The organism is Phenylobacterium sp., assembly GCF_004299445.1.
GTDB lineage: Bacteria > Pseudomonadota > Alphaproteobacteria > Caulobacterales > Caulobacteraceae > Phenylobacterium.
This window is the reverse complement of sequence record NZ_SCTC01000035.1, coordinates 1-57,671: the sequence shown is the minus strand read 5'-3', so window position 1 is coordinate 57,671 and position 57,671 is coordinate 1. Positions and strand designations below refer to the sequence as shown.

The 57,671-nt window shown below is 68.4% G+C and carries 48 protein-coding genes (1 of these 48 running past the window's edge); 25 read left to right on the top strand and 23 right to left on the bottom strand.

From position 1 onward, the window contains the following. The 5 genes from EPN98_RS08320 to EPN98_RS08300 all read left to right on the top strand — a co-directional run. Positions 1-43, top strand: partial view of a sugar phosphate isomerase/epimerase gene (locus EPN98_RS08320; protein ID WP_293362216.1) — the end only. Its footprint begins 860 nt before the window's first position; only the last 43 of its 903 coding nucleotides appear in the window; the start codon falls outside the window, past its left edge; its stop codon occupies positions 41-43. A 17-nt stretch (positions 44-60) separates the two neighbouring features. Continuing rightward, the gene (locus EPN98_RS08315; protein ID WP_293362312.1) at positions 61-1,176 is read left to right on the top strand and encodes a Gfo/Idh/MocA family oxidoreductase; all 1,116 of its coding nucleotides are present in this window, start codon (positions 61-63) and stop codon (positions 1,174-1,176) included. After that, positions 1,173-2,225, top strand: a complete 1,053-nt coding sequence (locus EPN98_RS08310) for a sugar phosphate isomerase/epimerase (RefSeq protein WP_293362215.1) — start codon at positions 1,173-1,175, stop codon at positions 2,223-2,225. Before EPN98_RS08315 ends, EPN98_RS08310 begins: the two co-directional genes overlap by 4 nt. A 118-nt stretch (positions 2,226-2,343) precedes the next feature. Beyond that, positions 2,344-2,574 carry a hypothetical protein gene (locus EPN98_RS08305; RefSeq protein WP_293362214.1) on the top strand — a complete coding sequence of 77 codons (231 nt, stop codon included), beginning with the start codon at positions 2,344-2,346 and terminating at the stop codon, positions 2,572-2,574. A 10-nt stretch (positions 2,575-2,584) separates the two neighbouring features. Next, positions 2,585-2,713: a hypothetical protein gene (locus EPN98_RS08300; RefSeq protein WP_293362213.1), complete on the top strand. Its 129-nt coding sequence runs from the start codon at positions 2,585-2,587 to the stop codon at positions 2,711-2,713. Positions 2,714-2,720: 7 nt separating this feature from the next. Here the strand turns inward: EPN98_RS08300 and EPN98_RS08295 are convergent, their stop codons facing one another. Then, the gene (locus tag EPN98_RS08295) at positions 2,721-2,906 is read right to left on the bottom strand and encodes a hypothetical protein (protein ID WP_293362212.1); all 186 of its coding nucleotides are present in this window, start codon (positions 2,904-2,906) and stop codon (positions 2,721-2,723) included. 267 nt (positions 2,907-3,173) lie between these two features. On the opposite strand from EPN98_RS08295, the gene EPN98_RS08290 reads away from it, so the two are divergent. Continuing rightward, positions 3,174-3,881, top strand: a complete 708-nt coding sequence (locus EPN98_RS08290; RefSeq protein ID WP_293362211.1) for a glutathione S-transferase family protein — start codon at positions 3,174-3,176, stop codon at positions 3,879-3,881. 2 nt (positions 3,882-3,883) lie between these two features. Beyond that, positions 3,884-4,840: a hypothetical protein gene (locus tag EPN98_RS08285; protein ID WP_293362210.1), complete on the top strand. Its 957-nt coding sequence runs from the start codon at positions 3,884-3,886 to the stop codon at positions 4,838-4,840. On the opposite strand, the gene EPN98_RS08280 is transcribed toward EPN98_RS08285, so the two are convergent. The 3 genes from EPN98_RS08280 to EPN98_RS08270 form a co-directional block, all read right to left on the bottom strand. Further along, positions 4,837-5,100, bottom strand: a complete 264-nt coding sequence (locus EPN98_RS08280) for a hypothetical protein (protein ID WP_293362209.1) — start codon at positions 5,098-5,100, stop codon at positions 4,837-4,839. The two genes, EPN98_RS08285 and EPN98_RS08280, sit on opposite strands and share 4 nt — an antisense overlap. Positions 5,101-5,114: 14 nt before the next feature. Next, a complete protein-coding gene (locus EPN98_RS08275) occupies positions 5,115-5,630 on the bottom strand; it encodes a hemerythrin domain-containing protein (protein ID WP_293362208.1) in 516 nt (171 codons plus the stop codon). A gap of 68 nt (positions 5,631-5,698) precedes the next feature. Continuing rightward, positions 5,699-6,487, bottom strand: coding sequence for a DUF1080 domain-containing protein (locus EPN98_RS08270; protein WP_293362207.1), 789 nt, complete (start codon positions 6,485-6,487; stop codon positions 5,699-5,701). 117 nt (positions 6,488-6,604) lie between these two features. Between EPN98_RS08270 and EPN98_RS08265 the strand changes: the two genes are divergently transcribed. Both EPN98_RS08265 and EPN98_RS08260 read left to right on the top strand, forming a co-directional pair. Then, complete coding sequence (locus tag EPN98_RS08265) at positions 6,605-8,335, top strand: GMC family oxidoreductase (RefSeq protein WP_293362206.1); 1,731 nt, start codon at positions 6,605-6,607, stop codon at positions 8,333-8,335. 20 nt (positions 8,336-8,355) lie between these two features. Then, positions 8,356-8,892: a gluconate 2-dehydrogenase subunit 3 family protein gene (locus tag EPN98_RS08260; RefSeq protein ID WP_293362205.1), complete on the top strand. Its 537-nt coding sequence runs from the start codon at positions 8,356-8,358 to the stop codon at positions 8,890-8,892. Positions 8,893-8,914: 22 nt separating this feature from the next. On the opposite strand, the gene EPN98_RS08255 is transcribed toward EPN98_RS08260, so the two are convergent. Genes EPN98_RS08255 through EPN98_RS08245 form a run of 3 tightly spaced genes read right to left on the bottom strand, consistent with a single transcriptional unit; the run spans position 8,915 to position 11,903 of the window. Next, positions 8,915-9,595 carry a DUF1080 domain-containing protein gene (locus EPN98_RS08255; RefSeq protein WP_293362204.1) on the bottom strand — a complete coding sequence of 227 codons (681 nt, stop codon included), beginning with the start codon at positions 9,593-9,595 and terminating at the stop codon, positions 8,915-8,917. Between the two features lie 11 nt (positions 9,596-9,606). After that, the gene (locus EPN98_RS08250) at positions 9,607-10,209 is read right to left on the bottom strand and encodes a gluconate 2-dehydrogenase subunit 3 family protein (RefSeq protein WP_293362203.1); all 603 of its coding nucleotides are present in this window, start codon (positions 10,207-10,209) and stop codon (positions 9,607-9,609) included. Continuing rightward, a complete protein-coding gene (locus EPN98_RS08245) occupies positions 10,206-11,903 on the bottom strand; it encodes a GMC family oxidoreductase (RefSeq protein ID WP_293362202.1) in 1,698 nt (565 codons plus the stop codon). The genes EPN98_RS08250 and EPN98_RS08245 overlap by 4 nt, the downstream gene beginning before the upstream one ends. 246 nt (positions 11,904-12,149) lie before the next feature. On the opposite strand from EPN98_RS08245, the gene EPN98_RS08240 reads away from it, so the two are divergent. The 6 genes from EPN98_RS08240 (at position 12,150) to EPN98_RS08215 (ending at position 20,073) form a co-directional block, all read left to right on the top strand. After that, on the top strand, positions 12,150-12,698 hold the full coding sequence (locus EPN98_RS08240; RefSeq protein WP_293362201.1) for an RNA polymerase sigma factor: 549 nt from the start codon (positions 12,150-12,152) through the stop codon (positions 12,696-12,698). 97 nt (positions 12,699-12,795) lie between these two features. Beyond that, positions 12,796-13,785 carry a FecR domain-containing protein gene (locus tag EPN98_RS08235; protein WP_293362200.1) on the top strand — a complete coding sequence of 330 codons (990 nt, stop codon included), beginning with the start codon at positions 12,796-12,798 and terminating at the stop codon, positions 13,783-13,785. Positions 13,786-13,831: 46 nt separating this feature from the next. Beyond that, positions 13,832-16,195, top strand: a complete 2,364-nt coding sequence (locus EPN98_RS08230) for a TonB-dependent receptor (protein WP_293362199.1) — start codon at positions 13,832-13,834, stop codon at positions 16,193-16,195. A 556-nt stretch (positions 16,196-16,751) separates the two neighbouring features. Continuing rightward, entirely contained in the window at positions 16,752-17,456 is a 705-nt protein-coding gene (locus EPN98_RS08225) for a Coq4 family protein (protein WP_293362198.1), read from the top strand. Between the two features lie 7 nt (positions 17,457-17,463). Beyond that, a complete protein-coding gene (locus EPN98_RS08220) occupies positions 17,464-18,078 on the top strand; it encodes a TetR/AcrR family transcriptional regulator (protein ID WP_293362197.1) in 615 nt (204 codons plus the stop codon). 138 nt (positions 18,079-18,216) lie between these two features. After that, positions 18,217-20,073 (top strand): sulfatase-like hydrolase/transferase, encoded by a 1,857-nt coding sequence (locus EPN98_RS08215; protein WP_293362196.1) that lies wholly within the window; start codon positions 18,217-18,219, stop codon positions 20,071-20,073. Between the two features lie 53 nt (positions 20,074-20,126). Here the strand turns inward: EPN98_RS08215 and EPN98_RS08210 are convergent, their stop codons facing one another. After that, positions 20,127-22,007 carry a hypothetical protein gene (locus EPN98_RS08210; RefSeq protein ID WP_293362195.1) on the bottom strand — a complete coding sequence of 627 codons (1,881 nt, stop codon included), beginning with the start codon at positions 22,005-22,007 and terminating at the stop codon, positions 20,127-20,129. A gap of 129 nt (positions 22,008-22,136) precedes the next feature. Between EPN98_RS08210 and EPN98_RS08205 the strand changes: the two genes are divergently transcribed. Continuing rightward, complete coding sequence (locus tag EPN98_RS08205; RefSeq protein ID WP_293362194.1) at positions 22,137-22,487, top strand: hypothetical protein; 351 nt, start codon at positions 22,137-22,139, stop codon at positions 22,485-22,487. A gap of 5 nt (positions 22,488-22,492) precedes the next feature. Here the strand turns inward: EPN98_RS08205 and EPN98_RS08200 are convergent, their stop codons facing one another. The 6 genes from EPN98_RS08200 to EPN98_RS08175 form a co-directional block, all read right to left on the bottom strand. Continuing rightward, positions 22,493-24,418 carry a TIR domain-containing protein gene (locus tag EPN98_RS08200; RefSeq protein WP_293362193.1) on the bottom strand — a complete coding sequence of 642 codons (1,926 nt, stop codon included), beginning with the start codon at positions 24,416-24,418 and terminating at the stop codon, positions 22,493-22,495. Between the two features lie 34 nt (positions 24,419-24,452). After that, positions 24,453-24,917 (bottom strand): hypothetical protein, encoded by a 465-nt coding sequence (locus EPN98_RS08195; RefSeq protein WP_293362192.1) that lies wholly within the window; start codon positions 24,915-24,917, stop codon positions 24,453-24,455. A gap of 22 nt (positions 24,918-24,939) precedes the next feature. Then, the gene (locus tag EPN98_RS08190) at positions 24,940-28,029 is read right to left on the bottom strand and encodes an ATP-binding protein (RefSeq protein ID WP_293362191.1); all 3,090 of its coding nucleotides are present in this window, start codon (positions 28,027-28,029) and stop codon (positions 24,940-24,942) included. A 32-nt stretch (positions 28,030-28,061) separates the two neighbouring features. Further along, on the bottom strand, positions 28,062-29,708 hold the full coding sequence (locus tag EPN98_RS08185; protein WP_293362190.1) for a CHAT domain-containing protein: 1,647 nt from the start codon (positions 29,706-29,708) through the stop codon (positions 28,062-28,064). Between the two features lie 204 nt (positions 29,709-29,912). Beyond that, on the bottom strand, positions 29,913-31,004 hold the full coding sequence (locus EPN98_RS08180; RefSeq protein ID WP_293362189.1) for a phosphotransferase: 1,092 nt from the start codon (positions 31,002-31,004) through the stop codon (positions 29,913-29,915). 164 nt (positions 31,005-31,168) lie between these two features. Then, positions 31,169-31,549: a hypothetical protein gene (locus EPN98_RS08175; RefSeq protein WP_293362188.1), complete on the bottom strand. Its 381-nt coding sequence runs from the start codon at positions 31,547-31,549 to the stop codon at positions 31,169-31,171. 210 nt (positions 31,550-31,759) lie between these two features. Here EPN98_RS08175 and EPN98_RS08170 point away from each other — a divergent pair, with 210 nt between their 5' ends. From EPN98_RS08170 to EPN98_RS08140, 7 genes are all read left to right on the top strand, one after another. Next, entirely contained in the window at positions 31,760-32,833 is a 1,074-nt protein-coding gene (locus tag EPN98_RS08170; protein WP_293362187.1) for a helix-turn-helix domain-containing protein, read from the top strand. Positions 32,834-32,916: 83 nt separating this feature from the next. Continuing rightward, positions 32,917-33,720, top strand: coding sequence for a sterol desaturase family protein (locus tag EPN98_RS08165; RefSeq protein ID WP_293362186.1), 804 nt, complete (start codon positions 32,917-32,919; stop codon positions 33,718-33,720). 336 nt (positions 33,721-34,056) lie between these two features. Continuing rightward, the gene (locus EPN98_RS08160; protein ID WP_293362185.1) at positions 34,057-36,639 is read left to right on the top strand and encodes an AAA family ATPase; all 2,583 of its coding nucleotides are present in this window, start codon (positions 34,057-34,059) and stop codon (positions 36,637-36,639) included. Positions 36,640-36,811: 172 nt separating this feature from the next. Next, entirely contained in the window at positions 36,812-37,717 is a 906-nt protein-coding gene (locus EPN98_RS08155) for a hypothetical protein (RefSeq protein ID WP_293362184.1), read from the top strand. Positions 37,718-37,793: 76 nt separating this feature from the next. Next, on the top strand, positions 37,794-39,152 hold the full coding sequence (locus EPN98_RS08150) for a calcium-binding protein (protein ID WP_293362183.1): 1,359 nt from the start codon (positions 37,794-37,796) through the stop codon (positions 39,150-39,152). 15 nt (positions 39,153-39,167) lie between these two features. Then, complete coding sequence (locus EPN98_RS08145; RefSeq protein ID WP_293362182.1) at positions 39,168-39,827, top strand: PEP-CTERM sorting domain-containing protein; 660 nt, start codon at positions 39,168-39,170, stop codon at positions 39,825-39,827. 96 nt (positions 39,828-39,923) lie between these two features. Then, positions 39,924-42,611 (top strand): AAA family ATPase, encoded by a 2,688-nt coding sequence (locus EPN98_RS08140; RefSeq protein ID WP_293362181.1) that lies wholly within the window; start codon positions 39,924-39,926, stop codon positions 42,609-42,611. A gap of 29 nt (positions 42,612-42,640) precedes the next feature. Here EPN98_RS08140 and EPN98_RS08135 read toward each other — a convergent pair whose 3' ends face one another. The 4 genes from EPN98_RS08135 to EPN98_RS08120 form a co-directional block, all read right to left on the bottom strand. Further along, on the bottom strand, positions 42,641-43,084 hold the full coding sequence (locus EPN98_RS08135) for a hypothetical protein (RefSeq protein WP_293362180.1): 444 nt from the start codon (positions 43,082-43,084) through the stop codon (positions 42,641-42,643). A 13-nt stretch (positions 43,085-43,097) separates the two neighbouring features. Continuing rightward, positions 43,098-43,913: a methyltransferase domain-containing protein gene (locus tag EPN98_RS08130; RefSeq protein ID WP_293362179.1), complete on the bottom strand. Its 816-nt coding sequence runs from the start codon at positions 43,911-43,913 to the stop codon at positions 43,098-43,100. A 6-nt stretch (positions 43,914-43,919) separates the two neighbouring features. Then, on the bottom strand, positions 43,920-44,210 hold the full coding sequence (locus tag EPN98_RS08125) for a DUF4242 domain-containing protein (protein ID WP_293362178.1): 291 nt from the start codon (positions 44,208-44,210) through the stop codon (positions 43,920-43,922). Positions 44,211-44,273: 63 nt separating this feature from the next. Then, positions 44,274-45,182, bottom strand: a complete 909-nt coding sequence (locus tag EPN98_RS08120; RefSeq protein WP_293362177.1) for a diiron oxygenase — start codon at positions 45,180-45,182, stop codon at positions 44,274-44,276. Between the two features lie 548 nt (positions 45,183-45,730). On the opposite strand from EPN98_RS08120, the gene EPN98_RS08115 reads away from it, so the two are divergent. Continuing rightward, entirely contained in the window at positions 45,731-47,080 is a 1,350-nt protein-coding gene (locus tag EPN98_RS08115) for an MFS transporter (RefSeq protein WP_293362176.1), read from the top strand. Between the two features lie 308 nt (positions 47,081-47,388). Here the strand turns inward: EPN98_RS08115 and EPN98_RS08110 are convergent, their stop codons facing one another. The 5 genes from EPN98_RS08110 to EPN98_RS08090 form a co-directional block, all read right to left on the bottom strand. Further along, positions 47,389-48,882 carry a CRTAC1 family protein gene (locus tag EPN98_RS08110; protein ID WP_293362175.1) on the bottom strand — a complete coding sequence of 498 codons (1,494 nt, stop codon included), beginning with the start codon at positions 48,880-48,882 and terminating at the stop codon, positions 47,389-47,391. A 16-nt stretch (positions 48,883-48,898) separates the two neighbouring features. Next, complete coding sequence (locus tag EPN98_RS08105) at positions 48,899-50,983, bottom strand: penicillin acylase family protein (protein WP_293362174.1); 2,085 nt, start codon at positions 50,981-50,983, stop codon at positions 48,899-48,901. Positions 50,984-51,011: 28 nt separating this feature from the next. Beyond that, positions 51,012-53,804, bottom strand: a complete 2,793-nt coding sequence (locus EPN98_RS08100) for a TonB-dependent receptor (RefSeq protein ID WP_293362173.1) — start codon at positions 53,802-53,804, stop codon at positions 51,012-51,014. 85 nt (positions 53,805-53,889) lie between these two features. Then, positions 53,890-54,885, bottom strand: coding sequence for a FecR domain-containing protein (locus tag EPN98_RS08095; protein WP_293362172.1), 996 nt, complete (start codon positions 54,883-54,885; stop codon positions 53,890-53,892). Continuing rightward, positions 54,812-55,672, bottom strand: coding sequence for a sigma-70 family RNA polymerase sigma factor (locus tag EPN98_RS08090; protein ID WP_293362171.1), 861 nt, complete (start codon positions 55,670-55,672; stop codon positions 54,812-54,814). Before EPN98_RS08090 ends, EPN98_RS08095 begins: the two co-directional genes overlap by 74 nt. Positions 55,673-56,066: 394 nt before the next feature. Here EPN98_RS08090 and EPN98_RS08085 point away from each other — a divergent pair. Further along, positions 56,067-57,671 (top strand): hypothetical protein (locus EPN98_RS08085; RefSeq protein ID WP_293362170.1); only part of this gene is annotated, 1,605 nt, incomplete at its 3' end.

The window sequence follows — 57,671 nt, the reverse complement described above, 5'->3', positions numbered from 1 at the left end:
GGCGAAGATCTGCCACGACTACTTGGCGGGCGTGGCCGCGTGAGGCCACTGCGGCTGGCCATGGTGGGCGGCGGACCGGGCTCGTTCATCGGGCCCGTCCACCGTATGGCGGCCGAGCTGGACGGGAACATCCGCCTGGTCGCCGGCGCCTTCAGCCGCGATCCAGCCAAGAGCGCCAAGGCGGCCGAGGCCTGGGGCGTCGCGCCTGATCGTGTCTATGCCGACCACTTGGCGATGATCGCCAGCGAGACCGCCCGCGAAGACGGCGCTGAGCTGGTGGCGGTGGTCACGCCAAACCACCTGCACTTCGCGGTGTCGGCCGCCGCGCTGCAGGCGGGCCTGCACGTGATCTGCGACAAGCCGGCGACGCTGAACCTGGCCGAGGCCGTCGAGCTCGAGCGGATCGTGGCGGCGTCGGGCCGCCACTATGCGCTGACCTACACCTACACCGGCTATCCGATGGTCCGCGAAGCGAGCCAGATCGTTCGCCGTGGCGACCTGGGGCCGATCCGCAAGGTGGTGGTCGAGTACGCGCAGGGCTGGCTCTCGCGCCCCATCGAGCAAGGCGGCGACGCCCAGGCCATGTGGCGGGCCGACCCCGCGAAGTCGGGCGTCGGCGGCTGCAGCGGCGATATCGGCGTCCACGCCTTCAACCTCGCTGAATTCATCACCGGCCTTCAGGTCGAGCGGCTCTGCCCGGACCTGGCCTCCGTGGTGCCTGGCCGCGCTCTCGACGACGACTGCAACGTCCTGCTCCGCTTCGGCGGCGGCGCGCGGGGCGTGCTGATCGCCTCGCAGATTTCGGCGGGCGCGCGGAACGGGCTGAACATCAAGGTCTATGGCGAGAAGGGCGGGCTGTTGTGGAGCCATGAGCGCCACACCGAGCTGACCATCGACTGGCTCGACGGACCGACCCAGACGCTGCACGCCGCGTCGGGCTATCTCGGCGCTGCGGCGCAGGCGGGCTCGCGCATCCCGACCGGGCATCCCGAGGGCTTCATTGAGGCCTTCGCCAACATCTACCGCGACGTCGCCGGCGCAATCGCCAGCGGCCGCGCCAACGATTTGGTCCCCAGCATCGCGGCCGGGGTGCGCGGCATGGCCTTTGTCGAGCGCGCCGTGGCGGGCAGCCGCGAGGGCGCCGGGTGGGTCGATCTGAACGCAGGTGACGCATGAAGACCCTCAAGGGCCCCGGCATCTTCCTGGCCCAGTTCGTGGGGCCGAAGCCGCCCTTCGACCGGCTGGACACCATCGCCAAATGGGCGGCCGACCTGGGCTACATCGGCCTTCAGCTGCCCACCGGACCAGGGTCCTTCGTGGACCTGGACAAGGCCGCCGACAGTCAGACCTACTGTGACGAGATCACCGGGACGCTGGCGCAGTACGGCCTCGAGGTCACCGAGCTCTCGACCCACCTGCAGGGCCAGTTGGTCGCCGTGCATCCGGCCTACGACGCGATGTTCGACGGCTTCGCGCCGCCCGAGTTGCGCGGGCGTCCGGCCGAGCGGCAGGCCTGGGCGGTGAACCAGGTCAAGCTGGCCGCCAGGGCCAGCCGACGCATGGGCCTGACCGCGCACGCCACGTTCTCGGGGGCGCTGGCGTGGCCGTATCTCTATCCGTGGCCGCAACGGCCGGCGGGGCTGGTCGAAGAGGCCTTCGCCGAGCTGGGCCGCCGCTGGAAGCCGATCCTGGACGTGTTCGACGAAAACGGCGTCGACGCCTGCTACGAGATTCACCCCGGCGAGGACCTGCACGACGGGGCGACCTACGAGCGGTTCCTGGACGAGGTGGGCGGCCACCCACGCGCCTGCCTGCTCTACGATCCCAGCCACTTCGTCCTGCAACAGCTGGACTATCTCGACTACATCGACCGCTACCACGAGCGCATCCGCGCCTTCCACGTGAAGGACGCCGAGTTCCGGCCGAACGGCCGCTCGGGCGTTTACGGCGGCTACCAGGGCTGGGTCGACCGGCCGGGGCGCTTCCGTTCCCTGGGCGACGGCCAGGTGGACTTCAAGGCGATCTTCTCGAAGCTGGCGGCCTACGACTATCCGGGCTGGGCGGTGCTGGAGTGGGAGTGCGCGCTGAAGCACCCCGAGGACGGCGCCCGCGAAGGCGCGCCGTTCATCAGGGACCACATCATCCGCGTGACCGAGCACGCCTTCGACGACTTTGCAGGCTCGGGCCTGGATGCGGCGGCCAACCGCAAGCTGCTGGGTCTCTAAGTCACCCGCGATCCGCCGGACTGTGGTATGATGCGCCATCATCGGCATTCGCCCTGGGCGCCGATGGCTGAGAGACGGCTTCCCATTCCGCGCTCCCGCTCTTCGACGGGAGACGCCCGTGCCTCTCTATACCTTCTACCCCTGCAAGGAAGACGGCAGCTCCACGGCCATCGAAGCCTACTTCCTCGAGGCCGATGACAACGCCGTCCCGTTCGCGCTCAAGGTCATGGCCGAGCATCCCAGCTGCGCCTTCGTGTCGGTCTGGCAAGACGCGCGCCCGGTGCTGGTGCGACGCCGCTCCGACGTCGGTTCACGGGCGAGCCAATCCCAACTCCAACCGACGTCCTGAAAGGACTCACATGCGTTTTCCGACCACCGTCAGCCCGCCGCCCGTGCGCCGCGACCTCATCGATTCCCGCTCCACGGGCGCGCCCGTCGCAGCAGGCCCTCGCAAGACCCTCCTGAACGATCGCCGCAGCACGCGCTAGACGACGCTCACTGACCCCCGCCCAGCGGGCTGGGGGGACGGGGTGCGGTGCGGCCGTAGATTCGTTCCGCGATCTGGCGGAGGCGATCGGCGTCCGCCAGCGCCGCAGTGAGGTCACGCTGCAGCTGGGCGTTCTGCTGGCGCAGGTAGGCGTTCTCGCGGACCAGCGTCTCGTCGGCCGAAGGCCCGGTCACGTGCGGATGCTCCAACCCAGCAGGCGGAACAATGGGGGCAGAACCGCGACGCCCAGCACACAGGCCACGGCGGCGGCGAACAACACAGTCATCATCGATCTCTGAAGGCGTCTCGGCGGGCGGGATCGACCGCTTCGATGGCGGCACACGCCCGGCGGCGCGCCCTATAGGTGGGGTGTCGGGCGGCCAATAGCCAGGGCGTCTGCCCGCGGCGCGCGTTTCGTGCTTCCCTTGGTCAAAGACCCAACGAGGAAGCGTCCCACCATGATGAAGCTCTATTCCGGCGATCTCAGCCCCTATTCGGCGCGCGTGCGGATGCAGATCTACGCCAAGGGCATCACCGACATCGTGCTGGAGCGCCCCGCGGATTTCGGCATGCCGGCCTTCCGCCAGCGCAATCCCATCGGCCGGATCCCGGTGCTGGATATCGACGGTGACCTGATGCCCGAGTCCGAAGTCATCGCCGAGTATCTGGAGCAGGTCTATCCGACGCCCTCGATGCTGGGCGCCACGCCCCGCGAGACTGCCCACATCCGCACGTTGGCTCGGATCGGCGACGTCTACCTCATGAACAACATGTTCATGCTCTCGCCCCAGGCCCGCGCCGCCGACCGCGACCAGGGTATCGTCGACCTGCTGGGCGGACAGGTGGTGCGCAACGTCAAGGCGCTGGACCGGATGATCGGGACGGACGGCTATGCCGCCTGCGGCCGGATCACCATGGCCGACTGCGCGCTGACGCCCGCGCTGTTCATGATCGAGAATGTGTTGCCCGGCACGGGCGTCGAGAACCCGATCCCCAAGAACGCCAACGTCGCGGCCTACTGGGCCGCGCTGCAGACCCACGAGCCGGCGGCCAGGGTGCTTGTCGAGCTGCATCGTGGGCTGGAGGAGCGGCGCGAACTGATCCGTACGGGCGCCTTCCAGAAGATGATGGCCGCGGCCAAGGCGGCGATGGAAAAGGCCGAGGTCTGAACATGCCGACGCGACGCCGGACCCTTGCGCTGGCGGCCGGCCTGGCCGTCAGCGGCCGATCGTTCGCCCAGGCGGCCGGCCCGCGCGCCGTGCGGCTGGGCAAGGGGCCCATCATCACGCCCGACACCCATCCGTCGATCGGGACCAACATCGCCGAGCCCTCGCTGATCCGCGTGCCCGCATGGGCGAAGGGCGCGTTGGGCCGCTACTACCTCTACTTCGCCGACCATGTGGGCCAGTACATCCGCATGGCCTACGCCGACCGGCTGGAGGGGCCCTGGCGGGTGCATGCGCCGGGCGTTCTGCGCATCGAGCAGACGCCGTTTCCGACGAACCTGAAGGGCGGCCACATCGCCTCGCCCGACGTGCATGTCGATCATGAGCGGCGGCGGTTCGTCATGTACTTCCACGGCCTGGAGCGGCTGCCCAACGAACAGGTGACCCGCGTCGCCACCTCGCCGGACGGCCTCGCATTCGCCTCGGCGGGGTCTGAGATCCTGGGGCTGACCTATTGGCGCGCCTTTCCCTTCCGCGGAATGACCTACGCCATGGCGATGCCGGGCCAGTTCTACCGCTCGAAGGACCCATTGTCCGGCTTCGAGACCGGCCCGCGCCTGTTCAACATGAACATGCGCCATGGGACGGTCCTGGTCCGCGGCGACCAACTGAAGGTGGCCTGGACACAGGTGGGCGATGCGCCTGAGCGCATCTATCTCACCACGATCGACGCCCGCGGCCCATGGGAGACCTGGACGCAGTCCGAGCCTGTCGAGATCCTGAGGCCCGAGCGCGACTGGGAAGGCGCGCAGCTTCCAGCCGAACCTTCGGTCCGCGGCGCCATCGAGCGACCGGTCAACCAGCTGCGCGACCCGTTCTTCTTCGAGGAGCAGGGCCGCCTCTACATGGTCTACGGCATCGCCGGCGAACGCGGCCTGGCCCTGGCCGAGGTGTTTCTCTAGGCGCCCAGCCGGCGGCGGTTGGCGCGGACTTTCCTGCGGTAGTGGGCGACGGTCCGGGTCGCCGCGCGATGCGGCGTGGCGCCCAGCCCGCCCGTCAGGGCCAGCATCTGTAGCGCCAGGACCGAGTCGATCTTCTCCGAGACCATTCGGCGGGTCTCGGCCTCGGCCTCGGCCCCGCCCGCGGCGATCTTCAGCGTGCGCAGGCCGATGACCGCCGAGGACTCGAGGCCCAGCGCCCAGGCGTTCAGGCCCAGGCGCATCCAGGGGTTTCCCATCAGGCGAGCGTCGTGCCCGTCAGGGTGGCCGCCTCCGGCCGGGGCAGGCCCGACGACTTGTAGCTGGCGATGAGCTCTTGCTTCTCGGCCGCCATGCGTTCGCCCAGAGCGTCCATGTCGAGGCCGGCCTTGCGCGCCTGGGCGAACATGCCCTCGGCTCGCTGCTCCTCTTCCTTGACGTGGTGCTCGATCATCTCTGACAGCACCTTGACCTTGGCGTCGTAGAACTCGTCGTCGGGGCCGCCGGCCTCGATCTCGGCGATCAGCACCTTGGCCGAGTCGTGCTCGACATAGGCCTCCTTCAGCAGGTCTTCCTCCACCGCGCCCTCGCAGGCCGGATAGAAGACGTCTTCCTCGATCTTGGCGTGGACGGTCAGCTCCATGCAGATCTGCTCGGCCAGCGCGCGCTTCTTACCGTCGGCCTTGGCGGCTTCGAACTTGGCGAACAGGTCTTCGACCGTGCGATGGTCGGCCTTGAGCAGGGCGACGGCGTCCAGGGGTTTATCGTTCGGCATGGTCCCAGTCTCCTTGAATGACAGGGCATCCGAACGTGGCCGGCGTCGCGATGTTCCGGCGGCAGAGCCTACTTCAGCACGAGAATCTCGATGTCCTTGAACGCGATGGGATGGCCCTCGCTCTGGAGGGCGATGTAGCCCTCGGTCACGGGCAGCGCGCCGCCGCGGGCCTCGATCAGCCGCTTCGCGTCAGCGGCGGCCATCGGGTCGGCGGGGTCGAGGGCGATGTCGCTGTAGGTGTGCACGACCACGCCGTTGATCTTCTCGGTCGCCACGCCCTTCGGCGTCACCTCCAGCTCGAGGTCGACCCATGTCCCGTTGGGGATCGTCGGGCCGGAGGAGTCGGAGCAGTGCACGGGCTGTCTGGAGCCATTCAGCGTGATCGAGACGCCGGGCGTGCAGACGTTGCCCGTCGGGCGAGGCTTCGGCCCATCGGCGCCCAGGATCTGGAACTCGACCGAGACCGGGAACGGCTGGTTCAGGCCCATGCTTTCCGGGCTCTGGCTGTGGAACATCACGCCGGAGTTCGAGCGGGCCCAGCCCGGCGTGTCGGGCAGCGGCGGCTCAAGCACCTTGTACTTGAGGCGCAGGCGGTAGGCCTTGAACGGGGTCTTGTAGAACAGGTGTCCGAAGCGGTTCTGAAACCGCTCGTAGCCGGCGTACGAGACCGTGATCGCGCCGTCCTTCACGATGAAGGTGTCGCGGACGTTCTCCCCGGCGGGCGAGCCCAAGATCTTGGGCGTCCAGCCGTTCAGGGTCTTGCCGTCGAACAGCGGCTTCCAGCGCTCGGCGGCGGTTGTCGACGTCGTACAGACGAGGGCCAACAGCACGCCCCATACAGCCCGATCTCGGGTCATCCAGCCTTCCTCCCGGCCTTGCGATGTAATCCATTTCATGAAACGCTGCCGAACGGAAGCGGGAGAACCGCTCGCGAGGCATGTCGGCACGGCCGGCGGCCCGATGGGGAAGGGAACATGGCGAACCTCAACACGCGCTGGCGCAAGGAGAACACCTACGACGCCATCGTCGTGGGCAGCGGGATCGCGGGCGGCTGGGCGGCCAAGGAGCTGACCGAGAAGGGCCTGAAGGTGCTGGTGCTCGAGCGCGGCGGGCCGATGCCGCACATCACCGGCTACAAGACCGCCACTCTGGACCCGTGGGAGACCCGGTATCCCCTGGGCCGCCTGCCCGACGCCGAGATGAAGGCCAAGTACCCGGCCCAGCAGCGCACCGGTTATGCGCTGACCGAGTACACCCAGCACCTGTTCGTCCGTGACGACGAGAACCCCTACGAAGAGAAGCAGCGCTTCGACTGGATCCGCGGCTATCACGTGGGGGGCCGCTCGCTGATGTGGGCCCGGCAGAGCTATCGCCATTCGCCGCAGGACTTCGAGGCGAACGCCAAGGAGGGCATCGGCGTCGACTGGCCGATCCGCTACGCCGACCTGGCCCCGTGGTACGACTACGTCGAGCGCTTCGCCGGCGTCAGCGGTCGCAAGGAAGGTCTGCCGCAGCTGCCGGACGGCGTCTTCCAGCCGCCGATGGAGTTCAACTGTGTCGAGGAGGTGCTGAAGAAGGGCGTCGAGGCGCGCTACCCCGAGCGCCGGGTCACCATCGGCCGCACCGCCAACCTGACCGCGCCCACCGAGGAGCAGCTGGCCCTGGGCCGCGGCAAGTGCCAGCACCGCAACCGCTGCATCCAGGGCTGCCCGTTCGGCGCCTACTTCAGCTCGAACTCGGCGACGCTGGTGGCGGCCGAGCGGACGGGCAACCTGAAGATCCGCCCGAACTCGATCGTCACCACCATCCTGCACGACCCGAAGAAGAACCGCGCCGACGGCGTCCGCATCCTCGACGCCGAAAGCGGCCAGGAGGAGGAGTTCTACGCCGACGTGCTGTTCCTGTGCGCCAGCGCACTGGGCTCCACCTGGATCATGATGAACTCCACCTCGAGCCGGTTCGAGAACGGGTTCGGCAACGGCAGCGACCAACTGGGCCGCAACATCATGGACCATCACCTGGGCGTCGGCGCCCAGGCCGAGGCGCCCGGCTTCGAGGAGCACTACTATTCGGGCCGGCGGCCGAACGGCGTCTACATCCCGCGCTTCCGGAACCTGGGCGACGCGGCGACCAAGAAGGACTATCTGCGCGGCTTTGGCTTCCAGGGTGGCGCCGGGCGGCCCAGCTGGACGCGGGCCATCGGCGCGCCCGGCCTGGGCGCCGACCGCAAGGCTGAGCTGACCCAGCCGGGTCCGTGGATCGCGCGCCTGGGCGGCTTCGGCGAGATCCTGCCCTATGCCGACAACCGCGTGACGCTGAACAAGGACAAAAAAGACAAGTACGGCCTGCCGACGCTCACCTTCGACGCCTCGATCAAGGAGAACGAGCAGAAGATGCGGAAGGACATGATCGCCACGGCGATGGAGATGATGGAGGCGGCCGGGTTCAAGAATGTTCAGCCGGTGGACGGCGATTATGCGATCGGCCTGGGCATCCACGAGATGGGCACGGCGCGCATGGGCCGCGACCCGAAGACCTCGGTGCTGAACGCCCATAACCAGGTCCACGAGTGCAAGAACGTCTATGTCACCGACGGCGCGGCCATGACCTCGGCGTCGTGCGTAAATCCGTCGCTGACCTACATGGCGCTGACGGCGCGCGCGGCGGACCACGCGGTGAACGCCAAGAAACGCGGCGAGCTCTAGGGGAGGACGGGACGATGCTGATGAACCGACGCGACGCCCTCTTCGGCCTATCGCTGACCATCGCCGCGGGGTCGGGCGGCTATGCCTGGGCCCAGCCGGCCCTGGGCTGGACGCCCACGGCGCTGACCGCCGCGCAGGCCCAGATCCTCGATGTCGTGGCCGAGCTGGTCTACCCCAAGACCGACACGCCAGGGGCCCGCGAGGCCGGCGTGCCGCAGATGGTCGACAAGGCCCTGAAGGGCTGGTGCGATCCGATGCAGGCCGGCTTCATCAAGAGCGGTCTCGACAAGCTGGACACCGACGCCAAGGCCGCCCACGGCGCGGGTTTCGTAGCGCTGACGGCGGCCCAGCAGGGCGCCATGCTCATCCGCTACGACCAGGAGGCCACGGCCGCGCGACCCCAGCCTCACCCGTTCGGCGCACTGAAGGACCTGATGACCATCGGCTACTTCACCTCGAAGCCGGGGGCGACGGTGACACTGCGCTACGACCCGGTGCCGGGCGACTTCAAGGGCTGCGTGCCCATGAAGGAGATCGGACGCGCCTGGGCGACCTAGCTTCTCAGCTCTCCCGCCGTCGCTACCGCGACGCAGGAGCTAAGACCCGCACCTTCAAGTTCTTGTACCAGACCTCATCGCCATGGTTCTGGAGCGCGATGTGGCCCGTGGGGCTGGTCCCGAACGGCCAGGCCCGGAACTTGGACGCGGCGACCTTGGCCTTGAACTCGGGCGAGCCCAGTTCGTACTCGGCCACCTTCTGGCCGTTCAGCCAGTGTTCGACGTGGGCGCCGTTCACAATCAGGCGCGAGCGGTTGAACTCGCCGACCGGCTTCGTGGCGTCGACCGTGGGCGCATAGAGGTCGTAGAGGGCGCCGGCCCGCTGCAGCGGGGGTTCGCCCCGGCTGTTGTCCAGCACCTGGTACTCCGGACCGGACCAGTAGCTCTGCTGACCGGCCTCGGTGACGCGGTACATGACCCCCGAATTGCCCCGGGGGCTGATCCTCCAGTCGAAGGCCAGTTCGAAGCTCCCGAACGTCTCCTTCGTCATCAGGTCGCCGGAGACCTTCGGCTCGGGCGCCAGCGCGCCATCGACGACCTTCCAGTCGGATGCGGGCTTCTTGAACGTGCGCCAGGCGTCCATCGACTTGCCGTCGAACAGGAGCTTCCAGCCGGCCTTCCGCTCGGACGCCGAAAGAGTGTTGTCCGCCGCCATCGCCGGTCCCGCGCAGGCGAGCGCGGCCAGGATCAGAACCGTCTTCATCGCCCGCACTCCTAAAGCCCCAGCTTGGCCAGTTCGCGTTCCAGCGCGGCCTTCACCTCGGCCGATGGTCCCGGGTCGGTCGCGCGGGAGACGTTGCCGATGTAGCCCAGGTCCTTGAACCCGGCCTCGGTCGTGTAATAGGCGCCGACCACAAGGTAGCGGAACCGCTTGAAGAAATCGGGACTGGCCTTGGGCAGCGCCGACAGCTTCGCCGCATCGGGCTTCGGGCCCAGCGCCTTCAGGCCGTTGCGGATCAGGGGCCGGTCCTTCTCCTGGTCGGGGTAGGGGGCGCTGATCCATTCGTCGATGAAATCGGGGATCCCCAGCGCCGTGGCCGCCGGCGCGGTCGCCGAGGCCGGCAGGATGAAGTCGCTGAGCGCGGCCGCCGCCTGCAGCTCGCCGTCGCTGAGCAGGCGCGGCCACGGGGCGGGCGCGGGCTCGACCAGCTTGGGGTCTGTGCCGTAGCCCTTGGTCCCCGGGGTCTTGCCGCCGATCTTCGGGCCATACACCACGACGCCGGCGCCGACGGCGGTGGCCGCCCCGACCACGCCGATCCAGGTCAGCGCCGTGCGGCGGTCGATCTTCCGGACATAAGGTTGCTGTTCGTCGCTCACAGCTCACCTCGCTTGGCCATCTGCGCCAGGTGATCGCTCGATCGCCAGGCCAGGGCGATGATCGAGAGCGTCGGGTTCTTGTCGGGACTGGACACCATCACCGCCCCGTCGGTCACGAACAGGTTCGGGACCGCCCAGGCCTGACCGTACTGGTTCACGACCGAGTCCCTGTCCGAGGCGCCCATCCGCACGGTGCCCACCTCGTGGATCATCTCGCCACCCTTGGAGATGGCCTTCTTGCCGTCGCGCTCGACCTTGCCGATCGGCCTGCCGCCCAGCTTGTCGATCACCTCCAGGAAGGTGGTGACCATGTGGGCCGCCTGCTTCGTCTCGTGCTCGCCCCACTTCCAGTGGAAGCGCAGGACGGGAATGCCCCACTTGTCTTTTACGGTCGGATCCAGTTCGCAGTAGCAGTCGTCGTTCGGGATCATTTCGCCGCGGCCGTTGAAGCTGATGATCGAGCCGTAGCGCTGGCGCAGCTTGGCCCGCAGCGCGTCTCCGACGCTGACCTCGTCGTCGGCGATCAGGCGGCCCAGGCCCATCGACGGCATCTGGCGGCCGCCGCCGATCTCGACGTGATAGCCGCGCGGGAAGCCTAGCTCCTTGTGCTTGTCGTAGCCCCACCACGGCACGTAGAGATGCTCGACACTCATGCCGTCGTCGTTGGTGGGCGGCAGGCCCTCCAGCGCCGGGAACTGGCCGGTGACGTTCAGGCCCACGGTGTCCATCAGGTAGCGGCCGACCATGCCCTCGCCGTTGCAGAGGCCGTCGGGGAACTTCGCGCTCTTGGAATTCAGAAGGATGCGGGCGGTCTCGCCCGACCCTGCCGCCAGCACGACCACCCTGGCCGTGGCCGAGCGGTGCTCGCCCGAGACCCGGTCGACGTAGCTGACGCCCTTGGCCTTGCCGGACGCGTCCAGGTCGACCTGATAAACCAGGGCGTTGGTGATGATGGTCAGGTTCTTCGTCGCCATCGCCGGCGGGATCAGCACGGTGGTCGACTGGAAATTGGCTCCGATCTGGCAGCCTCGGCCGCAGGGGGTGGAGAAGATGCAGGTGTTGCGGCCCTCCATCGCCTGGGTGACCACGGCGCCGTGCATGGGCACGACGGGGATGCCCATGGCCTCGAAGGCGCGCGCGTAGAACAGCTCGAAAGCGCGCGGGGGCGGGTTCTCCATGAGGCACCCGGGCGGCGAGTCGGGCGTGTTGGTCAGGCTGCGCGGCGGGGCGGCGCCGCTGACGCCGATCAGCTTCTCGGTCTTGTCGTACCAGGGGGCGAGGTCGTCGTAGGTGATCGGCCAGTCATGGCCCATGCCGTCGCGCGAGCGCGGCTTGAAGTCGAGCGGCCCGAAACGCAGCGAGATGCGGCCCCAGTGGTTCGTCCGTCCGCCCAGCATGCGCGGGCGCCACCAGGTGAATTCCTCCGAGCCCTCGGCCACCGTGTAGGGCTCGTTGGGCACCTCCCAGCCGCCGTCCACGGTAGCGTCGTAGAAGCCGAACGGCTTGTCGGGTGTCGAGGCGCCGCGCAGGGGCGCCTGGGCGTTCGTGTTGAACATCGGGGTTTCGGTGGTCGGGTCATAGTCCCGTCCAGCCTCGAGCATCAGCACCTTCAGGCCGGATTTGGTCAGGTGATAGGCGCTCATGCCGCCGCCCGCCCCGGAGCCGACGATGATCACGTCATAGGGTTCGGCCACGTTCCCTCCCGTCGGCTTCTTGTAATCGGTTGCAAGCTGGCGCCGGATCGGACGGCTGGGAAGTGCCTTTGCGCGCTATGGCGAACCCGCTGTGCGTGAGCGGCGTCGGTGTCGCCGGCCGATGCGATGGCGCGGCGGCGCGCTCGGCCTGGGGTATAGGTGAATTCGCTTGGCTAACGCTCCAACTTTGGCCATGCCCCAGGGATTGAATCACCAGCGACGCCTTTGGCGGCAAGGGGAGACGCGTTGGCGCCTTCGAGGCCCTCACAGCGACCGGCGGACCACACGCCGCTGGCCCAGGCCTTCTTCGAGAAACGGGAGAACCTTCTCCTGTTCCTGGCGGCGCGCACCCGTTGCATGGCCACGGCCGAGGACCTGCTGCAGGACCTGTATCTGAAGGTCGCGGCGTTGTCGGCCGATGACGGGGACGTCCGCGCTCCCTCTGCGTTGCTCTACCGGATGGCGGCGAACCTGCTGGTCGACCACGTGCGCAGCACGCAGCGGTCATCGAAGCGCAGCGCCGACTGGCGCCGCGAGACCCGCGCCTCGATCGGCGACGAGGAAGTCTCGAGCGAGCTGGCGGCGGACGAGGTGGTCATCTCGCGCGAGCGGGTGCGCCTGTTGGCCGAGGCGGTCGCCGCCCTGCCGCCCCAGATGGGCAAGGCGTTCCGGCTGCATAAGCTGGACGGGCTCAGCCAGAAGGAGACGGCCCAGGCGATGGGGGTGTCGGTCAAGATGATCGAGCAGCACATCCAGGCGGCGGTCCGGCAGCTCTCGCAGAGGCTCCGCGGCTGATGGGCGGCAAATTTTCAGCTTGGCCTAGGGGTGGGGTTGGGCGGCGACGTCTCCCCGTCAGCCTCACGTATTCCGCGCGGGGATTGCAGGCTTGTCGATGAGCAACATCGCGTTCGAGGACGACAGGGACCTGGCGGAAGCCAGCGCCTGGCTCGTGCGCCTGCAGCGCGAGGAGGTGTCGGAGGCCGACGGCCTGGAGTTCGAGGCCTGGCTGGACGCCGCGCCCGGCAATCGCGCGGCCTACGAGCATGTCGTCTCTCTATGGCATGAGTTCGAGTCCGCCGCGCCGCAGGTGCAGGACGAACTGATCACGCTCGACCGGCGCGAGACCCGACGCATCGTCCGTGGCGGCGGCACCCGCCGCTGGTGGCTGGGGGCGGGGGGCATGGCGATCGCCGCGGGCCTGGCCGTGGCCGTGCTGCCGGGCATCGTGGCCCAGCAGGCCACCGCCGAAACCTATGCGACCGGTAAGGGCGAACGTAAGCGCGTCACCCTGGCGGACGGCTCGATCGTCGACCTGAACGCCGAAACGAAACTCAGCGTCACCTATGGCCGTAACGAGCGTAAGCTGGAGCTGGCCGAGGGCGAGGCGATCTTCGATGTCACCCATGACGCCAGGCGGCCCTTCACAGTCGCCGCTGCGAATCGCGTGGTGCGCGTGCTGGGCACTCAGTTCGACGTGCGCCACCGGCAGGGCGACCTGATGGTCGCCGTTGCGCGCGGCAAGGTCGAGGTGCGGCCGATGACCGCCGCCGCGTCCGGCCGCGCCTTCACCCTGACCCCCGGTCAGAAGCTGAACATCGCCTCGTCGGGGCGCGAGGAGCTGGGCGCCGTCGACCCGCAGGAAGCCTTCAGCTGGCGCGCTGGCCGCCTGATCTACCGAGGCGAGCCGTTGGCCAACGTCGTCGCCGACCTCAATCGCCAGTACGTCGAGCAGATCGAAATCTCGGATCCCGAGTTGGGCAAGATGCCGATCACCGGCGTCATCGTTCTCGACAACCAACCCGCCGTCGTGGCGCGTCTTAGCTTGATGCTCCCGATTAGATCGGTACCTTCCGACAGGGGGCTGCTGCTTCTTCGGAAGTAATCGGGCCGAAGATTAGGCGGAGTTGACCATCCTCGCGCGTCGGGCAATGGCGGCCGCTGTCACGTGTGGCGTGGTGGTGGCCTGTTTCGGCAGTTCCGCCGAGGCCGCAGCCTCGCGAATCCTGTTCAAGGTCGAGCCGCAGGCCTATTCCGAGGCGCTGCTCGACATCGCCCAGCAGGCCAACATCACCCTGATCGGCGCCGCCGCATGCCCGGGCCAGTTCCGCGGCCGGCTGGACGGGTCGATGACGCTGGAGCAGGCGCTGAGCCAGGTGCTGTCCGGCGCGCCCTGCACCTGGCGCCTGATCGCTCCCGCGGCCGTGGAGATCTCGCCAGGCGCGAGCAGCACGGCCGTCGAGATGGTGCGTCCGGCGCCGCCTGTCACCGTCGGCGAGCTGCTGGTCACCGCCACCAAGCGTATCCGCAATCCGCGCGAGCTGGCTGTCGCGGTCACGGCGATCCCGCGCAATGAGCTGGACGCGGCCGGGGCGACCGATGCGGGCGAAGCGGCCGGGCAACTGGCAGGCGTGCTGGCGACGAACCTTGGACCGGGCCGAAACAAGCTGTTGCTGCGCGGGCTGTCCGATGGCGCCTATACCGGGCGCGCGCGCTCGGTGGTGGCGACTTACCTCGACGACCTGCCGGTCAACTACAACGCGCCCGACCCGGACTTCCGCCTGGTGGACATCGAGCGGGTCGAGGTGGCCCGCGGGCCGCAGGGGGCGCTGTATGGCGCGGGCTCCATCGCCGGCATTTATCGGATCGTCTCGCGAAAGCCCGACCTGAACGACATTTCGGCCGAGCTGCGTACGACCGGCGCTCTCACCGAAAGCGGGGCGTCCAGCTATGCGATCGAAGGCCACGGCAACTATCCGATCTGGGGCGACGTGCTGGGCGCGCGCGTGGCGGCCTACCAGGAGATCCAGGGCGGCTACCTGGACGACGTCGGCCAGGACCGCAGCAACGTCGACCGCACCGAGCGGCGCGGCGCCCGGCTGATCCTGCTGTTCCAGCCCAACGCGGACTGGATGCTGAGCGGGACGGTGGCGGGGCAGCACCTGCGTTCCGAGGACACGCACTACACGACCCCGGGCCTGAGGCTGAAGCGCAGCGTCCGGATTCCCGAGCCGCACGTGAACGACATCGCCCTGGCGACGGTGACGGTTCGACGGTCGTGGGGCGGCGCCGAACTCAACCTGTCCACCGGCTATGTCCGCCACGCCTATGGCAGCCTCTACGACGCCACCGCGACCCAGTCGCTCTACACCGACTTCGCCCGCACCTCGGCCTATTCGGAACGGACGCGGACCAAGATGCTGGTGCAGGACGTGTTCCTGACATCGCGCGGGGCCGGACGGCTGGAGTGGCTGGCGGGGCTCTACGGGTCGGACACCCGCACCCAGTCGCCGACCGAATTCCTGGCCCAGGTGCCGCGGGCGCCCAACATCCTCGTCTACGGCGACGACCGGCGCGACCACATCCGCGAGATGGCGGCGTATGGGGAGGCGTCGTGGCGGGTGGCGCCCGGCTGGACGGCGGCGATCGGCGGCCGGGTGTTCCGCATCGAGACCCGCACACAGTCGGATGTGGTGTCCGAACGCTTTGCGCCACGAGGATTCGACCGGCAGATCAACTTCACCGGCTTTTCGCCGAAGGTCTCGCTGCAGTACGAGTTCGCCACCGGCGCGCTGGTCTACGGCGTGATCTCGGAAGGCTATCGCGCCGGCGGGGTGAATTCGGGCGGCGCGCTGCCGCTGCCGGCCCAGCGCGAGGCCTATACCCCCGACCGCCTGCTGAACTACGAGCTGGGGCTCAAGTCGGACTGGCTGGACCATCGTCTGGCGCTAAACGGGGCGCTGTTCTACGCCCATTGGAAAGACATCCAGACAGACCAGTTCCGCCCCTCGGGCATCCCCTACACGACCAACGCAGGCGATGCGCACATCGTGGGGGTCGAGACGGAGGTCGCCTGGCGCACCGACTGGGGCCTGACCGCGCAGCTGAATGGCCGCTTTTCGCGGGTGCGCACGACCAAGGGCAACCTCGACCTGACGCCCAACCTGGTAAACGGCCTGCCCGGCGCGCCGCCCATCTCTGCCGGCGCGCTGCTCAGCTATGAACGGCCCGCCTTCGGCGACTGGAACCTGCGGCTGGTTGGTCAGGCCACCTACATCGGCCGCTCGCGGGTCAGCTTCGACGCCGCGCAGTCCAGCATGGGCAACTACACCCGCACCAAGCTGTCGGCCGAGCTGACGGGCAAGCACTTCGGGGTGCAGATCTACATGATCAACCCACTGGACGCCCGGGGTGACACCTTCGCCTTCGGCAATCCTTTCAATCCGGATCAGACCCGCCAGATCACCCCTCAGCGCCCCCGCACCGTGGGGATGACGATTTCCGCGGCCATCTGAAAAAAGTTCCAATTCGACCTAGGGGGGCGGGAACCTTGTGACGTCTCCACCACGACCTGCGACTTCTGGAGAGCCACGGGTCGACAGTCTGGGCGCCTGGTGACCGGCGCACACAGTCAAAAGCATCGCGCGTCCCGAGCCCAGGTCGCGTTGCAGATGGCTGAAGCGCGGCCCTGGTGAGGAGAGCTCCGGGGTCGCGCCTCCCTGCGTGTTGTCGCAGGCGCGACATTCACATTGGCCGAAATGACGAGTGGTGCTACTGTCGTCCCGTTGTGTGCGGCCGGCTCGGGCTGCGCGCGATACGCGTCGGCTCTCCAGTCACCGGCACGAGACCTACCGCCCCGGCCCGAGGACGTCACACCTCGGCCGGGGCTTCTCGTATCTGGACTCCAATAAAATCAGCGCCTTGCGACCGCCGCGTCGCGGTCAACCCGGCCCATGACGGAGAGCTGGCGAAGCGGCTTGCCGCCCTCGAGGCGTGCGCGATCATATAAAATGAACATGTTCATATAATCGAGAAGGTGCTACGCCTTGGCCGTCAACACAGGAGGCGACCATGGCTGGCGCGGAGATCATCGATCGAGAATTCGCAGCGAAATTCCTGCGGGCGGCGGACGCGCCGCTCGATTATGGAGTCTATCTGCTCTTCCACGACTGGTGGGCCGAGGCGCCACAGCAGGCGATCGAGGCCTATAGCCGGGAGCTCGCCTCGATCCCGGAGGCCGGATCGCTCCTGGCGAGCCGGTACATCTCGGAACCCCTTTCGCTGGACCGCCTGGCCGAGTGCGCGCCGGGCACGCTGGGACATGCCTATCGGCGCTTTATCCTGGACAACAAGCTCGAGCAGAACCTGGGCCGCAACTATCGGAAGTTCAACGAGGAACTGACCAGCTCCGGCAAGCTGGACCGTCTTCCTCCCGACCTGAGCTACATGATGGTGCGCGGATTTCAGATCCACGACTTCCTGCACGTCCTGACGGGCTACGAGGCCACGAACTGGGGAGAACTGGCGCTGGCCGCCTTCTATCTCGCGCAGCTCCGGTTTCCGTATCACGCGATGCGGGTCGCGGTGACGGCGGCGCACATGGCCTTCGTGAGGCCGGGCCTCATCGTCGACGCCATGGACGCCTTCGTCGACGGATGGAGCTACGGGCGCACCGCCCGCAACCTCAACTTCGAGCGCTGGGAAGATGAGCTCGACACCCCGCTGGAAGTGCTCCGCGCGCGGATGAACTTGAACAGAGTGGGGCTCGCCGCATAAGGACAGCATGGCTCGGAAACCGGCGACCGCCGAACAGAAGCAGGCCGTGCGCCGCCACATCCAGAAGGCGGCGGCCGGCGTCTATTCCGAGCAGGGCGCAGCGGGGGTTTCCGTGCGCGCCATCGCGCAGCGGGCCGATGTGAGCATCGGCGCCATCTACGCCTACTTCGGAAGCCTGCAGGGTCTCATGCAGTCCCTGTGGATGGAGCCCCTTGAGGCCATCAACGCCCAGTTGGCGGATCTCGCGGCCGGCATCGCCGACCCCGTCGAACGCCTCGCGGCGCTGTTGAACGCCTATGTGCAGGTCGCTCAGGCCCGACCCGAGTTGTTCCGCGGGGCCTTCCTTTTCGTCAGGCCGGAGACCCTGCCAAAGCCGGATCGCGGGCCGCTCGAGGACGCGCCCTTCGCCGCCCTGCTGATCGCCGCCGTCCAGGAGGGCCAAGCCCTTGGCCGATTGCGCGGCGGCGATCCGCGGGTGCTCGCCCAGGTCGCGTGGGCCGGCATCCACGGCTGCCTCGCCCTGCCGGTCAACCTCGACCGACTGGATTTCGCCGCGCCCACGGCGCTGGCGGCGCGAATGATCGAGATCCTGATCGCCGACCTTGCGGTGAGCCCCCGCTGATCGCCCTGCTGCGCGAGGCGCCGCCGATCGGGCCAGCGGTTCGCGTCCTGGGATAGGGAGCGCGCGCCGGCCAGTCCCCTTGCAACCCCCTTCAGTTCAGTCGAGCGTGAGCCGCAGCGATCTGAGGGAGCCCAGAGAGTGACGCGTGGGGAGGCCATTGGCCCAGTCTCGCGGCGGACCGTGCTGGGCGCGGCGGCTGCGGCGGCGGCGGGTCCGTCGAGCGCCGCCGGCCAGGCGCGGCCGAACATCCTCTGGCTGGTCAGCGAGGACAACAATCCGTGGCTGGGCTGCTACGGCGAGCCGCTGGCCCGGACCCCCGCCATCGATCGTCTGGCCGCAGAGGGCCTGCTCTATCGCAACGCCTATTCGACCGCTCCGGTGTGCGCGCCCTCACGGTTCGCGCTGATCACCGGCATGCGCGCCGAGAGCTGCGCGCCGGCCCACCAGATGCGGGCGCGCGCCCGGTTGCCGGCTTTCGCGACGGCCCTGCCGCTGCTGCTGGCCCAGGCCGGCTACTACTGCAGCAACAACGCCAAGACCGACTACAACTGTGATCTCGACCCGGCGGCGATCTGGAGCGCCCAGGGCCCCTCGGCGCACTGGAAGAACCGGCCTGAGGGGGCGCCCTTCTTCGCGGTCTTCAACCACGAGACCACCCACGAATCCCAGCTCTTCAGCCCGACGCCGGGTCACGTGAAGCCTCGCGACGTCGGCGTGCCGGCCTACCTGCCCGACACGCCGGCCGTGCGCATCGACATCGCGAGCTATCACAACCGCATCGCGGCCATGGACGCGCAGATCGCGGCCAGGCTTGCCGAGCTGGAGGCCGCCGGCCTGGCCGACGACACCCTTGTCTTCCACTACGCCGACAACGGCGGCGCGCTGCCGCGGACCAAGCGCTTCTGCTACGAGGAAGGCCTGCATTGCGGCCTGATCGTGCGTGTTCCGCCGAAATGGGCGCACCTGCTGACCGCGCGGCCGGGCGCGACCATCGACGATCCCGTCACCCTGCTCGATCTGCCTGCCACCGTCCTCAAGGCGGCGGGCCAGCCGATCCCGGCCCACTTCCAGGGCCGGCCGCTGCCCGGTCTGCAGGGCGGCGCGCGCCGGACCTGGGCGTTCGGGGGCCGCGACCGCATGGACGAGCGCTACGACCTCGTGCGCACCGTTACGGACGGCCGCTTCCGATACATCCGCAACTACGCGCCGCACCGCCCCTGGGGGCAGCACTACGCCTACCCCTGGCAGATGGCCGCCTGGCAGGACTGGGAGACCGGGCACGCGGCCGGCCGTCTGAGCGCGGCCCAGGCGCGGTTCTGGGGCGCCAAGCCGGCCGAGGAGCTCTACGACCTGCAGGCTGACCCGGATCAGGTCGAGAACCTGGCCACCAAGGCCGCGCGCGCGACCCGCCTGGCCGCGATGCGACGGCAGTTGGACGCGCACATGCTGTCGATCCGCGACGGCGCTTTCATCCCCGAGGGCTCGGCGCTAGAGGACTATGCCGCCCAGCAGGACGAGCGCCGCTATCCGCTGAGGCGGGCGATTGCCCTGGCGGCGCGGTGCATCGCCCGAGATCCGGCGAACGTCGCCGGCTTTGCGACCGGGCTCAGCGACGACAGCGAGGTGATCCGGTATTGGTCGGCGCAGGGGCTGTTGATGTTGGCCAAGCAGGCCGCGCCCGTGGCGTCGTCGATGACGGCCCGCCTGAAGGCCGAGAGCTCGCCGCAGGTCCGCGTCGTGCTGGCCGAGGCGCTGACCCATGTGGGTCCGCCCGCCGCGCCGCTGGCGATCCTGGCCGCCCTCAGCGCGCACGAGCACCCACGGGTGCGCCTGCAGGCGATCAACGCGCTCACCTATGCGCCTGATCCCTCGTCGGCGCTGGCCGCCGTGGAGGCCGCGGTGAAAGACAAGGACGGCTATGTGCGCACAGCCGCGCGGTACCTGGCCCTGGTTCTGCGGGGCGAGTACCGGCCGGATGTGAAGGTCTTCGACTAGCCGCCTGCGGAGAGATGCGCACGGCCCGGGGGTCGGATCAACTGGTCGCCCACTCAGACTGGAACCGTAATCTGCTTGCCGCCGAAAACGGCCTGCCAGCTCTCGATCTCGCTGACCACGATCTCGTCCGCGGCGTGCGCGAGGTCGGCGACTTCACCATAGTCCAGGGCCTCCGGCGGGGCCGCGAGCAGCAGGGACATCCGCTCATGAGCGCCGGAAAGCTTCTCGGCGGTGACGCGCGAGATCGCTGCAAAGCGTTCGAAGTCGCCGAAATAGCGTATGCCCGCGATGGACGCGCCCAGGGTTGGCAGCACCACGCCCAGCAGCGTGAACCACTTCGTGGCGGCGTAGAGCGCATCATGCGAGACCGCGCCCAGACGCCCGGCGACGAGCAGGATCAGGAATAGCGCGACCGAGGCCACGGCCAGAACGAACGAAACCTCCGAGACCCGGTCGAGCTTGTGGTGCACCGAGGTCAGGCGAGCGGCCTTGGCGATGTGATAGTCGCGCTGGCGCGTGACATGCGGGTCCAGCAGCGTCTCCAGCGCCGCGCGCAGGTAGGCGGGTGTGACGGCGGTCCGGGGAAGGCCCACCTCGCGCAAGGCCTGGCGCGCGTACCACTCGGGCCAGGACGTCTCCGCGCCCCGCGGCCAACGGCCCGGCGGACGGGCGACCCCCAGGGCCAACAGGATCGGGGCATGGCGGAAGTATTCGGCCACCCGCCGGGTCTCGAACCAGCGGCGGTGCCATCGCCGCCGCTGTCCCAGGGCGGTGATCGAAAGGATGGCCAGGAGGAGCAGGAATTCCGCGGCCGCGAACGGCGCCTTGTGTTCGCCGCTGACGAACGGCAGGTACATCACGCCCGCGATGATCGCCGCGCCGGACAGGACGAAGCTGGCGGTCATGCCGCCGCGGTAGATGTCTGAGAGCCGCGCCGAGATGCCGTCGGCCCAGGCGAAGCGCCGCATGACGGATGTCTCCACCTCGGCGGCGACGCCGGGGTCCGCGCCCGGCAAGCTGCGAAGGGCCGCCAGCACGTCTCGACCCGAACCGCCGCCGATGGCGTTCGGGGGTTCGTAGTCCTGCCGCAGCCGCCGGAACGCACGGCCCTCGCCGCCGAACATCGCCTCGACGCGTCGGTAGGCGTGCGAGAGTGGATGGCTGCGCCCTTTCCAGGTCTCGGTCGAGAAGCGGGCTACCGGATCGTCGGCGTCTGCGCGCTGCGCCTGTCCATGAGCGCCGCTCGGAGCCTGTTCCTTTCCGGGCGTCATCGCGTCGCGGACGATGGCGCAGAGCTCGGCGGTGCGCTCATCGGCGGCGTCGGGCGCGGGCGCGCGCAGCGATTCCGGCGTCCTCAGAAGTCGCCAGTCCTCCGGCGCTCGGGCATCGATCCAGAGGACGGGCGCGCCCAGGTGCAACGCGGTGACCACCGTGTGGCCGGTCCCGCCAACGAAATGCCGGGCCAGACCATCCCAGACAGCGATGATGAGATCGCATTGTTCGATCATCACCCGCGCGGCCAGCGCCACGCGGCTGGACACCAGCGCATTGAGCGCTTGCGCCGGGCCTTGCGCGCCGGGGGTCGCCAGCCAGGCGAGAAAATGCTCGCCGATCGTCGCATCCTGCTCCGCCAGTTCGAACACGCGGGCCGCATCGCCCAGCGCCAAGACAGCCTCGGCCCGCGCTCGCGTCGCGGCGTCGGCGGGCGGCGCGCCCGCCAGCAGGGCGCGGCCGTCTTCGACCGTCAGGGGCCGCGCATTGATGGCGGCGTTCAGGCGGGCGCCGAAGGGCAGCGGCGCCACCAACTCCCACGACCGCGCGAGCGCGGCGTGAGCGGCGAGGTGATCGGCGCCGTCCGCCAACAGCGTGTGAAGGCGCGTGGGGAGGCCCTCGGTCGCCGCCGCTCCGATCGTGTCGAGCACTTGGTCGAGCACGGCGCTGATCCGGGAGCGATTGGCGGCAAACGCCGCATTGCTCTCGCGATGCCCTGTCACGCCGACATGAAAACGTGCCCGCGGCGCAGCGGGCGCGAGCGCCGCGGTTTCCACCGTCAGACGATCCACATGGCGCCGGGCGCGCGCGGGTGGGCGGTGATCCGGCTAGCCATGGCCACGGTCTACGGGGTCGCCCCGGTCCACGGGATCGCCACGGTCTACGGGATCGCCACGGTCTACGGGGTCGCCCCGGTCCACGGGGTCGCCCCGGTCCACGGGATCGCCACGGTCTACGGGATCGCCACGGTCCACGGGATCGCCACGGTCTACGGGGTCGCCACGGTCTACGGGATCGCCCCGGTCTACGGGGTCGCCGCGGTCCACGGGGTCGCCGCGATCCACCGGATCTCCGCGGTCTGGGGACTCGATCCCCCCGCTGCTTCCATCTTGGCCGATCATGCTGGATCCCTTCCCCCCTAGTCAGCCTAGTCGAAGCCCAGATCGCGTAGCAAACGCGAAAGCTCAGGCGCTTTGCGGATCGGGTCGAGGAGGGGGTCTTGAGCTGCGAGCGTCAGCCCCGAGTCGCCCGCGACTGTGGCCTTCTGCAGCGCCTCCAGGGCGCCGGCGGCGTCTCCCCACTGCGCCAGGACCTCTGCCTGCTGGTAGAGGCCATTGTCGCCGTACTCGGTCACAAGCTTGGAGAACGCCTCTCTTGCGCGCGCATCCTGCCCCCGGCGGCGCGCGATGATGGCGACGCCCGGAAGCTGATTCATTGCGCTGGGTTCTTTGAGAATGGCCTGTTCGGCTTCGTCGATCCGGCCCAGCAGCATGAGAGCGTAGCCGATATAGCCATGCACGCTCGCCATCCGCGGGTTGAGGGCCAGCGCTTGCCGCATTTCGGTTATCGCCTCTTCGTAGCGGCGCGCCGCAAACAGCACATAGCCCTTGTTCCAGAACGTTCGGGCGTTCAGCGGATCGAGCTCGGTCGCCTGCGCTACGGCCGCTTCCGCCTCCTTGAAGCGGCCATTGTTCGCGCTGTAGAGCGCGAAGCGGCCAAGCACGTCGGGATCGCCCCGGCCAAGCTCATAGGAGCGCTGATAGGGGTCGCGCGCTCCACGGATGTCCAAGCGCCCCTTCACGAGCACATAGCCCAGGGCCGAATGCGCGTCGGCGAGATCTGGCGCGAGCTCGACGGCCCGGCGAGCCGCCGCGATCGCGGCGTCGTAGAGCGAGCGGCGCTCAGGGCTCTGCGGCTGCATGTTTGCGATGGCGGTCAGGGTGCGCGACCGCGCTGCGTGCGCGGCGGCGAACCCGGGGTCTCGGGCGATCGCCTCCTCGAAACGCGCGAGCGCCTCCCGATCCGTCGCCAGACCGCTGGCCAGGGCGAAGGCGGCGCGTCCCCGCAGGTAGGCGTCGAACGCCGCCACGTCCTGCGTCCCGCCCACGGCGGCGCCTCGCCGCGGCGTGGCGACCTCGCGGCCGAGCGCAGCGGTCACGGCGTTGGCGATCTCGCTCTGCACGGCGAAGATGTCGTCCAGCGACCGGTCGAACGTCTGCGACCAACGGCTGAAGCCCGACCGGCCCTCGATCAGCTCGGCCGACACCCGCACGCGGGGACCGGCCAGCCGCACACTGCCGTCCAACAGGAATCTGACGTCCAGTTTGCGGGCGATCGCCTTGGCGTCCTCAGCGCGAGACTTGAAGACGTCGGACGATGTCTGCCCCACGACACGCAGGGCCACATTGCGCGCCAGGGCCGCGCGCACCTCGGCTGACAGGCCATCGGCGAAGTAACTCTGCGCCGGGTCGCTGCTCATGTTGTCGAAGGGCAGCACCGCAACGCTGTTCGGCTCCGCGCCGCCGCCCAGGAGACCGAGTCGCCAGGACGCCGCAGCGCCACCCAGCAACATGACGCCGCCCGCCGAGAACAGGATCGCGCGGCGGTCGATGCGCCGGGTTCGGCGCGGCGGCGGCACGGGCGGCGCCGCGCCATCGTGCAGCTGCGCCACCGCCTCCACCAGTTGCTGCATTTCCGGGCTGCCGGGGCGCAGGCCGCCACGCGACAGGTCGATGGTCTGGAACTGCCGGAAACCCAGCGGAGGCGTGCTGCCGTCAAGGGAAAGCGGCACCAACCTGCGGCGGTCACGTCCTGCCGTCGCCTCGTCGTGCACCCAGTGGGAGTCGATGGAGGTCGCGGACCAGAGCACGACAACCGCCTGCGCGCGGTCCAGCGCATCGGCCGTGGCATGGGCGAACCGTTCGCCGCCCCCCAGCAGCCCGTCCCACCAGACCTTGAAGCCGGCGTCCTCCAGCACGCGGATCAGCGGCAACGCGCGCTTCTGGTCGGCGCGCGAATAGCTGAAGAACACGGTGGTGACCGTGTTCGCCGCCGCGGGATCGGCGGCTGTCATGCGGGTCTGGGAGCGCCGCTCATCGTGCGTACGCCTATCTGTTCGCAGCCCGGATGACCGGGACGATGGCCTGGGAGACGTAGGCGACGGCGACCCGTGTCCGGGCGGCGCGGGCCCGCTGCACGCGGATCAGGCCGCCCTGGCCGCTGTCCGACACCTGATCGGCGCTCTGCAGCGCGCCGGAAACCACATGCGCCAGGGAGTCGCCGGCTTCGCCCATCTCTTCGTCGAGTTCCTCCATGTCGATAACGTCCTCGCTGTCATCGTCGCCGGCGTCCGACAGCGCGTACATGATCGTCTGGTAAAGGACGTCGATGTTGTAGACTCCTTCCGGCTGCAGCCTCTCGTAGACGTCGTCGAGTTCAGCGTAGAGGGCTTCAGCGATCTCCTCGTCGCTGAGCAGGTCGAGGTCCTCTTCTTCCTGTGCGCGGGACGCGCCCGGCAGGATCAGGGCAACGCAGCCGGCCAGCAACGCCAGCCCCCTGAACAACGTCCTCATCGCACTTCTCCTGTTTCCACATTCAGCATTGCGACGTCCCTGGAGCCTTGCCCAGAGCGATGTCGCGCTGGCAGGCGCTCAGCCGCTGAATATCGCGCGCCAGCGGGGCGTCGTCGGCGTATGCCCCAGCCCGCAAGTCGCCGGCGACCTTCAGCGCTTCGCCAATAGCCGCCGTTGCGGCCGGCAGGGCCCCCGCGCGCCACTCGATTTCTCCGCGCGTGCCGAGCCCCGTGACGAGGTCGAACGACGCCATGTCGTCTGCCGTCGAGCTTTTCAGTTGCCGAATGATCTGCAGCGACTGGTCCGACGCGGCGCGCGCGGCAGGGAAGGCCCTCGCCGCGAGCTCGACCACGGCCTGCCGTTGATATGCCAGGGCAAGAGTCCTCCGCCAATCCGCCCCGCCGCCCATGCTTTCCAGGGGCTTCGCGCGATCCGTTGCCGCTCTGGCCCATCGCTGGGCGTCCGCCATCTGCCCCGCCAGGAGCTCGATGTCGGCCCGCTGCGTCTCCAGGCGAAGCGTCATCAGCTGCCACTGCAGGCGGTCGGGTTGTGTGGCGAGCCACTGCCGCGCGAACGCCATGGCGCTGTCCGACTCAGCCCGCGCCGCGGCGAGTAAGGCGTTGTCGCGGCGGGCGTCATGGCGATCCAGCTGGATCTCCGCCAGTCCGTGGCCGGCCTCGGCAAGCGCGGCCGCGACTATGGCATTGGACGGATCGGCGCGATTCAGCGCTGTCAGGATGGTCTTGGACCCCAGCGCCTGGGCGTAGGCGTCATCGTAGCGCTGCTCACGCCGCAGGTTTTCCGCATAGGCGCTTCGGATACTCGCAGCCTGGAGGGGGTAGGTCCGGTTCTGTCGATGGGTCGCGACCAGCTGGTCGGCAATGCCGAGAGCTTCCCGGAACGCCACTGTCGCCGCGGGGTACTGGCCCGTCGCGACATGCTGAGCGCCCAGCAGCCAGAGCGAGCCCATCAGATCGTGGCGGTAGTGGTGAAGGTTCTCGGCTTGCCGCCGCTGTGACTCGGCTTTCCTCAGGATTTCGCGGTTGATCTTCACGGCCTCGTTCAGCGCCGTCGTGCGCTCCGGGGTCCCGACGACCGCGCTGTCCTCAAGCGCGATCACGACGTTTCGGCGCCATTCAAGGTTGGACGGATGCCGCTCGGACATGCGCCGCGCCAGCTTCAGCGCCTCGCGGGCGTGCCTCACCTGCTCGTCGCTCTGGTTGCGCTCGGCGGCGACCCTCCCCTCGATGATGTGGTCCCAGAATGCGCCCCGCGACGCTTCGGGCGCGGTCCCCGGCATCAGCAGGCTTTCCACGCGCTTCACCACGTCGTGCAGCTCGCTGCGGATGTCCTGGGTGCCTTCGACACCGCTCAACTGCTCCACCAGCGTGTGCGAGAGATTGTTTGTCGCATCACCGGCGGTCTCGATCGCGCGATCGGCCTTGCCCTTCTCCCAGTAGATCCAAACCGCGAGCACCAGGAACACCGCCGCAGAGATGCGGACGAACCATTCGCGCCGGCGCTTGGCCCGGATCTCCCTGTCATGCGCCGCGGCGCTGTCTGTGAAGAAGGCGCGTTCCACGGCGGTCAGGCCAGCTGCCGGCTTTGCGGCGAGGGTCCGCATGCGGTCGAGATCAGGCGGGCGCCAAAGCGAGCCCTCCGGTCGGCCGGCCTGGTCCCAGAGCTCGGCGGCGTCGGCGATCCGGTCGTGCAGCCGGCGATCCTCCAGCCCGTCGGCGAGCCAGGTCTTGAGACGCGCCCAATGCTGGAACAGCGCCTCGTGGGTGACCTCCACCGTCTGGACGCCGTCCTCCTCGCCGAACGTCACCAGCCGGCGCAGAGGATCGGCGAACTTCTCGAGGACACCGCGCACCTCGGCGAGCTCGAGGTCGTCGTCCACGTCGGGGTCGTCGGCGACCAGCCGCGTCAGCGCCGCGCGTCGTCGGGTCGGTCGGTTGTGCTCGTTGAAGCGGACCATCCCCATGAAAGCCCGCTCGGCGATCAGCCGCTCGTTGGGCTTCCGGTTTGGTCCGGACTGCGGCGGCGGACTTTCGCCTTCGCGGGGTTGCAGGTTCTGATAGAGCGCCTCCGCCTCCGCCCCCAGCGCGCCGCCGACGCCACCAAGCTCCTCGACGATATCGGCCGCGGCGCGACCCGCCGCCATGCCCTGCCAGGCGCGCACCAGCACGAACTGCAACAGCGGCAGGGCCCCATCGTATCCGTCGGTCTCGTTGACCAGACGGCTGATGGTGTTCTCGTCGAGCGGGGAGCCGGCGTGCTCGGCGGGCTTGGCGATCGCGCTGCGCAGCTCCTCGCGGGACATCGCGGGCACCATGGCCAGGGCGGACTGGCTGGTGATCACCTTGTTGAGCGCGCCATCGGCCTGGGTGGCGCCCAGGAAGTCGCTGCGCATGGTGAGAATGATGCTGACCCGGCCGTCGGGGTCGCGGGCGGCGTTGAGCACCGTTTCGACGAAGCGTTTCCGGGCGGCGTCGGAGGCTTCGGGATTCTGGCTGCTGCGGGCGGTGTAGATCTCCTCGAACTGGTCGATCAGCAGCACGAGCGGCTTGCGCGTCGCGTCCACGATGTCGGCGGCGATCCGGCGCAAGCCGTCGTAGACACCGTCTGCGCCCGGTGTCGTCAGCGTCTGTAGAAACTCGTCCTTCCGACTGGGTGTCTCGGAGCCGGCCGCAGCGACCCGCGCCAAGACGATCGCCAGGGCCTCCAGCGGGTGGGCGCCCGGCGTCAGGGCGGCCAAGGGTCCGCCGCCGAGCGGCTGGCGTCGCAGCCGGGCCAACAGGCCCGCCCGCGCCAGGGAGGACTTGCCCGAGCCCGACGGGCCGAGGATCGCCAGCAATCTGTGCTGCGAACCGTCGAACGGCCCCGCGTTCAGGTCGCGGAAGCGCGCGTAGTAGTTCTCGACCAGGGCCTCCCGGCCGAAGAAGCGGTCGGCGTCGTCCTCCGTGAAAGGCAGCAGGCCGAGGTACGGGTTGGCGCCCGTGGCCTTGGCCGGCGTCTCCACCGCCGCAGCGGCAGCGAAGACGTTGAGCGTCACCGTGTTGTTGTCGCCCGTGACGAGGACGCTGCCCTTGACGCTGCCCTCGATCGTCATGGACCGATCGGGAGAGGGGGGTGCGCCCGACATCAGATGCCCAGGCCGAACTTGGCCAGCAAGGGACCTGCGAGGGCCCCGCCGAGCCAGCCGGCCGCCTTGATGGCCAGGGCCGCAATCTTTTCAGCCTTCTCGCCGAAATCGGAGGCCTGGGACACGACGTTGACCGCGCGGGTCAGGGCGTCGGCGGCGTCCTCCTTGCTGGGGGCGGCGCTGGCTACTTCGTCGTCCACCTCCGCCAACGCATTCTCGACCTTCCGCGCCGCCTTGGCGTCGGCCGCTATCTGGGTCTCGGCGATGATGGCCCGCAGTTCGCGCATCACCGCGGCCATGTCGACCGACTCCGGCGGCGGCAAGGTGGTGGTCGTCAGCGTCGTGACATTGTGGTCGCCGGTCTGCACGACGCTGCCCGACACGCTGCCACCGATGCTGATGCCGCGGTTGACGACAGCCGCGGCCGCTGGGGCCGCGTCCGGCACGGGCGCCTGCGCGACCGCCGCCGTGGGGGCGGCGGCTGCCGGAGTCGCAGCGGCCGGCGCGCCGTCCGCATCCTGGCGCACGAACAGGTTCCCGTCTGGCGAGCGCATGTAGAGAACGGGTGTCGCCCAGGTCACGGGCGTCGTCCCGTATAGCGCGTTGCGGCCCTCGGCGACGGCGGCGTCAACGGGATAGCCGAGCACCAGACGCTTGTAGAAGGTCTCAGCGAAGGTGATGGCGGCCCAGTCGGTGATGGTGAACTGCATGCCCACGACGGCCAGCACGCCAGCGCGGATCAGGGCGGTGGCGACGCCCGCGAACGGCGGTGTCTCCGAGAGCGCCGTGGTCCGGGCCGTCTCGCAAGCGTTCAGGAACACCAGGCGCAGCGGCTCGTTGATCAGCCACCCCGCGAAATCCTGGGCCGCGACGCGCCGGAGCGTGCCGTCTTCGTTCTCGAACAGCAGGCGCCCGCTGCCGCCCTCCGGGTCGAACCCACCGTGACCCATGTAGTGCACCACGTGGTAGTCGGCGGCGGCGAGCCTGTCGCGGATCTGGCCCTCGACGGGCCGGACGAAATCGACCTCGACGCCGTCCATCTTTTCCCAGAGGGCCGTCAGGGCGTCGACCTCCTTCTGCAGATTCAGCTTGGCTGTGCCCTCCGGATTCGACTTCAGGGCCAGTATGCGGATCGGCCCCGCGATAGGGCGGCGCACGGCGGGCTTGGGGGTGTCGACACCGCGCACCATGGGCGTGCCGGTCGACACGACAATGGGAAAGTCATCGTCTCGACGCATCAGTTCCCAGGGAAGACTCGCCACCTCGGCTATTCCCGGGTCCTCAAGGTCCATGAGCAGGCGGATGCGCACGCCCGTGTCATCCATCGATCGCGCACTCGCCTCAGTGCGGCTCAGAATGTCACGCCCCTCGCCCTGGAACAGGGCATCGAACAGCTTGCGCCCGAAATCCGCAGGGTCGCCGGGCGGTGGCGGGGGCGGGGCGGGTGTGGCGGGCGGGGGCGTGCCCGCTTCGGCCGGCGGGGCGGCCGCTGGGATCTTCACGCCATGGACGACTCCGACGAGGTCGGTCAGGCGGAAGGGCAGCACCAGACGCGATTTGGCCTCGCCCTGCTCAGAGGCGACTCGTACGTCGTAGACGCCAGGCGCGTTGGGCGAAATCTGCACCGTCAGGTCGAGAAACCTCATGACCACCCCCCGGAAGCGTCACACCCGCCGGATACTCCCGGGGGCCCGGCCACGGTCGATGCGTGGCCGTGAACGATGGCTGCAGCTTGACCAGTTCCTGAACCAGCGCAATGGCCGGGACGAGATGACAGTACGGTCAGCCTACCGGCAGAGGTCTCAAGCACGGGCGATCAGGGCCGCGGGGGTTTGCGATCTCGCCCCCAGTCAATGCAGCAACGACGCCAGCCCGAGATCGAGGCACGCCGCCTCGCAACGCGTCGCCATCATCGTGATCAGGGCGTCCAGGCGCGGGTCGTCCAGGTTCACGGTGGAGGCGGCCTGGACCGCATAGGTGAAGCCGATCAGCAGAGCGCGCCGATAGTCTTCCTGGCACTCGTCGAAACCGTAGCCTTCGACCCCCGCCGCGACCAGTCTCGCATGGTAATCGGCCAGCAGCGGGGCATCGAGCTGTCGCCTTACGTCCGGCGCGACGCTGGCCGACATCAGGTAGCCCACATCGAAGGTCCCCGGCGCCTGCACCAGGATCTGCCAGTCCAACACGGTCAGCTTCGGATCGGCAGGGTCGCCCGTCAGCATCATGTTGTCGGCGTGGAAATCGCCATGGCAGAGTGTTCGCTGGCCCTGCCCGTTTCGATCCATCAGCCCCTGGAGTTCGGTGCAGAGCCGCTCGCCCACGCGCATCATCTCGGGCCCGATCCGGTCTTTCATCCAGGGCGCTGTGGCCGCCCAGGCCCCGGCGTGCATCTGACCGACCGTGTCCCAGGGCGGCTGGCCGTGCGCCGGGATCACGGCTTCGAGCGCCGTCAACTCCGGATCTCCCCACCAGCGAGCATGTAGCGGGACGATGTCGCGGAGCGCCTGGCGGACCTGGGGCTCTGTCATGCCGGCATGCCTGTCGATGGGCGCCACCGCCGCCAGGTCCTCGAGCAGCAGGAAGAAGCTCTGTGTCTTGGGGTCAAAGTCTGCGCCGTAGCAGGCGGGCGCGCCGACAGAGACGGTCGAGGCGATGTCGCGGTAGAACGCCACTTCGCGCGCATAGAACCCATAGTTGTTTGAGAGCTGCCGGGCCTCAGGGGTCGACCCTTGAAGCTTGACCACCAGGGACGCCGGGCCGCGCCGTGCGCCGGCCGGGTAGCTGATCCTCAGCCGGTAAATCTCGGTGAGGACGCCGGCGCCTTCGCCGATCCTCTGCCGCTCGACCTGCTCGACCGGTCCGAACGGGCCGCCCGGAGCCTGCGCCAGAACTTCGGTAAGCCACGCGGCCGTCAGGCCGTCCGCACCCTCTGGAATCTGCATGCTGGACCCCCCGATCCCATACCCGAATACAGTGGGCGCTCGAAAAGCGGGGCCTGCAAGTTGGGAATGTCAGTCGGCTCGGGATGAGGCCGCGACCCGACGCTGCAACAACGGGGCCTCTGGCAGAGGGCGCTGCCAGTCCAACGACAGCATGCCTCTGAGTCCTACGGCGCGGGCCTCGTCCTGACCCAGCTTATCGCGAACAGGAGCGCCAGCAACACGTCGATCGTGGCGAACGCAGCCACGATCCCCGGTGTCCTGCCGGCGAGGAACAGGGGCCAAACGGCCGCCGGGAAGACGACCTTTTCGACGATGCAGACCGGAATCAGGCTGCGGTGGCGCACGATGTCGCGGCTCATGGCCAGGAACATCAGCTGGAAGCTGAGCGTGATGCCGACGAAGCCGTAGAAGTGCTCGGGATGGCTGAGCGGCTGGCCCTGGGCGACCAGGACTGGCTCCATGAAGTACATGGGTCCTATGAGCAGGACTCCGTAGACTCCCGCCCCACGGAACACCCACGTCGCGAACTTGGAGTGCGAAGACATTGGATCTGTGACCTCCCCTGGCCCGTTCAGCTTTTCCACATCTGTCACATTACCTGCCCGACCCCGCGGGGCGCGGGGGGTATCCCCCAATTCGAACGCGACCACCCCCAACACGGCCCCTTATGGGCGCGCGCCACGCAACGTGGCCCATCACGGCCGACAGTCCTTCGAGTCCCGTCCGGCCGCGCCGCTGCCGTGCTAATGTAGCGCGTGGGCGAATCTCTTCAGGTCTTCGACCTTTTCGTGCGCGGGGTGGGGGTCGGCGCGACGACCGTACTGGGACTCGTGCTGGCCCGGGGGCGGGCTATCACCAGCACTCGGGTCGCTGGAGCGCTGATGTGCGCCAGCCTCATCGCTTGGCTGATCAGCGAGTCGCCGATGTTGCGATCTCTCGTCGGCCAGCCGACGCCCCTGGTCATCGCCGCATTCCCGGTCGGCGGCTTCTTCTGGTGCTACCTGAACTCCGTGTTCGTCGATCGACCTCTGAGTCTGATCGAGTGGTCGCCCACGATCGTCCTTGTGGGGCTTGGGATGATCATCGTTGCAGGGCCCGATAACGACGCAGGCTGGATCGCGTACAACTCGGCCACCGGGATGCTTGCGCTACACGCGCTCTTCGTCGTGGCTCGCGGCTGGAACGGTGACCTGCTGGAGGGGCGGCGGCGATTGCGAGGCCTGGTTTTGGGCCTCGGCGCCGCCTTTGCTTTGTGCAGCGTCGTCCTGGGTTTCATGGCGCGGGCCGAGCCGCAGGGCGTATGGCGTGACTTCCTTATTGGAGGCCCATTCGGGGGGCTGATCCTCAGCATCGTCGTCATCGCGTACGCCGCGCTGCTCCTGCAGACGCGCGAGGAGGTGCTAGGGACGCCGATCAAGGCCTCCTTGTTAGCGGATCCCCGCGTCGAAGCCGCAGATCGCGTCCTGCTGGACAAGCTCAACGACGTCATGAGCCGCGAGGAGTGGCGGAAGGAAGGCCTGACGATCGGGGCCGTCGCCGCCTCGCTGGGTGAGCCAGAGCATCGACTGAGGCGGTTGATAAATCGGCGGCTGGGGCACCGAAACTTCGCTGAGTTTGTGAATGGCTACCGCATCGAAGCTGTGAAGGCGCGGCTCGCCGATCCCCGGGAAGCTTCGATGACGGTCGCGACGATCGCCTACGATGCCGGTTTCCGCTCGCTGGCCCCGTTTCACCGCGCCTTCCGAGCGGCGACGGGTTCTACGCCCGCGGACTGGCGACGAACGCAGCTTGCCGCGTTGTCGGAACTGGAAAGGTCGTCGCAGTTCTGAATTCGATAAGGGATTTTCGGAACGGAGACGACGGCATCGCGTGACGGCCGGCAATGGAAGACGCCTTCAAGGGGACTTCCGACATGCCGATCCAAGACCTTGCACATCTGTGGCTCCAGCAGCTTACGCCAACCCTTTCCAAGTACCTGACGTTCGCGATCGCCGTCTGGCTTCTGATCTGGGTTGTCCTGGCGCCGTTCCTCAAACCGCGGAAAATTCGAGACTCGACGCCCTATGCGTCACAACTCCTGACCGAACTCGCCATCTCGATCCGGTCGATGGCCATCTTCGCGGTCGCAGGCGTCGCGATACTCCACCTTGAGCGCCTCGGCTTCTACAGCCTGCAGCCCCTTGCCCGGTCCTGGGGAGCACTGTGGTACTGGACCTCGCTCGTGGCGACGATCGTGGTTCACGACGCGTACTTCTACTGGTCACACCGCCTGATGCATGACCCTCGGTTCTTTCGCCGGCTTCACAGGCGCCATCACCGCAGCAACAACCCCTCGCCTTTCACGGCCTACAGCTTTGATGTGGGCGAGGCGTTGCTGATGGTCGTCTTCTTTGTGGTCTGGCCCATGATCTTTCCGATGGCGTGGGGCGTCCATGGCCTCTTCATGGTCTTCCAGATCGCGCGAAACACCATGCTCCACTGCGGCTACGAGCTGAGGCCGGCCCGCGCCGATGGCCGTCCCTGGCTCGACTTCATGACCACGACGACGCACCACGACCTGCACCACGCTCAGGCAGGCTACAACTTCGGCGCCTGGTTCACCTGGTGGGATCGCTGGATGGGCACCGAGCATCCTGAATACCTGGCTCGCTTCGCCGATAGGGCCTGGCGTCCGATCGGGCCCCAACCGTCCCCGCAGGTGGGCGACAGCCGGTGAGGGCGCCGCCGCATAGAGCGCATCTCATCCCGTGCTTTGGGGGGCAGCGTGTGACGAACTGGGGGTATCCCCTGAGGCGTGACCTGCTGGGCCCCCTTAGTGCAGCCATCGCCTGGAGCATCGCGGCGTTTGCGTCCGTTGCAGGGTTCGGTCTTACCCCCGATTCTACCCCCTCCGCGTCCGACTTCCGGTTCGCATATACCTAGCATGTGCATGAACATGCGTCCGCTCCCGGTGCTGCGAGGATCTCGCCGCGCCCCTACAACTGAGGCCGCCGTGGATCCCTCATCTTCCCACCCGGAGGTTTATGGCGCGCCTGAACCGACCGGGTTCGCCATGGTCGAGCGGGATGAAGCGCTGGAGCGACTTGAGGCGGGGCTGCTGGCTGCGCGGCGCGAGCGCGGCGGGATGATCCTGATCGAGGGCGAGGCGGGCGTCGGCAAGACGACGCTCCTGAACGCCTTTCTCGCGCGCCACGTCGGGAACGTCCGCATCCTGCGCGGCGCCTGCGAGAACTTCAGCGTCCCCGAGGTGCTTGGCGCCGTGCGCGACATCGCCCGCCAGAGCGGCGGCCGGCTGGCCGTACGGACCTCTCGCGTCGCCGACACCTTCGAGGCTCTCCTGAGCTTTCTGTCACACGGCGCTGGCCCGGCGGTGCTCGTCATCGAGGACATCCATTGGGCCGATGACGCGACACTCGACCTGCTTCGATTCCTGGCCCGACGCCTGCAAGGGCGACCAGTGCTCGCGGTGGTCACCGCCCGGACGGACGAGGCGGACTCGCGGGACCGCACCGCCCGGCTGTGGGCCAGCATTCCCCTGACAACCTACCAGCGCATCCAACTGGAGCCCCTGTCGCTCCGGGGCTTGGAGAGGCTGGTCGGGCCGCGCGACGCAGCCCGCGTGCATCGGCTCACGGGCGGCAATCCGTTCTATCTGACGGAGTACCTCGCAGCCGGCTCGGAAGGCGTGCCGAGCATCGTGCAGGACGCCACCCTGGCGCGCCTCGCCGCCTTCGACGCACCGGCGAGGACCGCGCTCCTCTGTTCGGCGATCTTTCCCGGCCGGATCCACGAGACCATCTTGCGCGACCTGCTCGGCGACCAGAGCCACGATGCCGTCGAAGCCTGTTTGGTGAGCGGCATGCTGCAGCAGGGCGCCGACGGGCTGCGCTTCCGCCACGAGCTGGCTCGCATGGCCGTCGAGCGGTCGATGACGCCGCTTCGACGTCAGGAGCTGCATGCGTTTGTGCTGTCCCGCCTGAAGGCGGAGCGGGACCCGCGCCTGTCTGAACTGCTGCATCATGCCGAATTCGCCGGTTCGCCCGACGAGTTCGTGCAACTCGCCCGGCAGGCCGCGGCGGAAGCCAGCGACCTGGGCGCCTACAGGGAAGCCGCGGCGCACCTCGGCAAGGCTTTGGACTGCGGCGCGCAACTTTCTGACGCGGATCGCGCCGCCATGATCGAGAGTTGGCTCGAGGCCGCCGAGTCGAGCGGGCAGTCGGCGCTGGTCGCCGCAAGCCTGGAAGCCAGCCTCCCGTTTCGTCGGGCCGAGAACGATCCACTGCGACTGGGCGACGCCCTTCGGATCGCGGCCCAGGGCTACTGGCAGGTCGCGAACATCGAGCGCGCCCAGGTCCTCTCAGCGGAGGCGCTGGCGCTGCTTGAGGGGGCGCCCGAGAGCCGCGAACTTGCCGGCGCGCTGGCGCTTGCATGCCTCCTCGACATGATGGCCGGGGACGGCAGGCTCGCCCTGGACCGCGGCCTTCGCGCCGTGTCGATCGCTTCTCGAAACCAGTACCTCGACGTCTATGTCCACGCGACGGCCAGCATCGGGATTGTGTACTGCGTCCGGGATCCGGCGGAGGGGCTGCGGATCCTGGCCAGCGGCGCGGACGATGCCGTGCGACTGGGTCTGGACGACAAGCTTCCCGGCATCTACGCGCGCCTGATCTACGCGCTGGTGCTGGTCCGCGAGTTCGCAGCCGCCCAGGCGCGATATCCCCTCGGACTGGAGGCCTGCAGAGCGCGGGACCGCTTCGCCCAGGAAGCCTTCATCGCAGGCGCCCTGGCCTTGATGCAGGTGGATCAGGGGCGGCTCAGGGAGGCGATCGCCGCATGCGGCGAACTTATGACGCGCGACCCGTCGGCCGGCACGATGCTCATGCCGGCGCTGGTCGCTCTGGCAAAGGCGCGTAACCGCCTGGGGCTGGATGCGGACCCCGGGGTCACGAGCCTGCGGACGGCGATGCCCGGCAAACCGGACTTCCTGCTGCATCTGCCGATGGCCGTTTGCGACCTGGAAGCAGCATGGTTCACCGGTGCGCCCGATGCCGCCGCTGAGCGCCTATCTGCGATCGTCGCCGAACTCCTCGAGGCCTGGGGGGAGTCGTGGCTGCTGGGCGATGCGCTCTTCTGGCTCAAGGCGGCGGGGCGTCCGTACGCGGCGTCCGACGCGCTGCTGGCCGCGCTCCCGGAGCAATGCCGGCTGTTCCTGGAGGGTCGCTGGCGAGAGTCGGCCGAGGCATGGGAGAGGCTCGGCTGCCCGTATGAGCGGGCCGTCGCACTGGCGCACGGCGACGAGGCGGCCAGGCGCGCGGCGCTGGCCATCTTCGACGATCTGGGCGCCGCGCCCGCAGCGCAGAAGCTGCGTCGGGATCTCCGCGCCGAGGGCGTGCGGACGGTTCCGGCCGGGCCAAGCCGCGCGCGACGGACCCATCCCGCAGGCCTGAGCCATCGGCAGGCCGAGGTCCTGGAACTCTTGGCCGCGGGCCTGACCAACCCCCTGATCGGGGAACGCCTGGGCCTCTCGGCCAAGACCGTGGAGCACCATGTCTCGGCCGTCCTGGCCGCACTCGAGGCGCCCAACCGTATGCAGGCCGTGCACATCGCCCGGGAACGCGGCTTGCTCAAGCCGTGACGTGAAACACGGCCGGACCCCTCGGCCCCCATCGGCGTGAGGGCGCCAGGACCTGGGTTCAGGGGGCTCCGCGGACGATTTGGGGGATGTCCCCGAGGGCAGAGACGAAGGGCTCGATCATTGTCGAGACGTCGACCCGCGCACCGTTGCGCAGGCGCTCTCGGAATGCGGCATGCCCACATCCTACCACGAATGTCTTCAGCGGGCCGAGCGCATCACCTGGCGCGTGGAGGACCTGATCGGCGGGGATAAGGCCTTCGACTTCTCCCGTCGCTTCCTGCCGGACACCCTGGCCCGTTGCGCGGGCATCGAGTTTCTCCGGCCGCGCGACCGTCTTCTGCTCAATCAGATCCGCGCGCACGCCTACCTGTCGATGTTCCTGCTGGTCGAGGAATTCGTCCTTCCCTTTGTCCTGGACCATGCCCGACCGATCAGCGCCGAAGATCACTTCCGGCTGCGCGCCTACCTGGAATTCGCTGCCGAGGAAGCCAAACATATCCACCTCTTTCGAAGTTTCAGAGAGGCTTTCTCCGAGGGATTTGGGCGTCGGTGCATGATCATTGGACCTTCATCCGAGATAGCGAGGCGTGTGCTTTCACATCCAAAATTATCCGTCGCGCTTCTGATGCTGCACATGGAGTGCATGACGCAGAGTCATTACTTCGATTGTGCGGTGAATGATCGTGATATTGACGAGCGGTTCAGCGATCTTCTTCTGCATCATGCTCTGGAGGAGCAGCAGCACGCGCAGCTCGACGCCCTCATGATCGAAACCATGGCCGGCGCGATGCGGCAGGACGACATCGATACGGCGATCCAAGGCTATCTTGAGCTCACCGAGTTCATGGACGGCGCACTGCTCAGCCAGGTCAGGCTCGACATCGCCGAGCTCGAGGAGGCCAGCGGCCGCAGGCTGGGGTCGACACATCGCGAACTGCTGACGAACCTCCAGCATCAGGCGTGCCGATGGACCTTCCTGGGGTCCGGGATGCGGCGCCCTCAGTTCCTCGCGTGCGTGGAGCGCCTGAACGGCCGGGCGAGAGCGGCCATCGAGACCCGCGCCACCGCCTACTGCTGAACCAACAACACTCACTGCGACCGGCGCCGGCGCCGCCGCTCGGCGGCTGCGTCGCGCCCTAACGAACGGAGCAATCATGGGCAATTTCATCGGAAGCACCGGCGACGACGTCATCACGCCGGGCTTCGTTTCTCCTCTGGTCACGGCGAGCGGCGGCGCCGCGCCGGGCGACGACGCCGATACGATCTCGGGCGGGGCTGGACGTGACACGATCGACGGCGGAGCCGGCGCGGACGTGATCCGGGGCGGTCAGGACACCGACGTCCTGCTGGGCGGGGAGGGGGACGACGTCTTCCAGTGGAACCCGGGCGACGGCAGCGACAGCGTCGACGGCGGGGCCGGGGTCGACACCCTGGAGTTCCAGACCAGCAACATCAGTGAGGCGATCACGCTGGGGATGAGCGGCGGCATCGCCCTGCTCACCCGCGACGTGGCCAGCATCACCCAGCAGCTCGCGAGCGTCGAACGCATCAAGCTGGGCGGTCTCGCCAGCGGCGGGGCCGACAGCTTCCTGATCGGCGACCTGTCCGGCACGGCCGTGCAGCGGATCGACATCGACCTGGGCTCGCTGAGCGGGGTCGACAACACCGCCGACCGGATACAGCTGGGCGGCCGCGCCGTGGCCGACACCTTCGTGGTCTCGAGCCAGAACGGCGTGACCACGGTCACCGGGCCCGGCCCGGTCGTCAGCGCCAGCCAGTTCGACGCCACCGACCGCCTGGCGATCCTCGCCGGCGACGGCGCCGACACCGTGGACATCTCCGCCTTCGGCGCCGGCATCACCCTTAACCTCGACGGCGGCGCCGGAACCGACACCCTCCTGCTGCGCGGCTCGACCGGCGGGGACAGGATCGTCTTCGCCGACGGCCCCCAGGTCGGTCCGGGGGACTCGCTCTCGATACAGGTCAACGGCCAATCGGGTGCGATGGCGGTCACGGGCTTCGAGGTGATGCGGGTCGACGCTGGAGACGGCGACGACAGCGTGTCGTCCAGTGCTCTCTCGCCTGCGATCAATGCGCGTTTCAGCGGCGGGGCCGGCAATGACAACCTCGCGGGCGGTTCGGGCGCTGACACCCTCCTAGGGGACGCCGGAAACGACGTGCTGCGCGGGCTGGCCGGTGCGGACAGCATGATCGGCGGGGACGGCGCCGACACGCTCTCCGGGGGCCAGGACAACGACGTCATTGCGGGCGGGCGCGGGGCCGACATCTTCGAGTTCGGCAGCGGCCAGGGGCGCGACATCCTGATCGATTTCCGCCCGGGCGAGGATGACATCCGCTTCGTCGACTCGGGGTTCGCCAACTTCGCGCAGGTCATGGCGAACGCGACCCAGTCTGGGGCGCACGTCCTCATCACCGTCGGCCCCGGCGACGTCCTTCAGATCAACAACGTGCTGCTGAGCAGCCTAACCGCCTCCGACTTCTTGTTCGGGTGAGCAGGAGACAATGACATGAAACCCCTTCTTCCCATCGCACTGCTTCTGCTGGCCTGGCTGCCGGGAGCCTCCCGCGCGGCCACCTTCGCCAACGGCGGTTTCGAACTGGGTGACCTGAGCGGCTGGACCGCAACGCCCGGACTGGTCGAGATCGTGTCGCAGTCCGAGGATGCGGTCGGCCCGCCTATCGGAGAGACGTACCTGCCGCCGGAAGGGCAGCTGTTCGCGCAGCTTTCCACTGGACGCGAGGATGGCGGCCCGACGACGCTCAGTCGAACGTTTCACGTGTCGGCGGCGACCCGGATCTCCGGTTTTGCGGCCTTCCTGGCCTACGACTATCTGCCGTACGACGACGAAGCGTCCATCCGGATCGTCGGACTCCAGTCTCAGGAGATGTTCCGCGTCAGAATCAGCGATCCGGCGGTCGGCGATTTCGGTCGCACCCCGTGGACCTACTTCGAGAGCGATATCCTCGAGGCGGGAACCTACACGTTCGTGGCCATGGTGAGCGACGGCGGAGAGGTCGGCGGGCAGAGCCGGCTGCTGCTGGACGGTGTGGCCCTTCCCGCTGCGGCGCCGGTCCCGGAGCCCGCGACCTGGTCGCTGCTGCTCGCCGGCTTTCTCATGTCCGGCGCGTGGCTGCGGACCTGTCGTCGGGTCGTTCCACTGAACTGAGCGTGAGCCCGCCGCAGACCAACGCCCGCGGCGGGCAGGCTCACCTGCACAAGCGTGCTTCCTCTCCCGCCCGCGTTTGACAAGGGCAGGATAACGTTGTCACTCGAAGGCATGAGGGGGAATGAATTCGACGGCGGCCGCGAGCGGTCGCTGGAGCCCGCTGTCGGGACGCGGAGAGACCACGGGGCGCACGAACGCTCCGCGCTCGTCGAACGCGACGGTCCGCTGGAGCGCCTCGAAGCCGGCCTGGCCGCCGCGAGGCGCGAACGGGGGATGCTGCTCTCCGTCGAGGGGGAGGCGGGTGTCGGCAAGACTGCGGTCGTTCAGGCCCTGATCGACCGCAACGCGGGAAGGGCCAGGGTTCATCGCGGCGCCTGTGAGCACTTCACCTCGCCCGAAACCCTGGGCGCGCTGCGCGACATCGCGCGGGAGAGCGGCGGGCGCTTCACGCTCAGAAATTCCGGGGCCTACGAGAATTTCGAGTCGCTTCTGCATCTGCTCTCCCATGGCGCCGGGCCGGCCATACTGGTGATCGAAGACATCCACTGGGCGGACGAAGGGACGCTCGATCTCCTGAGGTTCCTGGCGCGCAGGATTCAGAACCGTCCCATCCTGATTATCGTGACTGTCCGCTCCGACGAGGAGGACAGTCGGGGGAGGGTCGCCAGGTTCTGGTCCACCATCCCACGGGACGCCTACGACCGGATCTTCCTGCAGCCGCTCTCGCTGCAGGGCGTGGAGCGTCTGCTGCAGACGCCGGACGCGGCCCGGGTGCATGCGTTGACGGGCGGCAACCCCTTCTTCCTTACCGAGTACGTCGCGGGCGGCGGCGGGGGCGTACCCCGAGCCGTCCAGGATGCGACCCTCGCTCGGCTCGTCGGCCTGGAGCCCGAGGCTCGCAACGCGCTTGTCTGCGCCTCGGTGTTTCCCGGCCAGATCCACGAACAGATTCTGCGCGAACTGACATCCGATCCGTCGCAGTCGGCTGTGGAGTCGTGCCTGCGAAGCGGCATGCTCCAGGAAACAAGGGGTGGTCTGCGTTTCCGTCATGAACTGGCCCGGCTCGCCATCGAACAGTCCATCGCGCCTTTACGGCGACGCGAACTACACGAACGCATCCTCGCCCGATTGAAGAACCAGGCGTCTCCGCGCGCGGCGGAGCTTCTGCACCACGCCGAGGGCGCCCGGTCGGCGATCGACATCACCCGGTTCGCGCAGGACGCGGCCGACGAGGCGCGTCGTCTCGGCGCGCACCGCGAGGCCGCCGCCTATCTGAGCAAGGCCCTGGACGCCGGCGGCGAGCTCACCGACCCACAGCGCGCCGGCATGCTCGAAGCGCAGGCGGAGGCGGCCGAGGCCGGCGGCGAATTCGCGACCGCGCTCGCGGCCGCAGACGCGGCGGTCGCGCTGCGCCGGAAGCTCGCCGCTGCAGCTCCGCTGGGCAACGCCCTGCGCATTGCGGCCAAGGCGAACTGGCAGGTCGCCGCGGTCGACAGGGCCGACGCATGCGCCCACGAAGCGCTGGATCTCCTGCAGACACAACCCGATACATGGGAGTACGCCAGCGCGCTCACGGTGCGCTGCCTTCTCGACATGGTCGCGGGCCGCGAGCGACAGGCGATCGAGCACGGCCAGCAGGCGATGCGCATCGCCGCCCGACTGGGTCGGTTCGACATCTATGCCTATGCCTTGGTCCATTCCGGCGTGGCGACCTGCTGCATCGATCTCGACACCGGCCTGCGCCAACTGAGGGACGGTGTCGAGGAAGCGCGTCGGGTGGGGGCTCACAACGAGCTCGCCGATCTGCATGCCGCCCTGATCTACGTGCTGGCTCATCAGCGCGCCTTCGAGGAGCTGGACAGGTTCCTGGCGCCGGGCATCGAGGCGTGCCGCGCGCGCGATCGATGGGCCCAGGAAGTCTTCATCCTGGGCGGCTGGGCCCTGTCGTTGTGCGACCGTGGCCGCTACTCGGAGGCGATCGAGGCGGTCGCGCCGACGATGAGCGGCCGGGCGGTCGGCATCATGGCGATTCCGGCCATGCTCGCCTCGGCGCGGGCTGGATTGAGGAGCGGTGGACCGTTCGAGGAGCTCCTCACGACCGTCCGCGCCGCGCTCCCGGATCGGCCGGATCTGCTGCGGCTGGTGCCCTTGGCCATCCTCGACGTGGAGGGCTCCTGGCTCAACGACGACAACGCCGACGCCGCGGAGCGCCTGAGCTGGGCCGTGGAGAAGGTGATGGAGGCCTGGGGTGAGAGCTGGGCTCTTGGAGATGCGCTGTTCTGGCTGAAGGTGGCGGGGCGGCCGTATGTGACGTCGGCTGCACAACTGGCGACGCTGGCGGATCACCACAGGCTGTTTCTGGAGGATCGCTGGCGCGAGTCGGCGGAGGCCTGGGAAAGGCTCGGCTGCCCCTACGAGCAGGCCGTCGCTCTCTCGCATGGCGATGAACCGGCAAGGCGCGCGGCGCTGGCCATCTTCGACGAACTGGGAGCAGCTCCAGCCGCGCGGAAGCTGCGTCGGGATCTGCGCGCCGACGGCGTGCGGGCGGTGCCGGCCGGGCCCAGCAAGGCGCGGCGCGCGCATCCCGCGGGCTTGAGCTATCGCCAGGCCCAGGTGCTGGAGCGCATGGCGGAAGGGCTCACGAATCCCGAGATCGCGGAGCGGATGGGGCTCTCGGCCAAGACCGTCGAACACCACGTGTCTGCCGTCCTGGCGGCGCTCGAGGCGACGAACCGGATGCACGCCGTGAACATCGCTCGCGAACGAGGGTTGCTGCCGTCTTAGCGGGGGTGGCGCAGCCCGGAGTAGCGCCCCTATTGGCCCTGCAGCATGTTTCCCGCGCGCGGCGGCGAGGTGAACGTGCGCCAGATCAAGTCCGCGGACAGCGGATGTCGCCGGTTCCAGGGCAGCAGCGACATCAGCCGGGCCAAGGCGCAGTAGCCGATCAGGACCTGCGCGGGCGTGCCGATCGCCGGAACCCAGACAATCCCGTGCAGCCAAGGGATCAGGCCGAGCGACAGGATGACGGCATAGGCGCCGCGCACCTGCACTGGGAACGCGGCCCATGTTCCCTCACGTATCCGGAAATGGGCGACCTGAACCCATGCCAGGGCCACGGCGAAGCGCAGCGCATGGGGGACGCCCGCGAGATCGAGGATCAGTGCGATCGCCAGCACCAGCCAGTACCACCAGGCCAGCGTTCCGGCGGCGCCCAGGCCAACGCCGCCGAGGAAGGGACGCGGAAGGCTGCGGGTCAAGAGATCCTCCTGTTCAAGGCTGGTTGTGGCCAAGGGCCACGACAAATTCGCCGGGGATTTCGTAGCCGCCGCCTGAGCGATAGGGCTCTATCGACGCTAGGTACTCCTGCGCGACCAGCGCCTTCACCTCGGTAGAGAAGCGCGCATAGGCCATCGCAACGGGGCCGCCGACAAAGGCGGCGGAGACCGCCGCCTCGCCGGACTCGTATCGCAGGGTCGTGGAGATCCGCCGCGCCTCCACGCGGTGGAAGCCGGCGGCTTCCAGCTCGAGATGCAGGCTGTCGCCGGTCCCGAGCCGGAAGAACAGCGGGCAGACATCGGAGCGGACCTTGGCTTCCGTAATGGGGAAGACCGAAGCCCAACCGCAGTTTGCGCGTGCGCCCCAGACGGCCAGGGCGATCCTTCCGTCCTCGCCGAGGGCTTCGCGCATGCACGCCAGCGCCGCGGCGGGGTCCGCCACGTACATCAGTCCGAACGCACACACGGCGAGGTCGAAGCGGCGCTCACCGACCTCGATATCTTCTGCCGCGACGCGGGCGAACGTCACGTTGCCGCGGTCGCCGATGGCGTCCGCCGCCTGCGCGATCATGAAGTCGGAGATGTCGGTCGCGAGAACCGATCCCTCCGGGCCCACCGCATCCGATAGCTGCACCGTGACCAGCCCGGTCCCGGCGGCGACCTCCAGGGCGTGCTCTCCGGGACGCGGCGCGGCCATCTCCATCATCAGCGCTTGGCCCGGGCGGAGCTGGTTGCTCCAGCCGGCCTCGTAGGCGTGCGCCGCGCGGTCCCAGCCGTAACGCTGGACGCGGTCCTGCAGGCGTCTTTCCATGACGGGCTAGCGCCGGAGGCGTGCGACGGCGGCCGTCGTCGGGTCGATCATACGGCGCACTTCCGTGATGATGTTGGCCGGGAAGCCGCTGAGCCGGGCGTGTTCGCGGATGACCTCCTCATCCTTGGCGAGGTAGACGCAGAACGTCTTGTCGCCCGCGACGTAGCTTTCCTGCCACTGGATGTCGGCGCCAAGTTGGGCGAGCACGCTGTTGGAGGCCTGCGCCGCGGCGCGGAGCTCTGAGCCGGTCTTGCCGCCGATGCCGGCGATGTCTCGTTCGATGATGAACTTGCGCATGAAGTTGGTCCTTCGGAATCGGGGCCGCCTCGGGAGGGGCTCTCCAGAGGCGGCCATGGGCGATCAGGAAAAGGCGGGCGCGAGGCCAGAGAGCTCGGCCCGCGAGCCCGGGCGGATGCGATCCATGATGGCCAGGAACTGCGGGTGGGTGAGGCCCGACCCCAGGTAGGTGTAACGGATCGCCTGCTGCTGGACGCGGCGCACGGCTTCCTTGTCTTCGGCAGACAGAATGCGTCCCGTCGCGGCTTCCATGCTGGCCAGGTCCAGCTCCACCTGCTGCATGAGGGCGCCGTCGAGCATCGTGGCGATCTTCATGAAGTCGGCGAAGCCGCGCTCCACGCCGTCCGGCCCGCCAGCTGCCGCGAGTTCCTCGACGATCATCGTGTCCAGCATCGCGTGCTGCATCTCTTCGGCCCAGTGGTTCGACAGCAGGCTCTTGAAGAGGGGGTCCATGTCGTGGTCGTCGCGGACGCTCTCGGTGTAGTGCTTCTGCGTCATCCATTCGATGTGCAGGGTGACCATGCCGATCCCGAGGGGGTCATGGGCCAGGATCGCGGCCGAGACCTGGTCGGCGGGACCGATCATGCCGCAGGGCGTGCCGAAACCTTCGATGAAGGTCTGGTAGAAGCGCTTGAAGAGATGGATGTGCTTGGCTTCCTCACCCGCGAACTGCAGGAGGGCGCGGGTCCGGTTGTCGTCGCCATGGAGCGCCGGCCGGGCATGATCCACGACGAAGGGAAGGATGAACTCCTCCACCAGGCCGAAGGTGTACAGGTACCCGCAGCCGCGGATCTGGTTGAGGATCAGGCGTTCCTTCGGGCTCAGCATGGCCAATCCGTTGGTCCGGGCGAGGGCCTCGGGGAGGAACGGGCGGCTGAAGTCCAGGGACTTGCCGTCGAGGATGTCTTCGATTTTCCAGTTCGCGGCCTGGCTGGCCTTCAGGATGGATTCGTAGGAGAAGTGCTGGGTCATTGCGGTCCGATCGAGTTGTGGTTTCGGCCGACCACGGATCCCCTGGAGTCTCTCGGAACTTGGCGGGGCGCCGCATCAGCCGTATCCGCTCGTACCGAACCCCACCCCCTGTCGCGTCAGGGATAACCCCCAATTCGACGGCCCCGCGCCCCGAGATTGTGACCTGACACGCACGCGCCGTGCGCAGCAGGAAGCGAGCGGAGAACGATGCCGCGCGGCCAGCGCTGCGGTTCACGCTGAGCTTCCGGGACGCCTAAAGAACAGCTGGCCCAGCGGGGGCTTTTGGTAGGAAACGATCGTTGCCGGACAGTTCTGCTCGTGCGGGCCCGCATTCGATCGACCCGTTTCTTGCGAATCTCCGCGGCGAACGTCGGCCCCAACCCGGTTCCGCCACCGTGCAAGGGTGGCGTCCGCACGCATCTTCGCCCTGAAGCCGCCGCCGCCGAGGCGCGACCCCTCATCAAATCTGAACCCTGTGCTTGCGATTATGCGGCAGGTCGCGTCTGTTCGCGGACAGGGAACGCACGCTTCCAGAAAAAGAGCCTTGCATGGCCATCGCGGCAGACGCCGGATCCACCGTAGCGGCCGCGGGCGATACTTCGCCTCCGACCTACTCAAAAGCTTACGTTCGCTACGCCATGTGGTTGCTGCTGGGCATCTACATCGTCAATTTCGTTGACCGCTCTGTGATCAACATCCTGGCGGAGCCGATCAAGCAGGATTTGGGCCTGACCGATTGGCAGCTGGGCATGATGAGCGGCCTGGCATTCGCGATACTCTATACGTTCCTCGGCATTCCCGTGGCGCGTTTGGCGGAGCACAGTCATCGCCCGCGCATCATCTCCGTCGCAGCGGCCACTTGGAGCCTGTTTACGATCCTCTGCGCCTACGCCGGCAACTTCTGGCAGTTGCTGTTGTTCCGGGTTGGTGTCGGGGTCGGGGAAGCAGGCTGTACGCCCCCAGCCCACTCCCTGATCGTCGACTATCACCCGATCGAGAAGCGCGCCTCCGCACTGGCCTTCTATTCGCTCGGCGGCGCAATCGGCACGCTGCTGGGGTTGATCATTGGGGGGTTGGTCTATGACGCCTATGGTTGGCGGGTCGGCTTTCTTGTAGCGGGCTCCCCGGGATTGTTTTTCGCCGTCCTCGCCTTCTTCACTCTGAAGGAACCGCGGCGGATCATGGCCCGGCACGTGGCCGCCACGACCGCCAAGGCCAGCACATTTGGCCAGACTTTGGCCTACCTGGCCAAGACTCCCACGTTCTGGTGCTTTGCCGCGGGTGCGACCATCTTCAACTTCGGTGGCGGCGCCACGTTTACCGTCTCCTTCTTCCTGCGCATCCACACGGCCGAAGTGAACCTGCTCGCCGAAAGCATGGGCCTGAAGGCGGTCGGTTTCCTCGGGCTGACGATGGGCCTGTCAAACGCCGCCGGCGCATTGGGAATCTGGATGGGCGGCTGGATCACCGACCGCTTCGGGGCCCGGGATCTTCGCAACTACGTGGTGGCGCCCGCGGTCGCGGCCTTGCTCATGATACCCCTTCGCATCGGTCTCTACACAGTGGACTCCACGTGGCTGGCGTTGGGGCTGATGACGGTCGTCACGTTTCTGGGCGGCTTCTGGTGGGGCCCCGTATTCAGCATCGGGCAGTCGGTGGTTCCGTCCCACATGCGCGCCACCAGCGCGGCGATTCTGCTCTTCACCATCAACCTGCTTGGGGCCGGGATGGGCCCGGTCGCCCTTGGGCTCTTGTCCGACTACTTCAACCGAGGCCTGGGGATGGGCCCAGCGGAAGGGGTACGGTGGGCCCTCATCGCCTCGGTCGTGACGGGACTGGGCGCCTTCGCGGCGTTCTGGATGGCGCGCCGGACAATCCGCCAGGATTTCCTGACCTAAGCCCCGAGGCCGTAGCAGAGGCCGAATTGCGCGCCGACCGCGGCGACCGGCATCGAGAAGGCGCGGGCGAAATAGCTGGGCAACCACTGAAGCAGGCCGCTCATCGCGAAGGCGCCAAGCGCGAAGCCGGCTGGTTCGTCGACCGACCCTACGAACACTTCGAGCCGAGGCTCATCGAGCGTAGGTGGCTGCGGCCGCCGCGGCCTAACTATCGGGCGGGGAGGGAAATTCCCGAGGCCGAACCGGTCAACCGGACAACACCGGGAAGGGACCTCCGACGCCAGCCCCGGCTAACCTGACAACGCCCCTCAAGGCGCGCGCCGGACGACAAGCGCCTTTCCGGCGTAGGCGCCGACGTCGACGTTCCTGACGGTCTGCGCCTTGCGGCCGCTGGCGCTCATGAAGGTCACTTCGACGTTTACCTTGGCGGTGGCCGGCAGGCCGAAATGCACCGGCGTCGCGCCCTGGGCGCCATAGCCGCCGCCGGTGGAGACCTGACCCGTGCCCAGAAGCTTGCCCCCTGGCGCATAGACGCGAACCTCGGCGCCCTGCTGAGTGAACCGGCCCTTCGCATCCAGCACCGTGACCTGCAGGCTCTGGCGGGCCTGGGCCTTGGGCAGAAGGTTGCGGAAGAGGAAGTGGCCGCCGACGGGGCTGTAGCCGCGGGTGACCGACAGATCGAGCGCGCCGTCGCGGTCGTAGTCCACCCAGACCACGCCGTGGTCGCCAGCGTCGAGGGGGCCGCCCTTGGTCAGGACGTTGGTGAAGCCCTTGCCGCCGTCGTTGTGGAACAGACTGTCCAGCGGGGTCTGCTGGTTGGGTGGGCCCTCGTAGGACATCACCGACAGGTCGACGAACCCGTCGTTGTCGTAGTCGCCCCAGGCGGCGCCGACGGCGTGGTTCTCGAGGCCTACGCCCATCGCTTGGGCGGTGTTGGCGAAGCCGCCCTTGCCGTCGCCGCGCCACAGGGTGTTGTGGCCGTAGTTGGGGACGAAGAGGTCGAGGTTGCCGTCGTTGTCGTAGTCGCCGACCGCGCAGCCGACGCCGCCGTCCTCGGGGCTGCGGGCGGGCTGGTCCATGCCCAGCTGGGGCGCCACGTCGACGAAGGCCGAGCCGTCGTTGCGATACAGGCTGTCGGCCTTGCCGGACTGGTTGGCCAGGAACAGATCGATGTCGCCGTCCTTGTCGTAGTCCAGCCAGCAGGCGCCGACGGTCGAGCGGAAGACGGTGGGCCCGCCGTCGGCGAACACCTGCACGAACTTGCCGCCGTCGTTGCGGAACAGCTGGTTCGGGCCCATCCGGTTGGTGGCGTAGAGGTCGAGGTCGCCGTCGTTGTCGTAGTCGATCCAGTTGTTCTGCCGCGAGGCGCGCCCGGGGATGGTCAGGCCGATCTCGGCGGCGACGTTCTCGAAGCCCTTGCCGGCCTTGTTGTGGAACACCGCGGTGGGCTTCTCGGGCAGGCTGGAGCCGGCCAGCAGGTCGATCCAGCCGTCGGCGTCGAAATCGCCCCAGCTCAGCGCCCGGAACTCGCCGCCGGCGGCGGGCAGGCCCATGGCGGCGCCGATGCTGGTCAGCGCGCCCTTGTCGTTGCGATAGAGGCGGATCTCGCCGCTCTTGAGCGAGACGGCCAGGTCGAGGTCGCCGTCGTTGTCGAAATCGGCCCAGGCGTTGGACAGCGATCCCGGCATGCCCAGGAGCTCAGGCTGGACGGACGCGAACGGCGGGTCCTTCTTCACCGGGGCGGCGGCGACCAGCAGCAGGGCGGCGCCCGCGAGCAGCGTCGGCTTCATGCCTTCTGACATCCTCATCTCCTCGACCTCAGTAGGCGACGCGCGATTCCACGTGCTTTTCCACCTCGGCCCGGGTGGTCCAAAGGGTGCGGAACGTCTCCTTGGACAGCTGTTCCAGCTGGTCGCTGCGGTGGGGCGAGCCGGGCTGGGTGGAGTTGCCGTAGCTCATCAAGCCCTGCGCCTTGATGGGCGTCGAGAACTCCACCATCGACATCCAGGTCTCGCCGTGGACCGGCGTGCGCTTGCCGTCCTTCAGCGGGCTCCAGGTCATGACGTGGAAGACGCCCAGGTTCCCGAAACCGCCGTTGCCGGGCAGGTCGACCTTGCCGAGGGCGAAGCGCGAGACGTCGCCGAAGGGGCGGTCCAGCGCGCCGTAGCTGGCTATCGCCTCCCCTGCGGCGGCCTTCAGCATCGCCACCGACGCGGCGGGATCCTTGAGGCCGGTCGGCGTGTCGATGGGCTTCTCGGGATCCCATCGCACCCGGTAGTTGGCGTCGCTGATGTAGTTCGGCCCGGCGAACTTGCGCGCCCAGGCCTCGAACAGCAGCGCGCCCTTGGCGTCGGCGTTGACCGTGCGGTCCCACGCCTTGAGCACAGCGGCGGCCTCGGTGACCTCGGGGTCCGTGCTCTGGGCCGCGGCGGCCAGCAGTTCATCCAGCACGCGGTCGGTCATCAGGACGTGGCTGGTCAGCTTACGGGCCACGAAGTCGTCGAAGGTGATCTTCGGCGGGTCGGCCATCAGGTGCGACGACTGCTGGGCGCGCAGCGACAGCGGGCCCGGGTTGGCGACATAGGCCGGGTAGTCCTTGGCGTGGATCACCTGCGGATAGGTGGCCACCCAGGGCGGGTCGTTGGTGTTCTGGACGTAGCCGCTGGGCGGGTCGATGACCTTCGGCAGGTCCTCGTACGGATGCACCTCGGTCCAGAGGGTCGACGAGGTGTCGCCCGCGACCAGACCGCCCCACTTGGCGACGTTGCCGTCGGCGTGCTTGGGCAGGATGCCGTTGTGCAGGTACTGAACGTGGCCTTCCTTGTCGCCGTAGACGATGTTGAAGGACGGCACCTGCAGCCGCTTCATGATGGTCTGATACTCGGCGAAGGACTTCGCCTTGCCCATGTCCCAGTACTGGCGCACGCCCCCCGGGCGGTCGAGGCCGGCGACGCGCAGCGCCACCGTCTTGCCGTCGGCGCGGGTGAAGACCGGCCCGTGCACCGAGGACCGCAGCTCCAGCGTCTCGGTCTTCAGAGAGCCGTCCGGCTGCCTGACCTTGAGGGACGTCGTGCGGGTCGTGAAGGGCAGCACCTTGCCGTCGTAGACATAGCCGCCGTCGGCCAGCTTCAGCTCGTAGTTGGTGGCGCCCAGGATGCCGTTGACCGTGTTGGTGAAGCCCATGCGGTCGTTGAACATGAAGCGCAGCACCGGCAGCCCGACCTGGGTCGCGCCGTACATCTTGATGCCAGGGCCGTTCAGGTCGGCCTCGAAATAGGTGAGTTGGCTGGGCGCCCAGGGCAGGTGCGGATTGGCGAGCAGCAGGGTGTTCCCGCTGGCCGACTTCTTGGGCATCACCGCCCAGGCGTTCGAGCCCGCGTCGGCGTTGCCGCCCATGGTGCGGGCCTGGGGCGCCACGTAGACGTAGTTCATCAGCCGGTGGGCGTGGGCCATCACATCGACGCCGCTGATCGGGAACACCTGCCGCACCGACGGGTCCAGCTTGTCGGGGTGGGCCTTGAAATAGGCGTTCATGCCCGCGGCGAAGGCGTCGAGGTTGGCGCGGAAGCTGGCGGGCTCCTGTGCGTACCAGGCCTTGGCCCGCTCATAGATGTCGTTGGCGATCACCCACTTGTCGGACTCGATCTCGGCGGGCCCCCAGTACTCGGCCGCGCGGCCGCGGGCCTGGCCGTACAGCTTCACCACCACGTCGCCGTGGTTGGACGCGGTGGCGTAGCCGAAGCCGTAGAAGACCGAGGGCTCGTCCTTCCCGTAGATGTGCGGCACGCCGTAGCTGTCGTACAGGATCTCGCCCTTGACCGGCGGGGGCGCGGCCTGCGCCGACGATGCGAGGAGACCCGCCGCCAGCCCGGCAGCGATCCAGAAATTCCTGGCCAGGTACACGGCGTGCCTCCCTACGCGGTCGCGGAACTCAGAAGTTGTACTGCACCCGGGCGTACCAGGAGCCACCGGTGAACCCGAACGGCGAGGTCCCGGGGAACTGACCGCTGCCCAGCGCCGCGTTGTACTGGCCGTTCTTGTCCGGGTACTCGTTGAAGAGGTTGTTGGCGCCGGCCGCGACGGTCACGCTGTCGAGAACCTTGTAGCTGACCTCCAGATCGGTGATCCACTTGGCCCCATAGCTGCGGTCGTTGATCGGCAGGTCGGCGATGACCGTGAACTTGCCGTACCGCGTGGACCGCAGGTTCACGTTCAGCTTGTTCCAGTCCCAGTTCAGGCCCAGCGCCACCTTGCTCTTGGGGAACGAGGTGGTGAGGAAGCCCTGGCTGCCGCGCGCAAAGAGCACGAAGCCCGCGCCCAGGGCCGTCAGCTCGGGCGGGTTGGGGATGATGTTGGTGATCTTGGTCTTGCCGTAGTTGAACCCGGCGTTGGCCCGCAGCCTGCCCCAGTCGCCCAGGTCGTAGCGATAGGTCGCCACCACGTCGATGCCGCGCGTCCGGGTGTCGATGGCGTTGGTGTAGTACTGGGCCGACAGGTCGCCCGAGAGGCCCTTGGAGATCAGGATGTTGCTGACCGCCGTGCCCGTGAGCGTGCTGGTGATCGCGATCCGGTCGTCCACCTTGATCTGGTAGCCGTCGATGGTGATGTCGAGGCCCGGGGCCGGCTGGATCGTGACGCCGCCGCTGATGTTGGTCGACTCTTCCGGCGTCAGGGGTTCGGCGCCCAGGGCGATGGCCTCGGGCGCGCTGACCGGCAGGGTCTTGATCAGCAGCAGCTGGTTCGGCACGCCGTTGACGGTCCGGAACTGGCTGGAGGTGGCGGCGTACTTCTGCTGGGCCAGGCCCGGCGCGCGGAAGCCGTTGCTGATGGCGCCACGGATCGAAAGCCAGTCGGTCAGCGCGTAGCGGCCGGTCAGCTTGCCCGTCAGGGTGTCGCCGGAGGAGTCGCTGTAGTCCTCGTAGCGGACCGCCGCGCCGATGAAGAGCTGCTCGGTCGCGTCCCAGCCCAGCTCGCCGTACACCGCCTTGGAGTCGCGGTGGCTGGTGCTGGCGTCGGCGGGCCGGAAGCCCGGCGTCGCCTGGGCGCCCGTCTGCGGGGCGACGCCGGCGAAGGGCTGGCCGGCCGGCGCGCGGTAGAGGCCCTCGGCATAGCTGGCGGGCTCGCCGGCCAGGATCTTGTAGCCCTCGCGACGGTACTGGGCGCCGAACGACACCTGCAGGGTGGAGCCGCCCAGGTCGAAGCCACGGGTCACGTCGAGGTTGCTGGTGACCTCGTCCGACTTCAGCGTGCCCACGTAGAACACCTTGGGGCTGGCCGGCCCCAGGCTGGCGTTCTCGGTGTTGGAGGTGTTCAGGGTGGCCTTGTTCTTCCCGTAGCCGGTCGACAGGTCCCAGTCCCAGCCGCCGAGGTCGCCCTTCATGCCGCCCGTGAACTCATAGTCATCCTCGTTGACCACCTCGTTGGGGCGGTAGCCGAGGGGGTAGAGCTGGGGCGTGGTGTTGACGTTGTTGGGCGTGCGGTAGGTGAACGGCAGGTCGGACTCGCGCTTGGACCAGGTGCCGAAGGCGTAGACCGCGATCTTGCCGAAGTCGTACTCGCCGTTGAACCCGACCGTCGTGTTGGTCTGGGGCAGCTGGCCGTAGTTGAGGGTCACCAGTCGGTCGATCGTCGCCTCGCGCGGGTCGGGCACGCCGCCTGCGAGCCGTGGGAACAGCTGGACGGTGGGAGCGATGGGGTAGGCCCGGTTCGAGAGCCGCTGGTCCTTGTGGTTCACCGAGACGTTCACGAAGCCGGCGTCGCCGAGCTTGAAGCCCTTGTTGAAGGCGTACTGGGTGAGGTCGCCGTCCTTGCGGTCGAAGTTCAGGCCGTAGGTGGCGCTGATCAGGCCGGCGTCGGAGTCGCCTTTCATGATGATGTTGATCACCCCGGCGATGGCGTCCGAGCCGTATTGCGCGGCGGCGCCGTCGCGCAGCACCTCGATCCGCTCGATCGACGCCGTGGGGATCATGTCCAGGTCGGCGGGAACCGAGCCGTTGTAGAGCGACGACACGGCGTTGATGAGCGAGGTCTTGTGGCGGCGCTTGCCGTTGACCAGCACCAGGGTCTGATCGGGGTTCAGGCCGCGCAGGCCGCCGGTGGCGATGATGGTCGACGTGCCGCCGCCGGCGCGGAACGGCAGGTTGAACGACGGCGCCAGTGTTTGAAGGGCCTGGAAAACCCCCGCGCGGCCCGACTTCTCGAGATCCGAGGCGGTGAAGGCGTCGATGGGCGTCGGGCTCTCCATGACCGTGCGGGCCACGCCGCGCACGCCGGTCACCACGACTGCCTCGACATCCTGAGGCGCGGCCGCGGCGGGCGCGCCGCCGCCCGAGTCCTGGGCCGCGATGGTCGCGGTGGCGAAGACGGGACCCGCCGAGGCCGTCCGGATCAGGCCCGCCGACGGTGGCGCCGCGGCGGTGAGCGCGATCATGTCCTTCTGCGCCATCGCCACCCGCAGCGGCGAGCCGGCGATGATCTGGCCCAGCGCGTCGCGCGTCGCCATCCGGCCGCGAACGCCCGGCGAGCTCAGGCCGGCGATGCGGTCATAGGGGTAGAGCAGCCGCACGCCCGACTGGGCCGACAGCGCGTTCAGCGCGCTCTGCATCGGCTGAGGCGCGATATCGAAGCTGGTCACCGACTCTGCGGCGAGCGCGGGTCCGGCGGCCAAAGCGACGGCCGCTGCGATTGGCGAGGCCCAGACGAGATGATCGAAGTTCCGCGGCATGTAGCAAACCCCCAGTGCGACGCCCTTGCCTGATGGAACGGGCCGGGCTCGCGCCGCCGCCATCCCGACCGAGAAAAATCTGCGCCTAGGGTTTCTCGACCAGCAGCACCCCGCCGTCCGACGTAGCGACCGCCTCGATCGGGAAGCTGCTGGTCAGGGCCGTGAGGAACTTGTCGGCCTCGTCCACCTCGAACCGGCCGCCGATGCGGAGCGATTCCAGCCGGGCGTCGCCGATGACAATGGGCCGGCGGCGGTAGCGGTTGAACTCGCCCACCACCTGGGCCAACGACTCGCCGTCGAACTCCAGTACGCCGTCCTGCCAAGCCGTCCGCTGGCGCAGGCGCTGCTCGTCCAGCGCGGTCGCCGCCACCGCGCCGGATCGCACGACGGCGCCGCCGCCGGCGGCGATGCGGCGGGCGCCGGGCATACGATCGACGTCGGACTCGCCGGCCACGACGGCCACCACGCCCTGGGTCACCGTCAGCTCGACCAGATCCGGCCGGACCCGGACATTGAAGGCGGTGCCCAGCGCTCGGAACCGCGCGGCGCCCGCCTCGACCAGGAAGGGCTTCGTGGGATCGTGCGCCACCTCGAACAGGGCCTCGCCGCGGACGAGGCGCAGGCGCCGGACCTTGGCGGTGAAGGCCACCTCGACCGTCGAGGAGGTGTTGAGGGTCAGGGTCGAACCATCGCTGAGTGCGATGACACGACGCTCGCCCACGCGCGTGCGATACCGTTCCACCGTGTCGAGCAGACGCCAGCCGATGGTCGCGGCGACGGCGACACCGGCCGCCGCACTGGCGCCGAGAAGGAAGGTCCTGCGCCCATCCGCCCCCGGACGGCCCTCGGGACGGGCGGGACCCTCCAACGGCGGCGGCGCGGCGCGCAGGCGCTCTGACGCCTCCCACGCCGCCTCCATCCGCGCGAACGCGACGGCGTGGCGCGGATCGGCTTCGACCCACGCGTAGATGTCCTGCCGCTCGGCCGGGTCGGCGCCGCAGGCAAGCTTAGCGACGTAGGCGGCGGCCTGGTCTTCGATGGCCGGCCGGTCGTCGCAGGTCTTGGGGGGCGTTTCGCCCAAGCTCTTGATCCTCACGTTCCGCCCGCGCCTGAGCCACGAGCTTCAGCGCCTTGGCAAGGTGCTTCTCGACCGTTGAAACGGACAAGCCCATCTCGCCCGCTATGGTCGCAGGCGAAAGATCGTGGACGCGCCGCAAAAGGAAGACACGTCGCCACTGCGTGGGCATGCGGTCGACGAGCGCTTGCAGCCAGCGCAGTTCGTCCCGCGCCTGGATCTGCCGCTCGGTCATGGCCTCGTCCGAGCGGAGGACGTCGAGGTCGGCCACGAAATCCAGCGACACGATGGCCTCGCGACGCAGCGTGTCGATCAGCAGGTTGCGGGCGATAGCGAAAAGGTACGCGCGGCCCGCCGTGATCCGTCCGATGTCGTGCGCCTGGTAGGCACGCGCCAAGCTCTCGGCGACCAGGTTGTCAACGTCGAAACCCGGCGGACAGATGCGTTTCAGCCGTGCGCGCACGGCGGCTTCATGCGGCAGCACAACAGCCTTGAACCATTCCAGCCGAACGAGAAGCTCGCTCATCCCGCGCCCCCCGAGGCGGTCATGACGACACCAGTGTGACAATCGGCGCATGCTTGGCCGACGCCGTCCAGTCCTCCGCTGCGGACGGCGCGTCGAGCACGACGGCATGGCGGAACTGCAGGCGCCCGCCCGTTCAACCGGGCAGACGGCTGGGCGCGAGCGCCGAACCTCGTCTCTCAAGGCATCGAGCGCCTTGAGCTCTTCCACGCTCTCGTAGTCGAGGTTTTCTCCGGTTGGAAAGGACGAGGTTTCGATGAGATAGCTCATGGCTAAGAGCTATCTCATCGACCGCTGAGGTCGCGAACAAATCGAAAACATGATATTCGCAGACCGGCAGGTGCGGCGGCCACGGACCGAAATGGCCGGGCTAAGCACACATCTGACCGGGAGGGCGGCCGCTTGGACTTCGCGCCAGACTAGGACGTCCTCGCAGCAGACCTTCGTCGCCTGCCGAGGTGAATTCGTCGTCGGCGCGCGCCGAGGTCGACGGGCGGCGTGATCGCTCCGCGGAGCAGATTCTTTTCGTTGCGCCTGGGCGCCGACAGTGGCTCTCTGTGATCGTCGAACGCGAATATTCCAGTTCGCGGGCCGGGGGGCGATGACGACAGTCGACTAGCTGCGGCGGTCGATTGAGGCTCACTCGGATGCTGGGGGGCATCTGATGACGGACGGTACGTTCAAGGGTCCGAACCACGCCGAGATCTACAAGAACTCGCATCTGAACCCGATGCAGATGATCAGTCTGCGGGACCGGATCGGGCTCAAGAAGACCGACAAGGTCGAGTTCGTCGAGACGAACAAGAACGGCGAGAGCGTTTACGCGATCACCAGCGGCAACGGAGAACGCAAGGGCGAACTCAGCATCAAGTCCGAGGATCGTGGCGGCTTCAGCTATCAGCACTTTGAAGCTGTGAAACAGGAGAGCAACCCGGGTAGCGCGAGTTTCGGCGTCGGACGTTCAAGCGGCCTTGGCGGCGAGGTCTTCGGTGGTGGGTCGAGGGACAAGCTCTCCGATCCGATGAAGTCGAAGATGGAAGGCGACTACATGAAGCCGGGGAACCTGACGGCTGGGGCCCAGGTTAGCGCCGAAGCGAAGTTCGGTCGGGCGACCGAGACATCGGGAACCCTCAACCAGGACGGATCGGGCGCGCACCACGTCAAGGAAGTTGAACTCGGCAGCGTATACGGCAACTTCGGCGTCTCGGCCGACAAGTCGAATATCGGGATTAAGGGCGAGGTGGGAGCCAAAGTCGCCACCCATCGCACGACCGACGAGTATCGCACCGCGGTCGACGCTGACGCCGACGGCAAAATCTCCCAAGGGAGCTATGGGGTGTCGATGGAAGCCGGAGGCGGTGCGGCCGTCGGCGCCGAGCTCAGCCCCAAGAAGGTCGGCGTCACCGCGGGCGCCGGGCTCGTCGGCGGCGCTTCCGTCCAGGTCAATCCCTACAAGAGCCTTGATGACGCCTCGAGCAAGGCGCCGCCGCCGCCGGAGAACCACCCGCAGGTCGAGAACTCGCCCCTGCAATCCTCCGTCCCCAAGGGACCGCCTGGCCTGAGCCCGTCAGAGCTCTTGAAGGGCACGCCGATCGCGCCCGTGCGGGTAGACCAGGATCCCGGCGTGGGCCCGCTCGCGCGACCGGAGGCGCCGTCTGCGCCGACCGATCAGGGGCCGGTGCAACTGGGACCGCTGGGCCAGAACACGACGCCGGCCGCGCCGGGCGCGCAGACGGTGAGCGCCAACGTCGCCGACATGGGGAATGGCGCGGGAAGGCTGGCGGCTGGAGGCGCAGGCTCGGAGTCCGTCGGGCGCGACCTGGACGAAGGTCGGGCTCAGAAGATGGGTGATGGGCTGGGGCAGCGTGGCCCAGCCGGTGAGCCGGCGGTACCGCGCGAGGCCGGCGCGGATGTCGTCGGTGTAGAGTCCGGCGCTGTGAAGCTCGCCGGCGGCGCAGGTGCGGACGCCCTGGGACGGGACTTCGGGCCTGGTGAGGGCAGGACGCTGGAAGATCGACACGCCCCAATTGAGGCTGACGACGGCCTGCGCGGCGCCAGCGACCAGGCCGGCGATGGCAAGAACATCAGCGACGAACTGCAGGCGCAGCTTGAGGAGGGCAAAGGCGCCGTCGAGGAACTGAGGTCGCAGCGCGACGAGGGCAAGGCGGCGGTCGACGAGCTGAAGTCGCAGTCGGACGAGGGCAAGGGTGCGGTCGACGAGCTGAAGTCGCAGTCGGACGAGGGCAAGGGTGCGGTCGACGAGCTGAAG

Coding starts and splice junctions, on each gene's coding strand:
- EPN98_RS08290 (WP_293362211.1), top strand. CDS start 3,174: ATGAAGCTCTATTCCGGCGATCTCAGCCCCTATTCGGCGCGCGTGCGG.
- EPN98_RS08180 (WP_293362189.1), bottom strand. CDS start 31,004: ATGCAGATTCCAGAGGGTGCGGACGGCCTGACGGCCGCGTGGCTTACC.
- EPN98_RS08165 (WP_293362186.1), top strand. CDS start 32,917: ATGCCGATCCAAGACCTTGCACATCTGTGGCTCCAGCAGCTTACGCCA.
- EPN98_RS08315 (WP_293362312.1), top strand. CDS start 61: ATGGTGGGCGGCGGACCGGGCTCGTTCATCGGGCCCGTCCACCGTATG.
- EPN98_RS08195 (WP_293362192.1), bottom strand. CDS start 24,917: ATGAGGACGTTGTTCAGGGGGCTGGCGTTGCTGGCCGGCTGCGTTGCC.
- EPN98_RS08185 (WP_293362190.1), bottom strand. CDS start 29,708: ATGAGGTTTCTCGACCTGACGGTGCAGATTTCGCCCAACGCGCCTGGC.
- EPN98_RS08160 (WP_293362185.1), top strand. CDS start 34,057: ATGGTCGAGCGGGATGAAGCGCTGGAGCGACTTGAGGCGGGGCTGCTG.
- EPN98_RS08220 (WP_293362197.1), top strand. CDS start 17,464: ATGGCTCGGAAACCGGCGACCGCCGAACAGAAGCAGGCCGTGCGCCGC.
- EPN98_RS08280 (WP_293362209.1), bottom strand. CDS start 5,100: ATGCGCCTGGGCCTGAACGCCTGGGCGCTGGGCCTCGAGTCCTCGGCG.
- EPN98_RS08260 (WP_293362205.1), top strand. CDS start 8,356: ATGAACCGACGCGACGCCCTCTTCGGCCTATCGCTGACCATCGCCGCG.
- EPN98_RS08310 (WP_293362215.1), top strand. CDS start 1,173: ATGAAGACCCTCAAGGGCCCCGGCATCTTCCTGGCCCAGTTCGTGGGG.
- EPN98_RS08155 (WP_293362184.1), top strand. CDS start 36,812: ATGCCCACATCCTACCACGAATGTCTTCAGCGGGCCGAGCGCATCACC.
- EPN98_RS08145 (WP_293362182.1), top strand. CDS start 39,168: ATGAAACCCCTTCTTCCCATCGCACTGCTTCTGCTGGCCTGGCTGCCG.
- EPN98_RS08300 (WP_293362213.1), top strand. CDS start 2,585: ATGCGTTTTCCGACCACCGTCAGCCCGCCGCCCGTGCGCCGCGACCTC.
- EPN98_RS08190 (WP_293362191.1), bottom strand. CDS start 28,029: ATGACGATCGAGGGCAGCGTCAAGGGCAGCGTCCTCGTCACGGGCGAC.
- EPN98_RS08090 (WP_293362171.1), bottom strand. CDS start 55,672: ATGAGCTATCTCATCGAAACCTCGTCCTTTCCAACCGGAGAAAACCTC.
- EPN98_RS08125 (WP_293362178.1), bottom strand. CDS start 44,210: ATGCGCAAGTTCATCATCGAACGAGACATCGCCGGCATCGGCGGCAAG.
- EPN98_RS08265 (WP_293362206.1), top strand. CDS start 6,605: ATGGCGAACCTCAACACGCGCTGGCGCAAGGAGAACACCTACGACGCC.
- EPN98_RS08115 (WP_293362176.1), top strand. CDS start 45,731: ATGGCCATCGCGGCAGACGCCGGATCCACCGTAGCGGCCGCGGGCGAT.
- EPN98_RS08235 (WP_293362200.1), top strand. CDS start 12,796: ATGAGCAACATCGCGTTCGAGGACGACAGGGACCTGGCGGAAGCCAGC.
- EPN98_RS08150 (WP_293362183.1), top strand. CDS start 37,794: ATGGGCAATTTCATCGGAAGCACCGGCGACGACGTCATCACGCCGGGC.
- EPN98_RS08130 (WP_293362179.1), bottom strand. CDS start 43,913: ATGGAAAGACGCCTGCAGGACCGCGTCCAGCGTTACGGCTGGGACCGC.
- EPN98_RS08120 (WP_293362177.1), bottom strand. CDS start 45,182: ATGACCCAGCACTTCTCCTACGAATCCATCCTGAAGGCCAGCCAGGCC.
- EPN98_RS08230 (WP_293362199.1), top strand. CDS start 13,832: ATGGCGGCCGCTGTCACGTGTGGCGTGGTGGTGGCCTGTTTCGGCAGT.
- EPN98_RS08275 (WP_293362208.1), bottom strand. CDS start 5,630: ATGCCGAACGATAAACCCCTGGACGCCGTCGCCCTGCTCAAGGCCGAC.
- EPN98_RS08110 (WP_293362175.1), bottom strand. CDS start 48,882: ATGTCAGAAGGCATGAAGCCGACGCTGCTCGCGGGCGCCGCCCTGCTG.
- EPN98_RS08200 (WP_293362193.1), bottom strand. CDS start 24,418: ATGACAGCCGCCGATCCCGCGGCGGCGAACACGGTCACCACCGTGTTC.
- EPN98_RS08285 (WP_293362210.1), top strand. CDS start 3,884: ATGCCGACGCGACGCCGGACCCTTGCGCTGGCGGCCGGCCTGGCCGTC.
- EPN98_RS08255 (WP_293362204.1), bottom strand. CDS start 9,595: ATGAAGACGGTTCTGATCCTGGCCGCGCTCGCCTGCGCGGGACCGGCG.
- EPN98_RS08100 (WP_293362173.1), bottom strand. CDS start 53,804: ATGCCGCGGAACTTCGATCATCTCGTCTGGGCCTCGCCAATCGCAGCG.
- EPN98_RS08205 (WP_293362194.1), top strand. CDS start 22,137: ATGGCGCCGGGCGCGCGCGGGTGGGCGGTGATCCGGCTAGCCATGGCC.
- EPN98_RS08225 (WP_293362198.1), top strand. CDS start 16,752: ATGGCTGGCGCGGAGATCATCGATCGAGAATTCGCAGCGAAATTCCTG.
- EPN98_RS08175 (WP_293362188.1), bottom strand. CDS start 31,549: ATGTCTTCGCACTCCAAGTTCGCGACGTGGGTGTTCCGTGGGGCGGGA.
- EPN98_RS08270 (WP_293362207.1), bottom strand. CDS start 6,487: ATGACCCGAGATCGGGCTGTATGGGGCGTGCTGTTGGCCCTCGTCTGT.